Here is a 56,345-nt window from a genome sequence, read left to right as displayed (position 1 = left end):
ATTATTGCTCGCGTGAAGCCGGGTCGTCAGTATCAGGAAAACGATCTGCCGGATCTGATTGCTACGCTCGATCAGCCGTTCTTTTTGATCCTCGATGGTGTTACCGATCCGCATAACCTGGGGGCATGCCTGCGTAGCGCCGATGCTGCTGGCGTCCATGCTGTTATCGTACCGAAGGATCGTTCTGCGCAGTTGAATGCAACGGCGAAAAAAGTGGCTTGCGGCGCGGCAGAAAGCGTACCGCTGATCCGTGTGACCAACCTGGCGCGCACTATGCGTATGCTGCAGGAAGAGAATATCTGGATCGTCGGAACCGCAGGTGAAGCTGACCATACTCTCTACCAGAGCAAAATGACCGGACGTCTGGCGCTGGTGATGGGCGCAGAGGGTGAAGGTATGCGTCGTTTGACCCGCGAACACTGTGACGAACTGATCAGCATCCCGATGGCTGGGAGCGTTTCGTCGCTGAATGTTTCAGTTGCGACGGGCATCTGCCTGTTTGAGGCTGTACGCCAGCGCGGCTAAACTATCTCCCTCATTTCTCTCTTCTCTCAAGCCATCCTTCGGGATGGCTTTTTTGTGACCGTTGTCCCATGCGTGCTCCCCTCTGTCTGACCATACTTAAGGTGACGGCCATTGACGGAGGGAGACACAATGCACTGGCAAACGCATACCGTTTTTAACCAACCTGTACCGCTCAATAACAGCAACTTATATCTGTCCGATGGCGCGCTGTGTGAAGCGGTTATCCGTGAAGGCGCTGGCTGGGACAGCGATCTTCTCGCCAGTATTGGTCAGCAACTAGGGACTGCCGAGTCGCTCGAGCTTGGCCGTCTGGCCAATGCTTTTCCACCCGAGTTGTTGCGCTACGACTCGCAGGGTCAGCGGCTGGATGATGTGCGTTTTCATCCTGCCTGGCATTTGCTGATGCAGGGATTGTGCGCCAATCGCGTACATAATCTGGCCTGGGAAGAAGACGCGAGGCAGGGAACATTTGTTGCCCGGGCGGCCCGTTTCATGCTGCATGCGCAGGTGGAAGCGGGCACGTTGTGTCCGGTTACCATGACTTTTGCCGCCACGCCGTTGTTACTTCAGATGTTACCTGCCCCCTTTCACGACTGGTTTACGCCGCTGCTAAGCGACCGTTATGACTCGCATTTACTGCCAGGAGGGCAAAAGCGTGGGTTATTGATCGGCATGGGAATGACCGAGAAGCAGGGGGGGTCAGATGTGCTGAGCAATACCACTCAGGCAGAACGTCTTACAGACGGCTTGTATCGGCTGGTGGGACATAAGTGGTTTTTCTCCGTGCCGCAAAGCGATGCCCATCTGGTGCTGGCTCAGGCAAAGGGAGGTTTATCCTGCTTTTTTGTACCGCGATTTTTACCCGACGGGCAGCGTAATGCTATCCGTCTGGAGCGGCTGAAAGATAAGTTAGGCAATCGCTCCAACGCCAGCTGCGAGGTTGAATTCCATGATGCGATTGGCTGGCTATTGGGTGAAGAAGGGGAAGGTATACGTCATATCCTGAAAATGGGCGGGATGACGCGTTTTGACTGTGCGCTCGGCAGTCATGGCATGATGCGACGTGCTTTTTCCGTCGCGATTTACCATGCGCATCAGCGACAGGTTTTTGGCAAGCCATTGATCGAACAACCGATGATGCGCCAGGTATTAGGTCGGATGGCGCTCCAACTGGAAGGTCAGACGGCGTTACTGTTCCGACTGGCGCGGGCCTGGGACCGTCGCGTTGATGCCAAAGAATCTCTGTGGGCCAGGTTGTTCACACCAGCAGCGAAATTCTCTGTTTGCAAGGCCGGTATGCCGTTTGTTGCAGAGGCGATGGAAGTGCTCGGCGGGATTGGCTACTGCGAGGAGAGTGAATTGCCGCGCCTGTATCGTGAGATGCCGGTAAACAGTATCTGGGAGGGCTCTGGCAACATTATGTGCCTCAATGTATTGCGGGTGCTGACAAAACAACCCAGCATATACGATATGCTCAGCGAAGCCTTTGCTGAGGTAAAAGGGCAAGACCGACATTACGATCGAAGGGTACGTCAACTACAGCAGCGTTTACGTAAACCCAGCGAGGAGTTGGGACGGGAGATTACACAACAGCTTTTCCTGCTCGGTTGCGGGGCGCAGATGTTGCGCTATGCCTCTCCGCCAGTGGCGCAGGCCTGGTGTCAAATGATGCTCGATACGCGTGGTGGACTACGATTGTCCGAGCAGGTGCTGAACGACTTGCTCCTGCGGGCAACGGGGGGATTACGGTAATAATATGCCTGATGGCGACGCTGGTGCGCCTTATCATGCCTACATTCAATGTAGGCCGGATAAGTTTACGCCATCCGGCAATCTGTTAAGCATAGAGTATGGCCTGTACGCGCCAGTTGTCGGGCTGCTGGTCTTCGTACATCTGAATGATCCGATACCATGAGGCACCCTGTTCATCCGCTTTTAACGCGACTACTCGTTCTACATCCTGCGGATTCCCTGCAATGTTACTGACAGATATCAGGCCAATTTCGTTCAGGCCTGTAACGCAGTCAGCACTGGCGAACTCGGCAGACTGCGCCGTAGTACCTACCAGTCCGGCAGAAAGCAGCAGTGAGGATAAGGCAAGTGATTGTTTCATCGTCAGCTCCATTATTCGTACCCCTACACACGGCAGGGCATTCCATCGCGATAATAAACCTCAAGCTTCCTGCTGTTGGTTTATTGTGCACAGGTAAACGCATAGCGGCGCAAAGCAATGTAAAGCTGACTAAATTCCAACCCAATGTTATTTACGATACAAAATAGCCTGTGAATACCATTGGCCTGTCACGATGGTTTCATCCACTAATAAAACCACGTAGTAATCAGCTTTAGCCGCGACGGCTTTGTCACGGATCTCTGCCAGCGCATCATCCGGAGAGCCTCTTACCAGCGCGCTGACCGTTCCTATTCGCTGTAACCCATTACTCTGGTCACGGCGGATCTCCTGCGGGTGGTCGGCAACGGGCGGTGCGGGTTGCGGCGTTCCCTGTAGCACGCTACAGGCGCTTAAAAGCATCACCAGCAATAAAGAGGCAAACCGACGCATAACTCTATCTCGTTTCCTGATAGCCATAGTGTAGTGCCTTATCAATTTCCCTTTAGGGGAATGTTCCCGAAGTGTTATCTCTCACGCGATTTTCGAATGAAAATGTTGCGAAAGCGTAACCCAGTTCTCAACATTATGAATCATTCCCGAACACATTCGCTTGCGTTAAGTATTGCTGCATGGCATACCAGAAAAAAAGAGGCGACAAATGATCGAAATTGAAACACGACAGTTGGCTGGTATCCCTGTCTTGCACGCCGTTCCGGCTGGCAAACGCGAGTGTTCACTCCCTTGCATTATTTTTTATCACGGGTTTACATCTTCAAGTCTGGTCTATAGCTATTTTGCCGTTGCTCTGGCTCAGGCCGGATTCCGGGTTGTCATGCCAGATGCGCCCGACCATGGTGCCCGCTTCAACGGTGATGCTCAGGAGCGAATGTTCCGCTTCTGGCATATATTGCAGCAAAACATGCAGGAGTTTACGACGTTACGTGCGGCGCTGGTGGCGGAAAATTGGCTATCAGATGAAAGACTTGCTGTTGCGGGGGCGTCGATGGGAGGCATGACGGCGTTGGGCATTATGACCCGCCATCCCGAGGTTAAATGTGTAGCCAGCCTGATGGGTTCGGGCTATTTTACCCGTCTTGCACAGACGCTTTTTCCCCCTTTACGAGTCCAGACGCCAGAGCAGCAGGCGGAGTTCGATGCCGTTATCGCACCGCTCGCCGAATGGGACGTTACGCATCAGCTACAACGCCTGGCCGACAGACCGTTGCTGTTGTGGCATGGACAGGAGGACGATGTGGTGCCCGCGGTTGAAACCTTCCGCTTACAACAGGCCCTGATTCAGGCAGGGCTGGATAACAATTTAACCTGCCTGTGGGAAGCGGGCGTGCGCCACCGCATCACGCCAGAGGCGCTGGCTGCGACGGTAACGTTTTTTCGCCAGCACCTTTAAACGCGCACGATGCTTACGCCCTGAGCTTCAAGTTGTTGCAGAATCTCAGGGTTAGCATTTTTGCCGGTAATGAGCATATCGATTTGATCGGCGCGACTGAACAGCATCCCCGCGCGTTCACCGACCTTACTGCTATCGACCAGCACCACCAGTTTACCCACTACGTTAAGCATCTTCTGCTCAGCCATCGCGGTTAGCATATCGGTTTTATACAGTCCGTCCGCGGTCAACCCTTTACCGCTGGTAAACATCCAGTGTCCGGCATACAGGCTATTTTCGCTGCCTTGCGGACTAAGCGTGATGGACTGGCTTTTGTTGTATTGCCCTCCCATGATGATCACGCTGTCATGCTCCTGGTCGATCAGATAGTTCGCCAGCGGCAGATAATTGGTGATGATCTGCACTGGCTTGCCGCACATTTCACGACCAAGCAGGAAGGCGGTTGATCCACAGTTGATCACCACGCTTTCACCTGCATTTACAAGCTGGGATGCGGCCTTGGCAATGCGAACTTTTTCATCGTGGTTCTGCGCCTGATGCAGATTCATAGGTGTCCAGCGCGGACGTTGCTGAGTAATGGCTTCTGCGCCATTGCGGACTTTCTTGAGTTTGCCGCTTTCGTCGAGTTTATTGATGTCCCGGCGTGCTGTGGCTGGTGAAATCCCCAGACGCTCAATCACGTTCTCAACGGTAACAAAGCCCAACTGCGCCAGCATATCCAGCAATATTTGATGTCTTTGTGCTTCAGTCATGAGCTATTCCGATACAAATTGATTTGAAAAGATGATATTTGAAATAGCCTGGAAATACTAAAGTAAATGGGAAAAAATGCCGGAATAGCCCGGCATTTTGTAGGGGTCACAAGAAGGATTTAAACGGCAGATCCGGTTCAATCGTGAAGCAGTCATCAAAGCCGCGCGGATAGTGATATTCAAAGTTGTCTTTGTCCAGCGGCCAGGTGAACTTACCGCCCACCTGCCAGATAAACGGCTTAAAGCCATACTTCAGTCGATCTTTTTTCATCTCCCACAGTACGCGGATCTCCTGAGGGTCGGCCTGGAAGTTTGACCAGATGTCATGATGGAAAGGGATCACCACTTTCGTATTCAACGCTTCCGCCATGCGCAGCATGTCGGAGCTGGTCATTTTGTCCGTAATCCCGCGCGGATTCTCACCGTAGGAGCCGAGCGCTACGTCGATCTGGTGCTCGTTGCCATGCTTTGCGTAGTAGTTAGAGTAGTGCGAGTCTCCGCTGTGGTACAGCGTACCGCCCGGTGTTTTGAACAGGTAGTTTACCGCACGTGCATCCATACCATCCGGCAGCACACCTGCCGCTTTTTGATCGGCAGGTAGCGTGATTAATGCCGTACGATCAAACGCGTCAAGCGCATGAATTTCAATATCTTTCACTTTCACCACATCACCTGGTTTTACCACGATGCAGCGCTCTTTTGGCACACCCCAACCGATCCACAGATCCACACAGGTTTGCGGCCCGATAAATGGCACGTCATCGGCGCAGTTTTGCATGACGGCGGCCGCGACATTCACGTCGATGTGATCGTTATGATCGTGTGTCGCCAGCACCGCATCGATCTGTCGAATTGCAAACGGATCAAGAACAAACGGCGTGGTGCGCAGGTTTGGCTGCAGTTTCTTCACCCCAGCCATGCGTTGCATCTGGTGGCCGGTTTTCATTAGCGGGTTACCGTGACTCTGTTTACCCGTCCCGCACCAGAAATCGACGCAAATGTTCGTCCCGCCTTCCGACTTCAGCCAGATGCCGGTACAGCCAAGCCACCACATAGCGAATGTGCCCGGGGCGACCTGCTCCTGTTCGATCTCTTCATTCAGCCAACTTCCCCACTCCGGGAATGTGCTCAGGATCCATGATTCACGCGTGATGCTTTTTACTTTACTCATCGCATTTACCTTCATATTTATTCAGATTAAGTCAATTTATGATTTGTTTTGATTGATATTGACATCATTTTTTCAAGAAGGCAATGCATTGATTTTTGGTGTTCAGCGGGGAAATGTGAGCAAATCACAGCGTGACAGGATGGTTTACTTGAGTGTTTGTTTTGTATTTTATTGTTTTAATAGAGTTTATTTTGGAAATGATGAATTAGAAGTAAAGCCACTCTGCAAGTGTGTGAATTATTTGCGTACTGCATCACATTTAATCAAATTCAATCTTGTTGTGATTATTTTTGAAAACTAGAGTGAGGGCACAACATCCTGGGCATCTGTAATGAATGTTCAGCAACTTCGTCTACTGGAGATCGTTATGGAGATCCTCTACAACATCTTTACCGTCTTTTTTAATCAGGTTATGACCAACGCGCCCTTGCTGTTGGGTATTGTGACCTGTCTTGGTTACATCCTGCTGCGTAAAAGCGTCAGCGTTATTATCAAAGGCACGATCAAAACGATTATCGGTTTTATGTTGCTGCAAGCGGGATCGGGCATTCTGACCAGCACGTTTAAACCGGTGGTGGCGAAGATGTCCGAAGTTTACGGTATCAATGGTGCGATTTCCGATACCTATGCCTCCATGATGGCAACCATCGAACGTATGGGCGATGCCTATAGTTGGGTGGGTTATGCTGTGCTGTTGGCGCTGGCGCTGAATATTTGTTACGTACTGCTACGGCGTATTACCGGCATTCGCACCATCATGCTGACCGGCCACATTATGTTCCAGCAGGCGGGCCTGATTGCCGTCTCTCTCTACATCTTCGGTTACCCGATGTGGACCACCATCATCTGCACCGCGGTGCTGGTGTCGCTCTACTGGGGTATTACCTCCAATATGATGTACAAGCCGACGCAGGAAGTGACCGACGGCTGCGGTTTCTCCATCGGTCACCAGCAGCAGTTCGCTTCATGGATTGCCTACAAAGTCGCGCCTTATCTGGGTAAGAAAGAGGAGAGTGTTGAAGATCTGAAGCTGCCGGGCTGGCTGAATATCTTCCATGACAACATCGTTTCTACCGCGATTGTTATGACCCTCTTCTTCGGCGCGATCCTGCTCTCTTTCGGTATTGATGTGGTTCAGGCGATGGCGGGTAAAACCCACTGGACGGTCTATATCCTGCAGACCGGTTTTTCGTTTGCCGTCGCTATTTTCATCATCACTCAGGGCGTACGTATGTTCGTGGCTGAGCTTTCAGAAGCGTTCAACGGTATCTCTCAACGTCTGATCCCGGGTGCAGTGCTGGCTATCGACTGCGCGGCGATTTATAGCTTTGCGCCCAACGCGGTGGTCTGGGGCTTTATGTGGGGCACCATCGGCCAACTGATTGCGGTGGGCATCCTGGTGGGTTGCGGCTCTTCTATTCTGATTATCCCTGGCTTTATTCCGATGTTCTTCTCGAACGCGACTATCGGCGTGTTTGCTAACCACTTTGGCGGCTGGCGCGCGGCGCTCAAGATTTGCCTGGTGATGGGGATGATCGAAATCTTCGGCTGCGTCTGGGCGGTGAAGCTCACCGGGATGAGCGCCTGGATGGGCATGGCGGACTGGTCAATTCTGGCGCCGCCGATGATGCAGGGCTTTGCCTCCATCGGCATCGTGTTTATGGCCGTCATTATTCTGATTGCACTGGCTTATATGTTTTTCGCAGGACGCACCTTGCGCGCTGAGGAAGACGCAGAAAAACAACTGGCAGAACACTCTGCTTAATAAGGAGTTCCGATTATGACCGTACGTATTTTGGCTGTATGTGGCAATGGGCAGGGGAGTTCCATGATCATGAAGATGAAGGTGGATCAGTTTTTAACCCAGTCAAATATTGACCATACGGTAAACAGTTGCGCAGTAGGTGAATACAAAAGTGAACTGAGCGGCGCGGATATCATCATCGCTTCTACCCATATCGCCGGTGAGATTACCGTATCGGGCAATAAATATGTTGTTGGCGTACGCAACATGCTGTCTCCCGCCGATTTTGGACCAAAACTGCTGGAAGTGATCAACGCGCATTTCCCTCAGGACGTGAAGTAAGGAGGCGGCCTATGAAATTACGTGATTCGCTGGCAGACAATAACGCCATCCTTTTACAGGCCGAGGCCAGTTCCTGGCAGGAAGCGGTAAAGCTGAGCGTGGATCTGCTGGTTAAGGCTGATGTGGTTGAACCACGCTACTACCAGGCCATCCTCGACGGAGTCGAACAGTTCGGCCCGTATTTCGTGATTGCGCCCGGCCTGGCGATGCCGCACGGCCGTCCGGAGGAAGGGGTTAAGAAAACCGGTTTTGCGCTGGTGACGCTGAAAACACCGCTGGTGTTTAACCACGAAGATAACGACCCGGTCGACATCCTGATCACCATGGCGGCAGTAGACGCCAACACACATCAGGAAGTCGGCATCATGCAGATCGTGAATCTCTTTGACGACGAAGCCAATTTCGACCGTTTACGTGCCTGCCGTACCGCGCAGGAAGTGCTGGATTTAATTGATAACGCCACTGCGGCGGCTGTTTAAAAGGATACCAAAATGTCATTACCTATGTTGCAGGTTGCGCTGGATAACCAATCAATGTCTTCCGCCTATGAAACGACGCGTCTGATTGCCGAAGAGGTCGATATCATTGAGGTTGGCACGATTCTTTGCGTGGCAGAGGGGGTGCGTGCCGTACGCGATCTGAAGGCGCTTTATCCGCATAAAATTGTGCTGGCGGACGCCAAAATCGCCGACGCGGGTAAAATCCTCTCGCGCATGTGTTTCGAAGCCAATGCTGACTGGGTTACCGTCATCTGCTGCGCGGATATCAACACCACCAGGGGGGCGCTGGAGGTGGCGAAAGAATTTAACGGCGACGTGCAGATTGAACTGACTGGTTACTGGACCTGGGAGCAGGCGCAGGAGTGGCGTGACGCGGGCATTGGGCAAGTAGTATATCACCGCAGCCGTGACGCGCAGGCGGCGGGTGTGGCGTGGGGAGAGGCAGATATCAGCGCCATCAAACGCCTTTCTGATATGGGCTTTAAGGTCACCGTCACCGGTGGCCTGGCGCTGGAGGATCTGCCGCTGTTCCAGGGGATCCCTATCCACGTCTTTATTGCCGGACGTAGTATTCGCGATGCCGCCTCTCCGGTAGACGCTGCGCGTCAGTTCAAACGTTCCATCGCCCAACTGTGGGGATAAGGAGCGACTATGTTGTCGAAACAGGTCCCGCTCGGTATCTATGAAAAAGCGCTCCCCGGCGGGGAGTGCTGGCTGGAACGCTTGCAGCTGGCGAAGGAACTGGGCTTTGATTTTGTTGAAATATCGGTTGATGAAACCGACGATCGCCTGGCGCGTCTTGACTGGCGCCGCGAGCAGCGACTGGCGCTGGTGGCCGCTATCGCTGAGACAGGGATACGCGTACCGTCCATGTGCCTGAGCGCTCATCGTCGTTTCCCGCTTGGCAGTGAAGATGATGCGGTGCGCGAACAGGGGCTGGAGATCATGCGTAAAGCCATTCAGTTTGCGCAGGATATCGGTATTCGCGTTATTCAACTGGCGGGTTACGACGTCTATTACCAGCAGGCCAATAACGAAACGCGTCGTCGGTTTCGCGATGGGCTGAAAGAGAGCGTGGAGATGGCGAGCCGCGCGCAGGTGACGCTGGCGATGGAAATCATGGATTATCCGCTGATGAATTCGATCAGCAAGGCACTGGGTTATGCCCACTATCTCAACAATCCGTGGTTCCAGCTGTATCCCGATATTGGCAATTTGTCGGCGTGGGATAACGACGTGCAGATGGAGCTGCAGGCTGGGATGGGTCATATCGTTGCCGTACACGTGAAGGATACCAAACCCGGTGTATTCAAAAATGTGCCGTTTGGTGAAGGGGTTGTTGAGTTCGAACGTTGTTTTGCGACGCTCAAACAGAGTGGGTACTGCGGACCATACCTGATTGAGATGTGGAGTGAAACGTCGGACGACCCGGCACGTGAAGTCGCGAAGGCGCGCGACTGGGTGAAGGCGCGAATGGCCAGCGCAGGTCTGGTGGAGGCGGTGTAATGCAAAAACTTAAACAGCAGGTTTTTGAGGCCAATATGGATTTGCCGCGCTACGGGCTGGTGACGTTCACCTGGGGGAACGTCAGCGCCATTGACCGCGAGCGCGGGCTGGTGGTGATTAAGCCTAGCGGCGTCGACTACCAAACGATGCAGGTAGATGACATGGTGGTTGTGGATCTGGTCGGCAACGTAGTGGAAGGGCGCTATCGTCCTTCTTCTGATACCGCCACCCATCTGGTGCTGTATCGCCGCTATTCTTCTCTCGGCGGCGTGGTGCACACCCACTCAACCCACGCGACGGCATGGGCGCAGGCGGGTCTGGCAATTCCCTCGTTCGGCACGACGCATGCGGATTACTTCTTTGGCGATATTCCCTGCACCAGGGCGTTAACTGAAGCTGAAGTTCAGGGCGAGTATGAGCTAAATACCGGTAAGGTGATTGTCGAAACGCTGGGGGAGGTGGAACCTTTGCATACGCCTGGCGTAGTGGTGTACCAGCATGGCCCGTTTGCCTGGGGCAAGGATGCTCACGATGCGGTACATAACGCCGTGGTGATGGAGGAAGTGGCAAAAATGGCATGGATTGCGCGTGGCATTAATCCGGCGCTTAGCCCCATCGACAGTTATCTGATGAATAAGCATTTCATGCGTAAGCACGGTCCAAACGCCTATTACGGACAGAAGTAACGACTAAGTCCTGGAGCCCAATCATTCAGGGGATGTTATCGATCTGGCTTCGGGACTTTTTTGCAAAAAAAGCCCCCTGTGAAGGGGGCAAATTAAACTGCGGCAATGTTCTCGTTGGTTATTTCTGGTGCTAGCGGTAAATATCTGCACTGGCGTGCATATTTCCGTTACTACCGGGTTCCCTGGTGAGGATCACGTGGTAGTAGGTTGCGCCTTGCGCATCGGTCTCTTCATTCAGGGCCTGAGTGGCTTCACTTTCAGTGGCGAAGTTATGATTTATGTAAATGACGCCTAAGCTCTGCACATCATCCATATTCCTGGCCTGATGATTGTCAATTTTGATGGCTGCCGTTGCATTTGCACTAAGCAAAAGCATAGCCAGAAGGGTCAAAACACGGGCTCGCATATGTACCTCCTCGACTGCGGTCTCTGGTTGCCTCTCTCCTGTGAGTGATTAGCTTCTGATGTAATTTTAACCGCTACCGGCGCAGTCGATAGCGACCATTTCTGATGCAGTTGTTCAAAAAATTACCGCATAGCCATCTTTTCTTTTATTAACAGGCCGCTGGTGTGTACCGCTGCGGTGAAAAATACCTGTCTTTCGCGCATAAGCACTTACCAAATAGTCAATTTAATCGGGTGAGTACGCCGTTTATAGTGAGCCGGATAATTAATATAACTTTATGATAATAAGGCAAAAACTTATGGATACTTCATTCATGGATTTCAGCTACTTTGTGATTATGTTTATGGTCGCGCTGGTGGCAGGCTTTATTAACGTGGTGTCGGGCGGCGGTGGTTTTCTCTCGATTGGCGCACTGTTAATTTCTGGTTTACCCCCGGCGAATACGCTGGCAACCAATAAAATTCAGGCGCTGGGCAGCTCGCTGACCTCCGGGATTTATTTTTTACGCCGGGGGCATATCAATGTGCAGGAGCACAAGTATGTGTTTTTATCTGCCTTTATCGGTTCTGCGATGGGAACGACGCTTATCCAGTTCATTGAACCGGAACTGCTGAAGAAACTGCTCCCGATCCTGATTATCGCGGTCGCTATCTACTTTATTTTTGCGCCAAATCTCAGCGAACCGAAAAGAAAGCAGCAGGTATCCCTGTTTCTCTTCTCGTTGATCGGCGGGGGATGCATTGGTTTTTATGACGGCTTTCTCGGTGCCGGGGCTGGCTCCTTTTATACCCTCAGCTATATCCTGCTGTGGGGATACAGCATTGATAAGGCGCAAATTCACTCGAATTTTATTAACCTGGCGTCCAACATCGCCTCGATATTGTTCTTCATTTTTGGCGGTAAAATGATCTGGTCACTGGGGCTGGTGATGTTTGCCGGGCAGTCCCTCGGCGCACGTCTTGGCGCGACGGTCGTACTAACGCGCGGCAAGAAAGTTATCCGACCCATGATTGTCATTGTCTCCATTTGCATCAGCGTCAAAATGCTGCTGGATATGTATTAATGGCGACATGATAAATAATCGTACAATTACCTTGAGTTTAGTGGCAGGCGCCAGTATTATGACGCGTCAATTTTTCAGCCGACCTTTAACACGTTCCTTGCCTCCCCGGGCCTCGGCTGACCCAGACAGGAGGCTGAATAATCCGTAAGGAGCAATTCGATGCGTCATTACGAAATCGTTTTTATGGTCCATCCTGACCAGAGCGAACAGGTTCCGGGTATGATCGAACGCTACACTGCTGCCATCACTGGTGCAGAAGGCACGATCCACCGTCTGGAAGACTGGGGCCGCCGTCAGCTGGCTTACCCGATCAACAAACTGCACAAAGCTCACTACGTTCTGCTGAACGTTGAAGCGCCGCAGGAAGTGATCGATGAGCTGGAAACTACCTTCCGCTTCAACGATGCCGTTATCCGCAGCATGGTTATGCGTACTAAACACGCTGTTACCGAAGCATCTCCGATGGTTAAAGCGAAAGACGAGCGTCGTGAACGTCGCGATGATTTCGCTAACGAAACCGCAGATGATGCTGAAGCTGGGGATTCTGAAGAGTAATTTCTGATGACCAACCGTCTGGCGTTGTCCGGCACCGTGTGCAGGGCTCCCCTTCGAAAGGTCAGTCCATCAGGAATTCCTCATTGCCAGTTCGTGCTTGAGCATCGTTCTGTGCAGGAGGAAGCCGGGTTTCACCGGCAGGCGTGGTGCCAAATGCCCGTTATTATTAGCGGACACGAAAACCAGGCCATTACTCACAGTATAACGGTCGGTAGCGCAGTGACCGTTCAGGGGTTCATCTCTTGCCACAAGGCAAAGAACGGCCTGAGCAAAATGGTTCTGCATGCCGAGCAGATTGAATTGATAGATTCTGGAGACTAGCCATATGGCACGTTATTTCCGTCGTCGCAAGTTCTGCCGTTTCACCGCGGAAGGCGTTCAAGAGATCGACTATAAAGATATCGCTACGCTGAAAAACTACATCACCGAAAGCGGTAAGATTGTCCCAAGCCGTATCACCGGTACCCGTGCAAAATACCAGCGTCAGCTGGCTCGCGCTATCAAACGCGCTCGCTACCTGTCCCTGCTGCCGTACACTGATCGTCATCAGTAATCGGTCACGGTCCATTAATACGACTTTGAGAGGATAAGGTAATGCAAGTTATTCTGCTTGATAAAGTAGCAAACCTGGGTAGCCTGGGTGATCAGGTTAACGTTAAAGCGGGCTATGCTCGTAACTTCCTGGTACCACAGGGTAAAGCTGTTCCTGCTACCAAGAAAAACGTTGAATTTTTCGAAGCGCGTCGCGCTGAGCTGGAAGCTAAACTGGCTGACGTTCTGTCCGCTGCTGAAGCTCGTGCTGAGAAAATCAATGCACTGGAAACCGTAACCATCGCGTCTAAAGCTGGCGACGAAGGTAAACTGTTCGGTTCCATCGGTACTCGCGACATCGCTGACGCTGTAACTGCAGCTGGCGTTGAAGTAGCTAAGAGCGAAGTTCGTCTGCCGAACGGCGTTCTGCGTACCACTGGTGAGCACGAAGTGAGCTTCCAGGTTCACAGCGAAGTGTTTGCTAAGCTGACTGTAAACGTAGTTGCAGAATAAGTTTTTATTCTGATTACCGCGTAAAAGCGCCGGCCTTGTGTCGGCGTTTTGCTTTTCTGTTCCCTCCGCTTTTCGCTCTGGCTATTCTTTATCCTTTTCGGGATAATCATAAAAATAAAACATTATTTCAAAGTGGTGATGGAATGGAACCAACGCACCAACCTCTGTTTGCGCGTAAAAATGTTGTCTACCTGAGCGCAGCGTTCTGCTGTCTGCTGTGGGGGAGCGCCTATCCGGCGATCAAAAGCGGATATGAGATCTTCCAGATTGCCACGGATGACATTCCTTCAAAAATTGTCTTTGCCGGCTATCGCTTCCTGTTTGCTGGATTATTGCGTCTATTGCTGGCGGTGGCGCAGCGTAAACCGATTGGCCGGTTAAGCCCGCGTCAGTACGGTCAGCTCACGCTGTTGGGACTGACGCAAACCTCGCTGCAATACATCTTCTTCTATATTGGCCTGGCGTTCACGACGGGGGTGAAAGGGTCGATCATGAACGCGACCGGCACCTTCTTCAGCGTGCTGCTGGCCCATTTTATCTATCAGAACGACAAGCTGAGCTACAACAAAGTGCTGGGCTGTATCCTGGGCTTTACTGGCGTAATGGTGGTGAACTTTAGCAGCGGACTGGATTTTAACTTCAGCCTGTTAGGGGACGGTTCAGTGGTGATGGCGGCCTTTATTCTTTCTGCCGCCACGTTATACGGTAAACGCATTTCTCAGACGGTAGACCCGACGGTAATGACAGGATATCAGTTGGGTGTCGGCGGTCTGGCGCTGGTTATCGGCGGCTACGCTTTTGGTGGCACGCTGACCGTACACGGCGCGTCTTCAGTGGCGATTCTGGGCTACCTGACGTTACTCTCTTCGGTCGCTTTTGCGTTGTGGAGTATTCTGCTCAAGCATAACCGCGTGGGGATGATTGCGCCGTTTAACTTCCTGATCCCGGTTTCGGGGGCGGTTCTGTCGGCGATATTCCTCGGCGAAAACATTCTCGAATGGAAATATGCGTTGGCGCTGGTGCTAGTCTGTTCCGGGATCTGGTGGGTGAACAAGGTGAAGCGCTGACGCTTCACCTTGATGTCTGATGCGCTGTGTTTATCAGGTCTACAGGTGTGCCGGTTAACGGGCGCGAATAAAACTGCCGTTAGGTTGTCGAGTAAACAGTACCTGCTGACCATTACCGGTATCAATGGTTAATCCCGTTACCACGCCGTTGGCATTCTGCCTGATTTGTACCATCTGTCCGTCTTTCAGGTTGCTCAGCGGTTTTCCGGCACCTTCAACCTGCGCCATTGCGTATACATCGGTTGGCGGGAGGTTATGGTCACGGAATACCTGCGCCAGCGTTTTGCCCGAGTCTACGCGATAGGAGCGCCACTGCTGCTCAATTCCACTATCCTGTTGGAAAGGTTGCGCCTGCGGCTGAGATTGCTGAGCCTGCGGCTGCGCGTCTGGTTCTCCTTCCTGGATTGGCTCAGGCGCAAGCGGAGCGACCTGGCCCGGATCGTTTTGCGGGGCGACCAACTGTGCCTGCAGTTGAGCTTCGGTCGGCGGCTGCGATTGTGACTGCAAATCCAGCTGGGCAGTACGCGTAACCACAGGGGCATCGCTGGTGTCACTGGAGGGCAGCAGGAAGCCTATCACCAGCACGATAGCAGCAATTATAATGCCGCGTCGGTGCATAGGCGGTAGCGGATCCATAATGCGAAAATTGTCCGGTGCATGCCAGATTTTCGCCAGGGTTGGTTTTAATTCAAAGCGCCCGGGCATGGCTTTCCTCCTGCTCCGCGTCTCGTTCCTCGATCATAGAGTATAGATGGCTAATGCTATGATGTTCGTCATATTACCCGCTTTCGTGACGTCAACGCGGGGTATTCCTATTGTTTATGTTTCCTCGCGATTTGTCATCTGTTCCCGAGACAAAGTTTTACCGGATGCGGCATGGCTGATATGCTGCCCGCTACTTTACATCCGATGAAAGGAAATATGATGGCTAACCCGACTTTTGACACTATCGAAGCGCAAGCAAGCTACGGCATTGGTTTGCAGGTAGGACAACAGCTGAGTGAATCCGGACTGGAAGGACTGTTGCCTGAAGCGCTGGTAGCGGGTATCGCTGACGCGCTGGAAGGTAAGCACCCGGCAGTGCCGGTTGATGTTGTGCATCGCGCACTGCGTGAAATCCACGAACGCGCTGATGCAGTACGTCGCGAGCGTTTCCAGGCTATGGCGGCTGATGGCGTCAAATATCTGGAAGAAAACCGTGAGAAAGAGGGTGTGAACAGCACTGAATCCGGTTTGCAGTTCCGTGTTCTGACTCAGGGCGAAGGTGCTATTCCAGCGCGTACTGACCGCGTTCGCGTGCATTACACCGGTAAACTGATCGACGGTACCGTGTTTGACAGCTCTGTCGCACGCGGCGAACCGGCTGAATTCCCGGTTAACGGCGTGATCCCTGGCTGGATTGAAGCGCTGACCCTGATGCCGGTAGGTTCCAAATGGGAACTGACTATTCCTCAGGAACTGGCTTACGGCGAGCGTGGCGCTGGTGCGTCCATTCCTCCGTTCAGCACGCTGGTGTTCGACGTTGAGCTGCTTGAGATTCTGTAAGCAGTGACTTCTGTTCCCTCCGAGGCCGGGGGGAACAAAAAAATAGCGTGAAAAGCTATAGTTACGTGGTTGTCGATATTTTATTTTGTAAATGCCTCGTTAGCGTGTATTTTTGTGAGCTGATTCGCGCTATCAGAGTGATATGACACTCATTTTAAACATTAAATTAACATTATATCTAAATCTTAGTATTCATCCCGCCAATTCTTACCTAATATCGATGAGTCCTGATAATCAGGAACGTCGTATCATAGACACACTAAAGGCCGTAGAGCCTGAACAACACAGACAGGTACAGGAAGAAAAAACATGGTAGATCAGGTAAAAGTCGACGCCGCTGAAGAGGCTTCGTCTGAACAGTCGCTACGGCGCAATCTCACAAACCGTCATATTCAACTTATTGCCATTGGTGGTGCTATTGGTACCGGCCTGTTTATGGGCTCAGGTAAAACCATTAGCCTCGCCGGACCGTCGATCATCTTTGTGTATATGATTATCGGTTTTATGCTGTTTTTCGTGATGCGTGCAATGGGTGAATTGCTGCTCTCGAATCTGGAGTACAAATCTTTTAGTGATTTCGCCTCTGACCTGCTCGGGCCATGGGCCGGGTATTTTACCGGCTGGACTTACTGGTTCTGCTGGGTTGTTACCGGGATGGCAGACGTTGTCGCCATTACGGCGTATGCGCAATTCTGGTTCCCCGAACTTTCAGACTGGGTCGCCTCGCTGGCGGTGATCGTGCTGCTGCTGAGCCTCAACCTTGCCACTGTAAAAATGTTCGGTGAGATGGAGTTCTGGTTTGCGATGATCAAAATCGTCGCCATCATCGGCCTGATTGTCGTTGGTCTGGTGATGGTGTTGACGCACTTCCAGTCGCCAACCGGCGTTCAGGCATCGTTCACGCATCTGTGGAATGACGGTGGCTGGTTCCCGAAAGGTCTGAGCGGCTTCTTTGCTGGCTTCCAGATAGCCGTGTTCGCGTTTGTGGGTATTGAGCTGGTGGGAACGACCGCTGCAGAAACCAAGGACCCGGAGAAATCTCTGCCGCGCGCCATTAACTCGATTCCGATCCGTATCATCATGTTCTACGTTTTTGCGCTGATCGTGATTATGTCTGTAACACCGTGGAGCTCGGTAGTGCCAACCAAGAGCCCATTCGTTGAACTGTTTGTGCTGGTCGGGCTGCCTGCCGCGGCGAGCCTGATCAACTTTGTGGTGCTGACTTCAGCTGCCTCTTCCGCAAACAGTGGCGTGTTCTCTACCAGCCGTATGCTGTTCGGCCTGGCACAGGAAGGCGTAGCGCCTAAAGCGTTTGCCAAACTGTCTAAACGCGCAGTTCCGGCGAAAGGTTTAACCTTCTCCTGTATCTGTCTGCTGGGCGGCGTGGTGATGCTTTACGTGAACCCGAGCGTGATTGGCGCGTTCACCATGATCACCACCGTGTCGGCGATTCTGTTCATGTTCGTCTGGACCATCATTCTTTGCTCGTACCTGGTGTACCGCAAGCAGCGTCCGCACCTGCATGAAAAATCAATCTACAAGATGCCGCTAGGCAAGCTGATGTGCTGGGTATGTATGGCGTTCTTCGTCTTCGTACTGGTACTGCTGACGCTGGAAGATGATACCCGCCAGGCGCTGATCGTGACGCCGCTGTGGTTCATCGCGCTGGGTCTGGGTTGGTTGTTTATCGGTAAGAAACGTATGGCAGGTATGCGTTAATTTTAGTGCCCGGTAGCGCGATGCTTACCGGGCCTGAATTCCGTAGGCCGGATACGCGTTTGCGCTATCCGGCGATATCTTTACTCCCCGGCGAGAGCTCGCGGGAACAACACATTATTTTCCAGACTGATGTGTTCCATCAAGTCGTCGATCATCTCGTTAATGCCGTTATACATGGCTTTCCAGGTGGTGCAGGCTTCTGGCGGCGGCGTCACGTTATGGGTGATGTGTTTGATCACTTCGACCAGTTCACCGGCATCGTCATGTTCGCTTTCCATCACGCTGATTGGTCCCATCGCCTGGCTACCCATGCCCTGTTTGATCATCGGGAACAGGATCTGCTCTTCTTTCATCATATGGCTGGACAGCTCTTCATGCAGCATGGTCAGGTTTTTCGCCAGACCGCGTGGTACGTTCGGTTTATCTGCGTGAACGCGTTCAACTTTCGTGGCCTGCAGAATCAGTTCCGGCAGCTGTTCGCGGTGTCTGTCGTGATAACGCACGATGATATGATCGATGATTTCAGCCAGTGCCACGGTACGCCAGTCTTTCTCCAGCGGCTGTTCAGCCAACTGCGCGAGCTGTGCCTCAATAACGTCTAAATCCAGCTCTTTACGCGCAGCAGCGCGTGCCAGCGTTTGCTTACCGCCGCAGCAGTAATCCATATCGTATTTACGAAACAGGGCCGAAGCGCGAGGAATAGAGAGCGCCAGTTCACCTAAAGGTTGATCGCGATAAGACATTGCCGTTACCTCATTCTCAATAATATAAGATGCATTTTAAATGCAACTTATGGCGAAGGATATAACCCTTTCGTGGTGCAATGCCGTTCAGTTAAGCATGTATGGAGAACATGTGATTCCGGCTCAGGGTTCCGTTCACCTCAGCGATATCAATTCTCTGAAGCTCAGATACCCGTGAACGTGCAAGAGAGGCTCACCGCCGCCTCCCTTGCATCCCAGGCTCCCGGCGGGAAAATCGTCGCTGCGCGATTCATTCGTCTTATGCCGTCTGCCTGTCGGGTCGGGGCCGGGCCTGCGTCCCTGCAGGCCGTCCCCTCTGCCCGCATCCCTGCGGGCAGACCCGGTCAGCCGTCAACGCCTCATCGATTTTCAGCCGGACCGGGGTCATCGCTGCAACGCACTGACTTCCAGTTAACTCTGTTTTGCTGTTCAGATAAAAAACGCAGGTGGTCAGGTGTGGGCTGGTCCGGCTGAAAATTGCCGACGTGTTTCCGGAAGGCCGGGAGAACCCGCAGGGATGCGGGTTCAGGGCGCGTTTTGCAGGGACGCTACCTCGCGCCCGGCCCGGTAGCCTGGAGGAATAAACGGAGGGGACCGCGGAGCGGCAATTTTCCCGCCGGGAGCCGGGATTGTTAAGGGTACAGCGATAGTACCCTTAACACGTTCACAGGAATCGTGTTTCAGAGAAACGATGAACATGAGGTGAACGGAACCCTTTCTCTGAGATAGCATGTTCATCACCTCCGCCAATACAGGCTGATGATTTCTGATACAGAGGAGTTAACTGAACGGTATTGCTTTCGTGGTGGGGTTTTTTGTGAGGAATGTCTCGAAAATTTCTTGTTTCGTTAAGGTGCTGAATCTTATTAGAAAGGAGAGGGGCGGCGAAAAAAGCCGCGCGACAGGATTAAATAAGCGCACGCCGCTGCCGATAGTTAGACCTCAGACAATACCTGCATAATAAAAGGCTACAGATGTTTAAACGAATCAAAGTGATAACCTTACTTATCACCGTGTTACTCGCCCTGGGCGCGATGCAGCTCATCTCCGCGGGCGTCTTTATTGGCGCGCTCAATAACGATAAGCAAAACTTTAACGTCTCTCAGCTTTCCAGCCAGAACGTGGCCGAGTTTACCGATGCGTGGATTAGCCTGAACCAGGCTCGCGTCACGCTCAACCGGGGCATGTTGCGTTTACAGGGAACGATGGCCAGCGAGATTAACGGCGGTCAGTTGAAGGAACTGGTGAACACGGCAAATCGCCTGTTGGCCGAATCGAAAGAGCATTACGATAAATACTACGCCCTGCCGGAAACGCCGGGGCTTGATGAACATCTGGCCGATCGACTGGAAGAGCAGTACGGCATCTATTCTGCGACGCTGGCTAAAATGAACGCGCTGCTGGCTGAAGGTAAGCTGGAAGAGATGTTCAAGCAGAATGCCGAGCAAAAGCAAACGGCCATGCAGGAAGTCTATCGGGAATGGCGTAGCGCGCAAACGGCGCTGGCCACTGCCGGGGTGCAGGACAATGAGAGTGATTACCAGAAGATAATCTGGCTGCTGTCTGCCGTGATGCTGATTGTCGTCACCGTGATTATCGCCAGCTGGCTGGCGATGCAGCGAGTGCTGCTCAAGCCTCTCCACGAAGTGATGGGGCATATTCGCCACATTGCTGCGGGTGATTTGACGCACAGCATCAACGCAGATGGCAGCAATGAGATGGCGCTGCTGGCAGTCAACGTTCGCGACATGCAGCAGGCGCTGGCGAACACAGTCAGCGTGGTGCGTGACGGGGCTGACACCATCTATACCGGCGCAGGTGAAATTGCCGCCGGCAGTAACGATCTCTCTTCACGTACCGAGCAGCAGGCCGCCTCTCTGGAAGAGACTGCTGCCAGCATGGAACAACTCACCGCTACCGTGAAGCAGAACGCGGATAACGCGCGTCAGGCGACCAGTCTGGCAAAAAATGCCTCACAGACGGCGCAGAAAGGCGGAACCGTGGTTGATGGCGTAGTGCGTACGATGGATGAAATTGCCACCAGTTCCAGCAAAATCGCGCAAATTACCAATGTTATCGACGGCATTGCCTTCCAGACCAATATTCTGGCGCTGAACGCGGCAGTAGAAGCGGCGCGTGCGGGCGAGCAGGGGCGCGGGTTTGCCGTGGTCGCTGGCGAGGTCCGTACACTGGCACAGCGTAGCGCTCAGGCGGCGAAAGAGATTAAGGCACTGATTGATGACTCGGGGAATCGGGTGAATGCCGGTACGGCGCTGGTGCATGAAGCGGGTGAAACGATGGCGGAAATTGTGAGCGCCGTGACCCGTGTGACCGACATCATGGGCGAGATAGCTTCGGCCTCTGATGAACAGAGCCGGGGTATCGATCAGGTAGGTCAGGCGGTTGCCGAGATGGATCGCGTGACGCAGCAAAACGCCTCGCTGGTGGAGGAGTCCGCTTCCGCCGCCGCCGCGCTCGAAGAGCAGGCAGCACGACTGAATCAGACCGTAGCGGTGTTTAAAGTTTAACGTCTACTCCGGCCTACAAAATAATATCTTGTAGGTCGGATTAGCGCAGCGCCGTCTGGGCCATTATGATTGTGGAACCACGACGACGCTTGGTTTCTGTGGTTTGGCTCTGACGGCTATCACCACCCCAACAATCAGCAGCGCAATGCCGCTTACCGTCAGCAGCGGCGGGAATTCCTGGCGCAGGATAAAGGTGTACACCAGGCCAGCCAGCGTTTCGAAGACAATCAGCGGGCCGAGGATCACCGTCGGCAATTTTTGGCTGGCGACGTTCCAGCACAGTGCGCCAACCCACGAACACAATACCGCAATCGCTATCATCAGGCCGATAAACACGCCCGGACGTGGGCCGAAGGGCAGGGCAAAGTCCGGCGTTTGTCCGTTCAGCCACAGGCAGGCTGCAATATAACCGAGCAGAGAAACAGGCAACGTTACCAGTGCCTGGGCCGTCGCCCACATCATCGGGTGCTTATCTGGATTCTCGCGCAGCCAGCGGGCATTACGCAGCGCATACCACGCCCAACACACTACCGAGATCAGCGCCAGCGCGATTCCAGAACCATAACGCCAGCCGCTAAAGTCGGGTAAGCCTTGATTCAGCTCCGAGATATTCACGCACAGCAGACCGATACCAATCAGCACCAGCGCAGGCGACAGACGCCACCATGATAATTTGCCGTCGCGCTGGCTGTAGAGCAGGTTAGCGAAGACCGGGATCACAACCGGCAATGTACCAATAATCATCGTTGAAACCGGCGCGCCAGTGCGCTGGATGGCGCTTGCCAGGCAAACGTAATAAATCAGATTACCCATCATCGTTAGCGCCAGCGCAGTGACCCAGTCTTTATGCGTCAACTGACGCAAGCGCACACGTCCCAGCCAGGCAATCGGCAACGCTATTAGCCCCAGCGCCAGATAGCGTCCCATCGACTGCAATACCGCCGGGTATTCCGGTACGATCAGCGGCCCAACAAAAATTAATCCCCACATCAGCCCAGCCAGCAGGGCATACAACACGCCGCTAATCATTTTTGACATCCACATCGCTTAACAATAAGTCGAGTGTAGGCAGGAAAAATGCAGCCGTATTGTATGAGATTGCTGTTCAACGCCGGACGACTTGTTTCTGATAACGTACCGGCGTAATACCGTAGCGATGGGTAAACGCGCGGGTGAGATGCGACTGGTCGGTGAGGCCGGTTGCGGCAGCGACCTCCGCGGCGGGCATTCCGTGAGTGAGAAAACCCTTGGCTCGCCACAGGCGGATCGCCATCAGCATCTGGTGCGGCGTGACGTGGAAATGAGATTTAAACTGGCGCTGAAAATGCCAGGGGCTCAGCGCTGCAACCCGCGCCAGTTCGTCGAGCGTGACCGGGTGCATATAATTATCGTGCAAATACTCGCGTACCCGTTCAAAGCGATGCGCTCCCTCCGGTAATACCGGCGCATGGCGGGCCAGCGGCTGGAACGTGTCGATCAGATCGAGTAATAGCCCTTTTTGCGCCAGCGGATCCTCAGTGTTCCACAGGCCATGAATCAGCGAGCAGATCTGGCGCGAGCGTAGCGGATCGTGACGCGTTACGTCATGAAACCACCAGTGGCGGATCCCGGTGACTTCTTCCAGAAGATCGGGCTCAAGATAGATCATCCGATAGCGCCAGCCGTCGGCGGTTTCCGCTTCGCCGGTATGTAGCTCATCGGGATTCATGGTGACGACGGAATGGGCGGGGGCCACGTACTGCGTGCCGCGATAGCGAAAACGTTCGGCTCCGGCTTCTATCGCGCCAATACCAAACGCTTCATGGGTGTGGGGTTCAAAGGCGTAACGCGAGATGTGCGCATGATACAGCTCAACGCCCGGCACCTGTGCCAGATGGCGAAAGCGGGCGCTGTCTTTCTCATCAATAAACTGCTCAGGTACACCTTGCACGTATTCTCTCCCCACGCATCATCATGTCATTATCAGAGAGGATGCGCGGGGATGCCACCACAATTAACTAATTTTTAACACTTACACGATGCCTTTGACGCTGTCTGCCAGCGACGTGGTTGGACGACCAATCAGTTTGCTCAGCGTATGGCTGTCGTCGAAGAGGCCACCTTTAGAGGCACCAACGTCTGAGTCAGCCAGCATGTCCGCCAGTCCGGCAGGCAGACCAACACCTTTCAGCGCGGCGGCAAAATCAGCTTCGTTCAGGTTTTGATACACCACTTTTTTACCGCTCTGTTTTGCCAGTTCGGCCGCCAGCTGGCTCAGGGTCCAGCCTTCGTCGCCCGCCAGTTCATAGATTTTACCGGCATGACCGTCTTCACTGATGACGCGCGCGGCGGCAGCGGCATAGTCGGCACGGGTCGCCGAGGCGATTTTGCCTTCTCCCGCCGCCCCAATAAACACGCCGTGTTCCAGCGCGGCTGGTGCGCTGGCGAGATAGTTTTCGGTGTACCAACCGTTACGCAGCAGCGCGTACGCGATACCGGATTCAGCCAGCATCTTCTCGGTTGCGACATGCTCATCAGCCAGCCCCAGCGGGGAGCGATCGGCGTGCAGCAGGCTGGTGTAGGCGATAAATTTCACGTGGGCCGCTTTCGCCGCGTTAATCACGTTGCGATGCTGCGGGGCACGTTGTCCCACTTCGCTGGAGGAGATTAGCAGTAACTTGTCTATCCCCTGTAAGGCCGTGGTAAAGGCAGCTTCATCACTGTAATCCGCCTGACGAACGGTAATGCCCTGCTGGCTAAGCGCCGTCGCTTTAGCAGGATTACGCACAATAGCCACAATCTGGCTGGCAGGAACGGTTTTCAGTAGCGTTTCAATAACGTGTTGGCCCAGTTGGCCAGTGGCACCAGTAATCGCGATCATAGGATAACTCCTTTGGTATTGGTCTTGTGTTTAATCACATTAACACCTAAACTTACTTTTGGTAAGTACGTACAAAAAGGTTAGTATGAAAATGACAGCTTTGACGCTCTCCCAGCAATTACGTGATGGCAATTTGTTTGCCGAGCAGTGTCCCTCCCGCGAGGTGTTAAAACACGTCACCAGCCGCTGGGGTGTATTGATTCTGGTGGCGCTGCGCGACGGTACGCACCGTTTCAGCGATTTGCGCCGTAAGATGGGCGGCGTCAGTGAAAAAATGCTGGCGCAATCCCTGCAGGCGTTAGAACAGGACGGGTTTATCAATCGGGTGTCATATCCGGTGGTACCGCCGCATGTGGAGTATAGCCTGACACCGTTGGGTGAGCAGGTGAGCGAAAAAGTCGCAGCGCTGGCGGACTGGATAGAGGTGAATTTGCCGCAGGTTTTGGCAAATCATACCGTTAAGAACGAAGACGTCCCAGCATCAACGTAAACGACCCGGTCGGGCTTGCCGGATGGCGCAGTGCCACCCGGCGTGGTCTTACTTACTCAAATCCAACTGATAAATGGCGAAGCCGATGTCATCGGTAGCGACTTTCTTCAGTGGATACTGGCCTTTCTCTTTGATAAACGCAGCGGCTTTATCAGACGGTGATGTTTCAAAGCGAATATCCAGTTGTGTCTCGCTGTGAATCGGCGCCAGGCGCCAGTTGTTATCTGCCGCTGGATGAATTTCGCCTGCGCTCTTTGTCTGGGAACCTATCCATGCTGCCAGCACCGAGCGGTTTTCATCTGGTGATGCAAACGCGATGTGGCTGTCGCCGGTCCCGGCAAACTTACCGCCGTAGGCGCGGTAGTTGTTGGTCGCGACGAGGAAGGTTGCGTTCGGATCGATCGGTTTGCCGTTAAAGGTCAGATTTTTAATACGCTCCGCTTGCGGGTTAATCGTCTGGCATTCACCGTCATAGCGAGCGGGTTGTGAAACATCAATCTGATAATTCACGCCGTCAATCACGTCGAAGTTATAGGTACGGAAGCCATCCCAGTTAATTAACGACTGTGGTTTGCTGCTGTGGATATCAATCTGATTAAACTGCCCGGCAGAACATTCCAGCCACTCTTTCACCTCTTTACCGCTGGCTTTCACCACGACCAGGGTATTGGGATAGAGATACAAATCAGCGGCGTTACGGAAGGTAAGCTGACCTTTTTCGACTTCGACAAAGCTGGCCGGATCGTTCTTGCGTCCACCGACTTTAAACGGCGCAGCGGCGGAAAGTACCGGTAGTTTCGCCAGGTCCGGATCGCCCTGGATAAAATGTTCCACATAGGCTTTCTGCGCATTATTCACCACCTGCACGGTCGGGTCGTCCTGAACCAGCGCCAGATAGCTGTACATGTTGTCGGCAGATTTACCGATTGGCTTGCTGACAAATTCACGCGTGGCATCGTGATCGGCTTTTAGGATCTCAACGATTTTTTGGTCTTCGCCAGCCAGTGATTTTTTGTCCGCGGCGTCATAAATCGGGCGCGCCTGCGCTTTCCCCTGCGTAACCTGCCATTTACCGCTGTCGTTATTCAGCACTAAATCCACCACGCCCAGGTGATCGCCCCACATGCCCGGCATCACCGCAGGAACGCCATTGAGCGTACCTGTTGTGATATCTGCGCCTTTGATGTTGGCAAAGTCTTTCCCCGGGAAAACGGCGTGAGCGTGACCAAACATAATGGCATCCACGCCCGGAACTTCACTGAGGTAGTAAACGGAGTTTTCCGCCATCGCCTGGTATGGGTCGGCAGAAAGCCCGGAGTGAGCAACCACCACCACGACATCGGCACCTTTGGCTCGCATTTCTGGCACGTATTTACGTGCGGTTTCCGTAATGTCATTCACGGTCACTTTGCCGCTGAGGTTGGCTTTATCCCAGGTCATGATCTGCGGCGGCACAAAACCGATATAGCCAATTTTCAGCGTCTGCTTGTTTCCTTCCTGATCGACAACCTCAGTCTCTTTGATCAGATAAGGAGTAAACAGCGGCTTTTTGGTCTTAACGTCGATGATATTGGCGTTAACGTAAGGGAACTTCGCCCCGGCTAGCGCGTTGTGCAGATACTCAAGACCGTAGTTAAATTCATGGTTGCCAAGGTTACCCATGGCGTAATCCAGCGTATTCAGTGCCTTATATACCGGATGCGTTTCGCCCGCTTTCAGCCCCTTGGCCGCCATATAATCCCCGAGCGGGCTGCCCTGAATCAGATCACCGTTATCAACCAGCACGCTGTTTTTGACTTCACCACGTGCTGCGTTGATCAGGCTTGCCGTACGAACCAGGCCAAATTTTTCAGTCGGCGTATCTTTGTAATAATCGAAATCCATCATATTGCTATGTAAATCAGTGGTTTCCATTATGCGCAGATCGACGGTCGCGGCATTGACGCTGGCTGCAATCAGCGTGGCCAGAAACGTTGCACTAAACTTAATCATCAGGGGCATCCTTTTAAGATCTAAGCCACAAAAGAAAATGTATATAAATCTTCTTGCTTACAGAACTGTGAATCATGACATGAATATAGCGTTTAAAACCGCAGACGCTATCACAGTTGGCGGATCCTTTGGCGATCGGGTATAAGTAAAACAACGAGTTAACACCACGACAGAAACGAGGTGGAGAATGTTAGAACATGTATGCCAGCTTGCACGGAATGCGGGCGATGCCATTATGCAGGTCTACGATGGAATCAAACCGATGGAGATTACCAGCAAGCAGGACGATTCTCCGGTCACGGCGGCGGATATCGCCGCGCATACGGTGATCCTCGAAGGATTACTGGCGCTGACGCCGGATATTCCGGTCCTGTCTGAAGAAGCGCCTCCTGGCTGGGATGTTCGCCAGCACTGGCAGCGCTACTGGCTGGTAGACCCGCTGGACGGTACCAAAGAGTTCATTAAGCGTAACGGTGAATTCACCGTCAATATTGCGCTTATCGAGCAAGGAAAGCCGGTACTGGGCGTGGTTTACGCGCCGGTGATGAAAGTGATGTACAGCGCGGCAGAAGGTAAAGCGTGGAAAGAAGAGTGCGGCGTGCGCAAACAAATCCATGTTCGTGACGCGCGTCCGCCGTTGGTGGTGATTAGCCGTTCGCATGCTGACAATGAGTTAAAAGAGTATCTGCAACAGTTGGGTGAGCACCAGACCACGTCGATTGGCTCATCGCTGAAGTTCTGCCTGGTGGCGGAAGGGCAGGCACAACTGTACCCACGTTTTGGGCCAACTAACGTATGGGACACTGCCGCTGGCCACGCCGTTGCTGCCGCAGCCGGGGCGCACGTTCACGACTGGCAGGGGAAATCTCTGGATTACACCCCACGTGAATCATTCCTCAACCCCGGCTTCCGCGTCGCTATTTACTGAGTAATTTGTGCAGCAGGGCAATAACCTGCTGCACCTCTTCCTGCGTCAACGCACCATCTTTTGCCCACTGAACGCGTCCGTCCTTATCAAGTACGGCGATAGCGGAGCTCTCTTCATCCAGTTGCCAGGCTTTACGCGCAATGCCATTACTGTCGACAATAAATTGTGACCACGGGTAGAGCTTCTTATTGCTCTCCAGACTGCTGCGCACAAACATACCGGAGCCAGGAATAGCGTCATCGGTGTTGACGATCGTGGTGGTCTGGTATTTGTCGTGCGGCAGGTTGGCCGCCTTGATTGCCTCGATCAGCGTAGCATTTTTCTCTTTGGCGGAGGTGCGTCCGGCAATGTGTTGCACAATTCGCACTTTCCCTGGCAGCTGCGCGCTATTCCAGCTTTTGTAGCTAAACTTATCGTTCTCGAGAATCAGTTCGCCACGATCGGCGATCCCCACCGGCGGCACGCGCTGGTTAGTCTCAAACGAATGCGCACAGGCAATCATCGGCAGCAGCAGGCACGACAGCGCCAGCAGTTTTTGTAAGGTCATAGGTTTTCCTTCTTTACTTTATTTTGCAGGTGATCCGACCACTTGGGTCTGGAATTTAATCATATGTGCGATTGATGCTTTTTCCCGCAAGCGCGATGCCAGTTTGCGGACGGGCGCACAAATCCTGCGAAAAATGAAGGCTTATACTGAAGACAGCGAAGCGTTGAAAAGATAATTCTGAATATTTGTAACCTGAAGGTAAATAAACTTATACACGCTGGAAACATGAGCGAGATAGTCTATAGTCATAGGGCATTAAAATTTGCGCCTGAGGATTGTCGGACCGATTGTGGTACCGCAAAGGCGTAATGCTCAGCAGGAGACAACAATGAAAATTTTCCAACGATACAACCCGCTGCAGGTGGCGAAGTACGTGAAGATCCTGTTTCGTGGACGGTTATATATCAAGGATGTAGGCGCTTTTGAATTTGATAAGGGTAAGATTCTTATCCCAAAAGTGAAGGACAAACTGCATTTTTCCGTGATGTCCGAAGTTAACCGTCAGGTCTTGCGTCTGCAAACTGAGATGGCTTGATCAAAGTGCTATGCGGTAGTTAAAAAAACGGCTCCTGAATGGGAGCCGTTGATGTTTCTGCAGGACGTTAAGACGCCTTTGCCTCTTCTTTTGCATCTGGCAGTTTCGGTACCAGTACGGTAGGTTTACTGTCCAGACGCGTCACCAGCAGCTGATCGATCTTGTAGTTATCGATATCCACCACTTCAAATTTGTAGCCTGAATACTTCACCGAGTCGGTGCGTTTCGGGATTTTACGCAGCATGAACATCATAAAGCCGCCGATGGTTTCATAGTTGCCGGACTGCGGGAACTCATCGATATCCAGGACGCGCATAACGTCATCAATCGGCGTACCGCCATCGACTAACCATGAGTTTTCATCGCGCGCCACGATCTGCTCTTCCAGACCCTGACCGACTAAATCGCCCATCAGCGTAGTCATAACGTCGTTGAGCGTGATAATCCCCACCACCAGCGCGTACTCGTTCATGATGACGGCAAAGTCTTCGCCTGCGGTTTTGAAGCTTTCCAGCGCTTCAGAGAGCGTCAGCGTATCCGGCACAATCAGCGTATTGCGGATCTGTACGCCACTGTTCAGCGCCATGCTTTGGTTCGCCAGTACGCGGTTGAGGAGATCCTTTGAATCGACATAGCCAATGATGTGGTCGATATCTTCGTTACACACCAGGAATTTGGAGTGTGGGTGTTCCGCCACCTTGTTCTTCAGGCTTTGCTCATCTTCGTGGAGATCGAACCAGATAATATTCTCGCGCGAGGTCATGGAAGACGGTACGGTACGGGATTCCAGTTCGAACACATTTTCAATCAGCTCATGTTCCTGCTTACGCAGAACCCCCGCCAACGCACCCGCTTCGACCACGGCGTAAATATCGTCCGAGGTGATGTCGTCTTTACGCACCATCGGGATCTTAAACAGACGGAAGATGTTATTTGCCAGACCGTTAAAGAACCACACCAGCGGGCGGAAGACGAGCAGGCAGAAGCGCATCGGGTTGATGATACGCAAAGCCACAGCTTCTGGCGCAATCATACCGATGCGTTTCGGAGTTAAATCCGCGAACAGGATGAACAGGCCAGTAACCAGCGAGAACGACAGAATAAAGCTTAACTGTTCGGACAGCTCTGGCGTGAAGTACTTCGAGAAAAGGCTGTAAAACGCCGGGGAGAATGCCGCATCACCGACAATACCACCGAGAATTGCGACCGCGTTAAGGCCAATTTGCACAACGGTAAAAAACATGCCGGGGTTTTCCTGCATCTTCAAAACACGTTGTGCGTTTACGTTGCCTTCATCGGCAAGCAGTTTAAGTTTTATTTTGCGTGATGCAGCAAGCGAGATCTCGGATATCGAGAAAAACGCACTCACGGCGATCAGGCAGAGAATGACTAAAATACTGTTTAACATATCTTATCCGACCGTTAAGGCCAGATCCTCGGAAGGGATAAATTGATAAATCCGTGTGAAATACACATTGAAAACCGGTCCGAAGGGAGTGGACCGGCAATTTCAGGAGCTAGTATAGCGTAAGGTACTGTAAAGCCGCCAGAGGGTGGCGATTATCCTTCTGGCGGCAGACAAACGCCAATCCCGCCAATGCCACAGTACCCATAAGGATTTTTATGCAGATACTGCTGGTGGTCGTCCTCGGCATAGTAGAACGGGGTTGCGGTAGTGATTTCCGTTGTAATAGTGCGCTCGTCGCCAGCGGCGGTCATTGCTGCCTGAAAACGCTCAAGGCTTGCCTGTGCCGCGACGGTTTGCTCCGGCGTTAACGGGTAAATGGCGGAGCGATACTGCGTCCCCTGGTCGTTCCCCTGACGCATGCCCTGCGCCGGGTCGTGATTTTCCCAGAACACCTGCAGCAGTTGCTCGTAGCTGATAACATGCGGGTCATAGACGACGCGCACCGCTTCGGCGTGTCCGGTATCGCCGGAACACACTTCCCGATAGGTTGGGTTAGGGGTGTAGCCGCCGGTATATCCGGCCGCTGTGCTGTATACCCCGGGTAATGACCAGAATAAACGTTCAACGCCCCAGAAACATCCCATGGCGAAAAAGGCTATCTCCATACCGTCGGGCACGTTGGTCATCGAATGTTGGTTAACCGCATGCAGCGTTGCCACTGGCATCGGGGTGTTGCGTCCAGGTAGGGCATCTGCTTGAGTAACAAGATGCTTTCTATCAAATAAACTCATGGCCGTTCTCCCGAAATCAGTCATTTGGGTTAAGGTTGTAACGAGACGCGTCTTTGCCCACAATAAACGGCGTGAATACGTCTAGAGTTAAACATAAGAAATATTTGGGTTGTCGTCTGTTTTTCAACTCTTATTGTTGATTTTTTGTTAAGCCGAGGAACGGCATAGTATTTTTTTCCAGGGGTGGGAAAAAAGGATATTCAGGAGAAAATGTGCCACATATCCGTCAGTTATGTTGGGTGGGATTACTGTGCTTAAGTGGCTCCGCCGCCGCAGCGAATGTTCGCTTACAGGTCGAGGGATTATCAGGACCGCTGGAGAAAAACGTCCGTGCGCAGCTATCCACGATTCAAAGTGATGAAGTCACTCCAGACCGACGCTTTCGTGCGCGCGTTGATGATGCCATCCGCGAAGGGCTAAAAGCGCTGGGCTACTTTGAGCCCACCATTGATTTTGAGCTGCGTCCGCCGCCGGCGAAAGGACGCCAGGTGCTGATTGCCAAAGTGACCCCTGGTGAGCCGGTGCTGATTGGCGGCACCGAAGTGATTCTGCGCGGTGGCGCACGTACGGATAAAGATTACCTGGATCTGCTGAAAACGCGACCGGCAATCGGCACCGTGCTGAATCAGGGGGACTATGATAACTTCAAAAAGTCACTCACCAGCGTGGCGCTGCGCAAAGGCTATTTCGACAGTGAATTTAATAAAAGCCAGCTTGGGATAGCGCTCGAACGCCGCCAGGCATTCTGGGATATCGATTACAACAGCGGTGAACGCTATCGCTTTGGGCATGTCACTTTTGAAGGCTCGCAAATTCGCGATGAGTACCTGCAAAATTTGGTACCCTTTAAAGAGGGTGAAGAGTACGAGTCGAAAGATCTGGGCGAACTGAACCGTCGTCTGTCGGCGACCGGATGGTTTAATTCCGTGGTCGTCGCACCGGAATTTGATAAAGCCCGTGAAACCAAAGTGCTGCCGCTGAAAGGCGTGGTGTCGCCGCGAACTGAAAACACCATCGAAACCGGGGTCGGTTACTCAACTGACGTCGGTCCACGGGTGAAGACCTCGTGGAAAAAGCCGTGGATGAACTCCTATGGCCACAGCCTGACCACCAGCGCCAGCATCTCTGCGCCAGAGCAGGTTCTTGATTTCAGTTATAAAATGCCGCTATTAAAGAACCCGCTGGAGCAGTATTACCTGGTGCAGGGGGGCTTTAAGCGTACCGATTTAAACGATACCGAGCAGGACTCCACTACGCTTGCGGTTTCCCGCTACTGGGATCTCTCCAGCGGCTGGCAGCGCGCGATTAACCTGCGCTGGAGCCTCGACCACTTTACCCAGGGTAACGTCACTAACACCACCATGCTGCTCTATCCGGGCGTGATGATCAGCCGGACGCGCTCGCGCGGCGGTCTGATGCCAGTCTGGGGCGACTCCCAACGTTATTCTATCGATTACTCCAACACGGCCTGGGGTTCAGACGTTGATTTCTCCGTCTTCCAGGCGCAAAACGTCTGGATCCGCACGCTGTACGATCGTCATCGCTTTGTGATGCGCGGCAACCTCGGCTGGATCGAAACCGGGGACTTCGACAAAGTACCGCCGGATCTGCGTTTCTTCGCCGGGGGCGATCGCAGCATTCGCGGCTACAAATACAAATCTATTTCGCCTGAAGGCAGCGACGGCAAGCTGAAAGGGGCCTCGAAGCTGGCGACCGGCTCGCTGGAATATCAGTACAACGTGACCGGAAAATGGTGGGGCGCGATGTTTGTCGATAGCGGCGAAGCGGTCAGCGATATCCGCAGAAGCGATTTCAAAACCGGTGCCGGGGTCGGTGTACGCTGGCAATCGCCAGTGGGACCCATCAAGCTCGACTTTGCTGTCCCTGTGGGCGACAAAGATGAACATGGTTTACAGTTTTACATCGGTCTGGGGCCTGAATTATGAGTTTATGGAAGAAGATAAGCCTCGGCGTGCTGATTTTTATCCTGCTGTTGTTAGGCACGGTGGCGTTCCTCGTCGGCACCACTTCGGGCCTGCATCTGATCTTCAAAGCGGCGAATCGTTGGGTTCCGGGGCTGGAGATTGGTCAGGTCACCGGCGGCTGGCGGGATTTATCGCTCAAAAATATTCGTTATGACCAACCTGGCGTGGCGGTGAATGCTGGCGAAGTGCATCTGGCCGTGGGGCTTAACTGCCTGTGGGACAGCAGCCTGTGCGTCAACGATCTGTCGCTGAAAAATATCAACGTGGCGATCGACAGCAAAAAGATGCCGCCATCAGCGCCGGTTGAAGAGGAAGAGAGCGGTCCGCTTAACCTTTCCACACCTTACCCAATCACGCTTTCGCGCGTGGCGCTGAACAACATCAATATCAAAATCGATGACACCACGGTTTCGGTGCTGGAATTTACCTCCGGCCTGAACTGGCAAGAAAAAACGCTAACCCTGAAGCCAACGTCATTACAGGGGCTGCTGATTGCCCTGCCTAAAGTGGCGGAAGTGGCGCAGGAAGAGGTTGTCGAACCAAAGATTCAAAATCCGCAACCGGATGAAAAACCGCTCGGCGAAACGCTAAAAGATCTGTTCTCAAAGCCGGTGCTGCCGGAAATGACCGATGTCCATCTGCCGCTCAATCTCAACATTGAAGCGTTTCGCGGCGAGCAGCTGCGCGTGACCGGGGATACGGATTTAACGGTACATAACATGCTGCTGAAAGTGAGCAGCATTGACGGCAACATGAAACTCGATGCATTGGATATCGACTCGAATCAGGGGACGGTAAAAGCCAGCGGCACGGCGCAACTGACCGACACGTGGCCAGTCGATATTACGTTAAACAGCACGCTCAACGTCGATCCGTTAAAAGGCGAAAAGGTGAAGCTGAAGGTTGGCGGCGCGCTGCGTGAACAGCTGGAAGTCGGCGTAAATCTGTCTGGTCCGGTGGATATGGACCTGCGGGCGCAGGCGCGTCTGGCGGAAGCCGGATTGCCGCTCAACCTTGAGGTGGTGAGTAAGCAGGTTTACTGGCCGTTTACCGGCGACAAGCAGTTCCAGGCTGATGACATCAAGCTCAAACTGACCGGTAAGATGACCGACTATACGCTGTCGATGCGTACCGCTGTGAAAGGGCAGGATATTCCTCCGGCTACCATCACGCTGGACGCCAAAGGCAACGAACAGCAGATCAATCTCGACAAACTCAGCGTTGCGGCGCTGGAAGGGAAAACTGAGCTGAAAGCGCTGGTGGACTGGCAGCAGGCGATCAGCTGGCGCGGGGAGCTAACGCTGGATGGCATCAACACGGCGAAAGCGATCCCGGAGTGGCCATCAAAACTGAATGGCCTGGTGAAAACTCGCGGCAGTCTGTACGGCGGAAGCTGGCAGATGGAGGTGCCCGAGCTGAAGCTGACCGGCAACGTGAAGCAGAACAAGGTAAATGTGCACGGTTCGCTGAAGGGTAACAGCTACCTGCAGTGGACGATCCCGGGCCTGCATCTGGAACTGGGACGCAACAGCGCGGATGTTAAAGGGGAACTGGGGGTCAAAGACCTCAATCTCGACGCGACGATTGATGCCCCGAGCCTGGATAACGCGCTGCCGGGACTGGGCGGTACGGCGAAAGGGCTGGTAAAAGTTCGCGGTACGGTTGAAGCGCCACAGCTGCTGGCGGATATCACCGCCCGGGGTCTGCGCTGGCAGGAGCTGTCCGTCGCTCAGGTGCGCGTCGAAGGCGACGTGAAATCGGCAGAGCAAATCGCTGGTAATCTCAACGTTCGCGTAGAGCGGATTGTACAGCCTGACGTGAATATTGGCTTGGTGACGCTCAATGCCAAAGGTAGCGAAAAGCAGCATGAGCTGCAGCTGCGCATTCAGGGGGAACCGGTCTCCGGGCAGCTCTCCCTGGCAGGTAGCTTTGATCGCAAAGAGCAGCGCTGGAAAGGTGCGTTAAGCGATACCCGCTTCCAGACGCCGGTAGGTCCGTGGTCCCTTAACCGCCCTGTCGCGCTGGATTATCGCAATCAGGAACAGAAAATCAGCATTGGGCCGCACTGCTGGAACAACCCAAATGCGGAACTGTGCGTACCGCAAACCATTGATGCTGGTGCACAAGGACGCGCGGTGGTGAACCTTAACCGCTTTGACCTGGCGATGCTAAAACCGTTTATGCCGGATACAACCCAGGCCAGCGGCGTTTTCACTGGCAAAGCTGATGTGAGCTGGGACACCACCAAAGAGGGGCTGCCGCAGGGGCAGGTTACGCTGAGCGGACGTAACGTGAAGGTCACGCAAAGCGTGAACGATGCGCCGCTCCCTGTGGCGTTTGAAACGCTGAATCTGACCGCCGACCTGCACAATAACCGTGCCGAGCTGGGCTGGCTGATTCGCCTGACCAACAACGGGCAGTTTGACGGCCAGGTGCAGGTAACGGATCCGCAAGGACGCCGCAGTCTCGGTGGCAACGTCAACATCCGCAACTTCAATCTGGCGATGGTGAACCCCATTTTCTCGCGCGGTGAAAAAGCGGCTGGGGTGATCAACGCCAACCTACGTCTGGGCGGTGATGTGCAAAGCCCGCAGCTGCTCGGACAGCTGCAGCTGAGCGGTCTGGATATCGACGGCAACTTTATGCCGTTTGACATGCAGCCAAGCCAGTTAGCCGTTAACTTCACCGGAACACGCTCAACGCTGGCGGGCGTGGTGCGTACGCAGCAGGGCGAAATTAACCTGAGCGGCGATGCCGACTGGAGTCAGATAGACAACTGGCGGGCGCGCGTTGCGGCTAAAGGCAGCAGGGTTCGTATTACCGTGCCGCCGATGGTCCGCCTGGACGTATCGCCGGACGTGGTCTTTGAAGCCACGCCGAGCCTGTTTACCCTTGATGGCAACGTGGATGTGCCGTGGGCGCGTATCGTGGTACACGACCTGCCGGAGAGCGCGGTAGGGGTTTCCAGCGATATGGTCATGCTTAACAACAATCTGCAACCGGAGAAACCGCAGACAGCAGGTATTCCGATCAACAGCAACCTGAACATCCACGTCGGTAACAACGTGCGTATTGACGCCTTTGGTCTGAAAGCGCGTCTGACGGGCGATCTGAAAGTGGTGCAGGATAAGCAGGGGCTGGGGCTGAACGGACAAATTAATATTCCGAGCGGGCGTTTCCATGCCTATGGTCAGGATCTGATTGTGCGTAAGGGCGAGCTGTTGTTCTCCGGCCCGCCGGATCAGCCGTTACTCAACATCGAAGCAATTCGTAACCCGGAAGCCACCGAAGACGACGTGATCGCCGGGGTTCGCGTCACGGGCACCGCCGATGAGCCGAAGGCGGAAATCTTCTCCGACCCGGCCATGTCGCAGCAAATGGCGCTTTCCTACCTGCTACGCGGACAAGGACTGGATAGCGAACAGAGCGACAGCGCGGCAATGACTTCAATGCTTATTGGTCTGGGGGTTGCACAAAGTGGTCAGGTTGTGGGTAAAATCGGGGAGACATTTGGCGTAAGCAATCTGGCACTGGACACACAAGGGGTGGGTGATTCATCTCAGGTGGTTGTCAGCGGATACGTACTGCCAGGTCTGCAGGTGAAATATGGTGTGGGTATATTTGACTCCTTAGCGACACTCACGCTACGTTATCGTCTGATGCCTAAGCTATATCTGGAAGCAGTGTCTGGCGTAGATCAGGCACTTGATTTGCTCTATCAGTTCGAGTTTTAGCAATGCGAATATTTGTCTACGGCAGTTTACGAACCAAACAAGGCAACAGCCACTGGATGACCAATGCCCTGTTGCTGGGAAATTTCAGTATCGACAACTACCAGTTGTATAGCCTGGGCCACTATCCAGGCGCCGTTCCAGGAGAGGGAACAGTACACGGGGAAGTTTATCGTATTGATAACGCCACGCTGGCAGAGCTTGACGCTCTGCGTACCCGCGGCGGTGAATACGCACGCCAGTTAATTCAAACGCCGTACGGAAGTGCATGGATGTACGTGTACCAACGTCCGGTTGATGGCTTAACGCTGATTGAAAGCGGTAACTGGTTAGACCGAGACCAGTACTGATATGAACACGCCACCCTTGGGTGGCGTTGTTTTATTCTGGATTTAAAACTCCACGCGTGCGCCGAGGTTATAGCGGCGTCCTTCCACCTGTGCGGATTCGTTCCACGCGGTTGTCAGTTTCGGATCCTCATCCAGCACGTTGTAGACCCCAGCCATCAGTTGCGTGTGCTTATTGAGCTGATAACGTACGCCTACGTCCACCATCGTGTAGTCATCATATTTATAGTTATTGCCGCTGTTGCGGTTACTGCTGCGATAATTCACCGTACTCCATACGTCCAGGCTTTGCGTTGCCGCCCAGTTCAGCGACAGATTCGCCATATGGCGCGGATAATCGTTTAGCGCGTAGCCTTTGTTAACGCCGCTTTTTTGTTCGCTGTGGTTCCAGGTGTAGTTAGCGTTGGCTTTTACATCGGCGGTAATCTGCCAGTCGGCATTCAGTTCTATACCGTATACATCCGCCTCGCTGACGTTGAAGTATTTACTGACGGAATCCGCGTTGTAGCCGTTGACGGAGCACTGGTTCGTCGACGTGGTTTCACAAATAGTTTGTTCAGCAATTTTGTCTTTGAACTGCGTATAGAAGACGGTGCTGTCGAGCGATAGCGCATCTCCCGTCCAGTAGAGGCCCAGTTCAGAGTTAACGCTTTGTTCAGGTTTCAGGTCGTCGTTACCAACGGTGAGGAAGGGATAAGGTACGGTTGAGCCGTAAGGGGTTACGAAGTTGCTGGACGTCGCGCGCAGCTCCGGTTTTTTATAGCCTGCGGAAACGCCGCCTTTCAGCGCCCAGTCATTGCTAAAGGCCCAGTTACCGTACATTTTCGGCGTAATATGTGTGCCAAAATTGTCATCCTGGTCCATCCTCGCTGACGTGGTTAGGATGAAATCGCCAATGCTCCAGCCGTCTTCAGCAAACAATGCCCAACCGTTACGGCTGATTTTGGTCACCGGGTCAGATCCGGGCAGCGTTTTGTTGGCCACATCAAAGCGGTCATTCAGCTCTTCGCGCGTGAAATTCGCCCCAACAGTCAGTTTATGGGTGTCGAGCGTGAAAGTGGTTTGCGAATTGGCGACGTAGTTCTCCATCTGCACATACTGCGGGGACTGTCCGTCATAAACGTACTTCGAACGGCCTTTTTCATAGTTTATGTAGTTGGTCGTCGCGATGGTGTCGTCTGCATACCAGCCGGTATGCGTCAGGGTGGCGGCGTTACGATCGAACAGCCATGACCACGGCGCACCGCGTTTCTGGGTACGGTTTTTTTCCTGCTCACCGGTGACCACGTTGAGATCGAACAGGTTATTCTCGCTGGCGGCCAGGCCCAATGTCATATCAACGGATTTACGATTGTGTTTGCCAAAATAGTTATTGCGATCGTCATCGCGACGGTCAAGCCAGTCGGCCGCCACGCTAAGGCCGAGAACATCGGGCACAATCGGCCCCATGGTAAACAAATTCATCTGGCTGGTATTACCTAAATACTGGTGTTCCTGCAGCCAGGTATTGGCAGCAATTGCCGTGGTCCACTCTTTTGCGCCGTACGGTTTTTTGGTAATGACGTTAACCACACCGCCGATGGCGTCTGAGCCGTACAGCGAGGACATCGGCCCACGGATAACTTCGATACGCTCAATGGCCTCCATTGGCGGTAAGAAGTTGGCTTCAGTACCAATATCATGTCCGTAAGGGCGAGATTCACCGGTATTTTGTTTGACGCTGTTGACCATAAAAGCGGTATAGGACGGGTCCATGCCGCGGATCATAATGCTGCCGGCGTTCATGCCGCTGCTGTTGGTGACCGAGACGCCGGGAAGGTTTTTAATGGCTTCACCGATGCTACGGTCCGGCTGAATATCCAGCGTGTTACGATCAATAACTGAAATAGTGGCCGGCGCTTCGCGTTTTTGCTGCGAGAATCCGGATGCGGTGATCACCATTTCATCTTCGCTAGTGCGTGAGGTCTCGGTGAGTTCTTCTGCCTGGGTGGGGAAAATAACACCGCCTGAGAATGCAACGATCCCTGTCAGCGTAATAAGTTGACGCATTTTCATAATATAGACACCTGAAAAGTAAAAAATAAAAACATCACCTTGCAGCTCAAAAAAGCTGCAAGGTGCAGATAGTTTTTTAATTATTAATATTTAGAGAGATCGATTTTCAGCACGTAGTCGGGCTTCACACCTGTCATTTTTTCCGACTGTTTGACGCTGACGTACAAGGTGTTAGCATCAGCCGAGAGCGCCAGACTGTTAGGTAATGCATTGGTTTCAATGCTTTGTTTTACCTGGTGGGTCTTGCTGTTCACAATGCTGATGCGTTTAGCATTACGGTGGGTGATATAAACTTCCTGGCGTTTTTCGTTATATATCACCGCCAGCGAGTTAATAACCTTAATTGGTGCAATAACCTTACCGGTATTAATATCAACAACCAGTACATCCGCTAAATCCGGATCGGTCAGGAATGCGCGGTTATTTTTTGCATCCAGGGCAATATTCAGGAAAAAATGTTTTTTATCTGGCTCAATGGTAAAGCGATTAATAATTTGATGGTTGGTGGTATCCAGCGTAATAAGTTCGTTTCGGCCATTCACAACATACAGGCGGTTCTTATTTGCATCCACGGCCATGCCGGTCGGGTACTGGCCCATGTTCTCGAGGGTGGCGATTTTCTCGCGCTTTTGTGTGTCCACCACCCAGACTATGCCCTTTTCAGCCACGCCGGAAACGTACAGACGGTGGTGCTGTTTATCGAGCACCATTTCACGCGTATGAACAATATCTTTCGGGTTTTTGGCTTCGCTCAGTTGCAGTATCGCCAGCTCTTTACCGCTACGGGTATCGACTAGCGTTACTGAACCTTCCAGCGTGTTGCCGACATACAGCACCTGGTTTTCTTCATCCAGCGCGGTGGCAAAGGCACGACGACTGGTGTCGATGACTTCAGTCGTCGTGAGTTTCTCCAGATCGAGTTTGTAGATAAGCCCGCTGGTTTTATCTTTATCAAACGACGGCGACGAGGCGACAAAAAGCGCATTCTGCTGGCTATCAACCGCCAGCTCATACACGCCGTTACCGACATCGCGAGTCAGAAAATCTTTCTCAAGTAGCGTCTGCGCCACGCTGGACAGGCTGGTAAATAACAGCGCTGTGGCGAGTGCCACGCAGGAATAGCGTTTCAGGGGCTTCACATTGTGGAGGTTCATTGACTTTTATTCACATTTATTTACATGCTGAGAATGATAATGAGATCTAATATCATTCGCAATTAAGATAAATGAAATGTGACTACCCATTCTGGTAGGTCAAAAAGAAAACAGCGAAGGGGAGAGGTGGTAGAACGTAGAAATTTAAAAACCCTTACTAACCAGAGACTGGCGTTCAGGGTTTTAAGCTAACGCGAACTTACTTCTTCGCGCGCTCGAAAGAAGCAACGATTTCAGCTTTAGCGGCTTCAGCGTTGTCCCAACCGTCAACTTTCACCCATTTGCCCGCTTCGAGATCTTTGTAGTGTTCGAAGAAGTGGGTGATCTGTGCTTTCAGCAGTTCCGGCAGGTCGGTCACATCTTTGATGTGATCGTATTCTTTGCTCAGCTTAGTGTGCGGAACCGCAACCAGTTTCGCATCTTCACCGGATTCGTCAGTCATTTTCAGCACGCCAACCGGACGGCAGCGGATCACTGAACCTGGCTCCAGCGGGTACGGAGTCGGGACAAGAACGTCTACCGGGTCACCGTCCAGAGACAGGGTGTGGTTGATGTAACCGTAGTTGCACGGATAGAACATCGCGGTGGACATGAAGCGGTCAACGAACAGGGCGCCGCTCTCTTTGTCAACTTCGTATTTGATCGGATCTGCATTGGCAGGGATCTCGATAACAACGTAGATATCTTCCGGCAGGTCTTTACCGGCAGGGACGTTGAGTAAGCTCATGTCTGTTTCCTTTAAATAAGCTATGGCAAACAAGTGGCGGGTATTATAGCCAACTCGCGCTGAATGTCTCCGCTTGTTTTCGCTTTCTCTGCGCTCATTTTCTTCTTTTTGCCCCTCTCTCGTGACAGAAAAATCCATATCTTCAGCCGCATTTTTCATAGCGGGATGAAAGCGATTACAAAGTTGTGATTAACGTTTTATTTACTTTTTTGAAGTGTGATGTAACGCAATTCGTTACATGCTCAATTGTCTATAGTTTTTTCGCGACGGTTTATTAACCAACAATAATCACCCTACGAGGACGCACTTATGTGGAAGCGCTTACTTTTAGTCACAGCAGTTTCGGCAGCCATGTCGTCTATGGCAATGGCAGCCCCTTTAACCGTAGGATTTTCGCAAGTTGGCTCTGAATCCGGCTGGCGCGCCGCAGAAACCAACGTTGCGAAAAGCGAGGCTGAAAAGCGTGGTATTACGCTGAAAATCGCTGACGGCCAGCAAAAGCAGGAAAACCAGATTAAAGCAGTTCGCTCATTTGTTGCGCAGGGCGTTGACGCCATCTTTATTGCGCCGGTCGTGGCAACGGGTTGGGAACCGGTTTTAAAAGAAGCTAAAGATGCCGACATTCCGGTCTTTTTGCTCGATCGTTCCATCGATGTAAAAGACAAATCTCTCTATATGACCACGGTCACCGCCGACAACGTGCTGGAAGGTAAATTGATCGGCGACTGGTTGATTAAACAAGTGAACGGCAAGCCGTGTAACGTCGTTGAGCTGCAAGGGACCGTCGGGGCCAGCGTGGCCATCGATCGTAAAAAAGGGTTTGCTGAAGCCATCGCCAGCGCACCAAACATTAAGATTATCCGCTCACAGTCCGGCGACTTCACCCGCAGTAAAGGGAAAGAAGTGATGGAGAGCTTTATCAAAGCGGAAAACAATGGCAAGAACATCTGCATGGTTTACGCCCATAACGATGACATGGTGATCGGGGCAATCCAGGCGATTAAAGAAGCGGGCCTGAAACCCGGCAAAGATATTCTGACCGGTTCCATCGACGGCGTACCGGATATCTACAAAGCAATGATTGATGGTGAAGCCAACGCCAGCGTCGAGCTGACGCCGAATATGGCAGGCCCGGCATTCGACGCGCTGGAGAAATTCAAAAAAGACGGCACGATGCCTGAGAAGCTGACCATTACCAAGTCGATCCTCTATCTGCCGGATACGGCGAAAGAAGAGTTAGAGAAGAAGAAAAACATGGGCTACTAGTTTTGCTGCCGGTCTTCCGTAGGCCTGATGGCGTTGCGCTTATCAGGCCTACGAAAAGGCCGTGATTTCGTACCGGAGGAATGCCATGACCACCGACCCCCATCAGGAAATCCTCCGCACCGAAGGATTAAGCAAATTCTTTCCCGGCGTCAAAGCGCTGGATAACGTGGATTTCAGCTTGCGTCGCGGTGAGATTATGGCGCTGCTGGGAGAAAACGGAGCCGGTAAATCGACGCTAATCAAAGCGCTGACCGGTGTTTACCATGCAGATCGCGGCACGATCTGGCTCGAAGGCCAGCCTATCTCCCCCAAAAATACTGCCCATGCCCAGCAGTTGGGGATCGGTACCGTGTATCAGGAAGTGAACCTGCTGCCCAATATGTCGGTAGCGGATAACTTGTTTATTGGCCGTGAACCGCGGCGTTTTGGCCTGCTGCTGCGCAAGCAGATGGAAAAACGCGCGACGGAGTTGATGGCGTCATACGGTTTTTCCCTCGACGTGCGCGAGCCGCTGAACCGCTTTTCCGTGGCGATGCAGCAGATCGTCGCCATCTGTCGGGCGATCGATCTCTCCGCGAAAGTGCTGATCCTCGATGAGCCCACCGCCAGTCTTGATACCCAGGAGGTAGAAATGCTGTTCGGCCTGATGCGGCATCTGCGCGATCGGGGCGTCAGTCTGATCTTCGTTACCCATTTCCTCGATCAGGTCTATCAGGTCAGCGATCGCATTACCGTTCTGCGTAACGGCGGCTTCGTTGGCTGCCGTGAAACCCGCGAACTGCCACAGATCGAACTGGTCAAAATGATGCTGGGTCGCGAACTGGATACCCATGCGCTACAGCGTGCGGGCCGTACGCTGCTGAGTGATAAACCAGTGGCGGCCTTTAGCGACTTTGGCAAGAAAGGCACCATCGCGCCGTTTGATTTACAGGTGCGCCCTGGTGAGATCGTCGGTCTCGCTGGACTGCTGGGATCCGGGCGAACGGAAACGGCGGAAGTGATCTTCGGTATTAAACCCGCCGACAGCGGCAGTGCGCTGATCAAAGGCAAAGCGCAGACCTTGCGATCGCCGCATCAGGCTTCGTGTCTGGGGATCGGCTTCTGTCCGGAAGATCGCAAAACGGATGGTATTATCGCCGCCGCCTCGGTGCGGGAAAACATCATTCTGGCATTACAGGCGCAGCGTGGCTGGCTGCGGCCTATTCCGCGGAAAGAACGAAATGAGATTGCCGAGCGTTTTATCCGCCAGCTCGGAATTCGCACCCCCAACGCTGAACAGCCGATCGAATTCCTCTCCGGCGGCAATCAGCAAAAAGTATTGCTCTCGCGCTGGTTACTGACCAAACCGCAGTTCCTGATCCTCGATGAACCCACGCGTGGGATCGACGTCGGCGCGCATGCCGAGATCATCCGCCTGATCGAAACGCTGTGCGCGGATGGTCTGGCGCTGCTGGTGATTTCATCCGAACTGGAAGAGTTAGTGGGCTATGCCGATCGGGTCATTATTATGCGCGATCGCAAACAGGTGGCCGAGATCCCGCTGGCTGAATTGTCCGTGCCGGCGATCATGAACGCCATTGCGGCCTAAGGAGACTATGGTGATGCCTCAATCTCTCCCTCAATCCACTCCGCCGCAACGGCGATTCCGCTGGCCAAAGGGCATGCCACAACTGGTGGCGCTACTGCTGGTGCTGCTGGTGGATAGCCTGGTCGCGCCGCACTTTTATCAGGTGATTTTGCAAGATGGTCGGCTGTTCGGTAGCCCGATTGATATTCTCAACCGTGCCGCCCCCGTGGCGCTGTTAGCGATTGGCATGACGCTGGTGATTGCCACCGGCGGCATCGACCTTTCCGTGGGCGCTGTCATGGCCATTGCCGGTGCCACCACCGCGGCGATGACGGTGGCTGGGCACAGTTTGCCGGTGGTGCTGCTTGCCGCCTTAGGCTCCGGCATTCTGGCAGGGTTATGGAACGGGATTCTGGTGGCAATCCTCAAGATCCAACCGTTCGTTGCCACGCTAATCCTGATGGTGGCCGGACGCGGAGTGGCGCAGCTTATCACCTCCGGGCAGATCGTCACCTTCAATTCGCCCGAACTGTCGTGGTTTGGCAGCGGCTCGCTCTTACTGTTCCCCACGCCAGTGATCATTGCACTGCTAACGCTGGTGGTGTTCTGGCTACTGACGCGTAAAACGGCGCTGGGGATGTTTATTGAAGCGGTAGGCATCAACATTCGTGCGGCAAAAAACGCCGGGGTGAACACGCGCATTATCGTGATGCTCACCTATGTGCTGAGCGGTCTGTGTGCGGCTATCGCCGGCATTATCGTCACGGCGGATATCCGCGGGGCAGATGCCAATAACGCCGGATTGTGGCTGGAACTGGATGCCATCCTGGCGGTAGTCATCGGCGGCGGCTCGCTGATGGGCGGGCGCTTTAATCTGCTGCTGTCGGTGGTCGGGGCATTGATTATTCAGGGCATGAACACCGGGATTTTACTGTCGGGCTTCCCGCCAGAACTAAATCAAGTGGTCAAAGCCGTGGTGGTGTTGTGTGTGCTGATCGTGCAATCACAACGCTTTATCAGCCTGATAAAAGGAGTGCGTGGTCATGATAAAACGTAATTTACCGCTGATGATCACCCTCGGCGTGTTTGTGCTGGGTTACCTCTACTGCCTGACACAGTTTCCGGCTTTTGCTTCAACCAGAGTTATCTGCAATATCCTGACCGATAATGCTTTTCTGGGCATCATCGCCGTGGGCATGACCTTCGTGATTCTCTCTGGTGGGATCGACCTTTCCGTTGGCTCGGTGATCGCGTTTACCGGCGTATTTCTGGCGAAGGCCATTGGCTACTGGGGTATATCTCCGCTGCTGGCGTTTCCCCTGATTCTGCTGATGGGCTGCGCGTTTGGCGCGTTTATGGGGTTACTGATTGATGCGCTGAAGATCCCGGCATTCATTATTACCCTGGCGGGAATGTTCTTCCTGCGCGGCGTCAGCTATCTGGTGTCTGAAGAGTCGATCCCAATTAACCATCCGGTTTATGACATGCTCTCAAGCCTGGCATGGAAAATTCCCGGCGGCGGTCGCCTGAGTGCAATGGGATTGCTGATGCTGGCGGTAGTCGTCATTGGCATATTCCTGGCGCACCGTACGCGCTTTGGTAATCAGGTTTACGCGATTGGCGGCAACGCCACCTCTGCCAACCTGATGGGGATCTCAACCCGCAGCACGACCATCCGTATCTATATGCTGTCGACCGGGCTTGCGACGCTTGCTGGCATTGTCTTTTCAATTTACACCCAGGCGGGTTATGCGCTGGCGGGCGTCGGCGTTGAGCTGGATGCGATTGCCTCAGTCGTGATTGGCGGAACCCTGTTGAGCGGTGGGGTCGGTACGGTGTTAGGAACGTTGTTTGGTGTCGCCATTCAGGGGTTGATCCAGACCTACATTAATTTTGATGGCACATTAAGTTCCTGGTGGACGAAGATCGCGATTGGCATTTTATTGTTTATTTTTATTGCCTTACAGCGCGGTCTGACGGTACTTTGGGAAAATCGTCAAAGCTCGCCAGTAACCCGAGTGGGGACGGCGGCAACACCAAAGTAACATCCTGATTTTTCACAAAACATTTAAATACCTAAACTTTTTCCGGTTGTAGTCGATAGGTTCTGTACAGGTCTGTTTTAACCCTACAACCGGAAATATAACGATGCCAAAATCCCTTTCAATTCGATCAAGTTTGTTGGTGTTATTGTCTCTGCTGACGTTCCTTCTGTTGCTGACCGGCGGTATGGGGCTGTATGCCTCTACCCGTATCATTACTTCTTTGATTTACCACGGTATTATGAGCGCCTCGATGTTGGCTGCCCTCGCATTGCTGGCGGTGATTTGGTTCATGCTGCGAAATAAGTTTCTCAAGCCGCTGGATAATATGGTTGAGCAACTGGAACGTCTGGCGACGGGGGATTTGTCGCCGGTTACCTCGCTGTCGGCCAGCGCCGAATTCAACCGTCTGAACGCGGCAATGGATGAAATGCGCCATGCGCTGGGCGACTCGGTACAGCGTGTCCGTGATGCTAGTTTACAAATTGATATTGGTAGCCGTGAGCTGACGGCCGGGAACCAGCATCTGGCGCAACGTACTGAATCGACAGCCACTTCGCTGGAGCAGACCGCCGCCAGTATGGAAGAACTCACGGCAACCGTGAAACAGAATGCGCAGAACGCGGAACAGGCACACCAGTTGGCAAAATCGGTGTCGGATACCGCCGATCGCGGCAGTGAGATGGTGTGCTATGTGATTGAGAAAATGCGCGATATTTCCGGCAGTTCCAGCCGAATCGCCGACATCCTCAGCGTAATCGACGGTATTGCTTTCCAGACTAATATCCTTGCGCTCAATGCTTCTGTTGAAGCGGCACGTGCCGGTGAGCAAGGGCGGGGCTTTGCGGTCGTTGCGGGTGAAGTGCTTAATCTGGCCAGCCGCAGCGCCGAGGCGGCAAAAGAGATCCGCACGTTAATCAGCGATTCACACACCCATGTGGGAGAAGGCAGCGAGCTGGCGCAGCAGGCGGGCGAAACCATGGATGAGATTGCCAATGAAGTGATGCGCATGACCAAACTGATGCGTGAAATTGCCAGCGCGTCGCAGGAACAGAGTCGCGGTATTGAGCAGGTGAATATCGCGGTGATTCAGATGGATGAAACGGCGCAGCAAAATGCGGCGCTGGTACAGCAATCTTCAGCGGCTACCCGCTCGCTGGAAGAGCAGTCACATGCGCTGCTCGAAGCAATGGCGGCGTTTAAAGTACAAACGGCGTAGGGGATAAATTTGCCGGATGATGGCGTTAACACGTCTCATCCGGCAAAGCGTATTACGCGTCCGGGAATTCGCGGATAAAGCGTTCTACATCTTCAACCATATGGTCGTTACCTACGAAGAAGGAGCGACGCTGGTGCAGGCTTTCCGGGGTGATATCCAGAATGCGATCTTTACCATCGCTCGCTTTGCCGCCCGCCTGCTCGGCCAGGAAGGCCATCGGATTGCATTCGTACAGCAGACGCAGCTTCCCTTGCGGGTGGCTGGCGGTGCTTGGGTACAGGTAGATCCCGCCTTTGAGCAGATTACGATGGAAATCCGCAACCAGAGAGCCAATGTAGCGCGAGGTGTACGGGCGCTGAGTTGACTTATCTTCTTCCTGGCAGAATTTAATGTACTTCTTCACGCCGTTCGGGAATTTAATATAGTTGCCTTCGTTAATGGAGTACGTGCTGCCTTTCGCCGGGAAGCGCATACGTTCCTGGCTAAGGCAGAATACGCCCAGAGAAGGATCGTAGGTGAAGGCGTGTACGCCACAGCCGGTGGTATACACCAGCATGGTGGAAGAACCATAAACAACGTAGCCCGCAGCAACCTGCTTGTTGCCTGGTTGCAGGAAATCCTCTTCCGTGACCGGCGTGCCGACTGGGGTTACGCGGCGATAAATAGAGAAAATCGTACCGACAGAGACGTTAACATCGATGTTGGATGAGCCATCCAGAGGATCCATCAGCACAACATATTTTGCGTGTTCACAGCCTTCAAAGACGACGATTTCATCTTCTTCTTCCGAGGCAATGCCCGCCACAATGTCGCGCGCCTTCAGTGCAGCTTTCAGTTTTTCGTTCGCGAACAGATCGAGTTTTTGCTGAACCTCTCCCTGCACGTTCTCAGCACCGCTGGCACCCAGGATATCGACCAGACCGGCCTTGTTGATATCGCGGTGGATGATCTTGGCGCCCAGCTTTATTGCCGACAACAAAGCAGTGAGTTCACCGGTAGCATGAGAAAACTCGTGCTGCTTTTCGACAATAAATTCACCTAACGTTTTCATAACACTTTCCCTGCAATTTATGTGGAGTAAAGCGACCGCAACAATATTAACAAATATTTCCATTGCCGCGCTTAGGTGAATCGCGCCAGCAAACTACGGAATATCCTGAAATGCGTTTCTCACTTGCCGGACATGTGCGTAAAATGGCCCCCAGATTAAAAAAGGATAGTGACGTATGCGCATTCATATTTTGGGAATTTGTGGCACTTTTATGGGCGGTCTGGCGATGCTGGCGCGCTCACTCGGTCATGAAGTAACCGGTTCGGACGCCAATGTGTATCCGCCGATGAGTACCTTACTTGAGAAGCAAGGCATTGATCTGATTCAGGGTTACGATGCCAGCCAGCTCGATCCGCAGCCGGACCTGGTGATCATTGGCAATGCCATGACCCGGGGTAATCCGTGTGTGGAAGCAGTGCTGGAAAAGAACATTCCGTACATGTCCGGCCCGCAGTGGCTGCATGACTTTGTACTGCGCGATCGTTGGGTACTGGCGGTTGCGGGGACGCACGGCAAAACCACCACCGCCGGAATGGCGACCTGGATCCTCGAAGCCTGCGGCTATAAGCCTGGCTTTGTGATCGGCGGCGTACCGGGTAACTTTGAGGTTTCCGCGCGCCTGGGTGAGAGCGACTTCTTCGTTATTGAAGCGGATGAGTACGATTGCGCCTTCTTCGATAAGCGTTCTAAATTCGTACATTACTGCCCGCGTACGCTGATCCTCAACAACCTTGAGTTCGATCACGCGGATATTTTTGACGATCTGAAAGCGATCCAGAAACAGTTCCACCACTTGGTGCGTATCGTGCCGGGCCAGGGACGCATTATCTACCCGGAAAACGACATCAATCTGAAACAGACGATGGCGATGGGCTGCTGGAGCGAACAAGAGCTGGTTGGTGAACAAGGTCACTGGCAGGCGAAAAAGCTGACCACTGATGCATCCGAATGGGAAGTGTGGCTGGACGGTGAAAATGTTGGCGTGGTGAAGTGGGGCCTGGTAGGCGAGCACAACATGCACAACGGTCTGATGGCGATTGCTGCCGCGCGCCATGTTGGCGTCGTGCCTGCGGATGCAGCCAATGCGCTGGGCTCGTTTATCAACGCCCGTCGTCGTCTTGAGCTGCGCGGCGAAGCCAATGGCGTGACGGTGTATGACGATTTCGCCCATCACCCAACGGCCATTCTGGCAACGCTTGCGGCGCTGCGCGGTAAAGTGGGTGGCACGGCGCGCATCATCGCGGTGCTGGAACCACGCTCGAACACCATGAAAATGGGCCTGTGCAAAGATGACCTGGCGCCGTCGCTAGGGCGTGCGGACGAAGTGTTCCTGCTGCAACCCCCGCATATTCCGTGGCAGGTAGCAGAAGTCGCTGAAGCCTGCGTTCAGCCTGCGCACTGGAGCGGCGATGTGGATGCGCTGGCAGATATGGTGGTAAAAACTGCACAGCCTGGCGATCACATCCTGGTGATGAGTAACGGCGGGTTTGGTGGCATCCATCAAAAACTGCTGGATGGCCTGGCGAAGAAAGCCCAGGCAGAAGAAGAGTAAAAAAATGCCCGGTGGCGCTACGCTTACCGGGCTTACGATCCGTTGTGGGCCGGATAAGGTGTTTACACCGTTATCCGGCACTTTCTCAGGAGCACGATCTCCGTTGCCATCCGGCCTTCTGGTTACGCCATACTTCTCAACGGAATGGGAAGCCTCTATATGGAAATTTATAACTCAGATCGCAGAAATTAATTTCTAAATCATAAAATCTATTTCCGCTTTTCCCTTGCTAATATCCCCTCGAGAGCCAATGTGGCGTAAGTGCCACATAATAAAAGGTGCGCTCCATGCGAAAAAATTTAACCAATAATGAACTGCGAGTTTATAAATTCTGTCAGGAGAACCCTGCTGATGTTTATAAAATGAAAATTCATGAACTGGCAGATCGCGTTTATACTACCGCGCCATCTATTTCTAAGTTGGTAAAGAAATTAGGCTTTAATAATTTCCAGGAGTTTAAGGTCAACATTCGGGACGTATTCTCCAGATCGCAAAACTCGCAGCACCATAACGCGTTTGTTAGCGAATATATACAAGAAATGCAGGATGCTTTAGCCAGAGTGTCTGAGAATAAAGTCAAAGTCTTTTGTGATTTTTTGTCCGACTGCAATACGATTATCACCTGGGGATACGGTACATCAGATAGCGTGGCGAACTATGTTAGCTATAATCTGATGGTGCTGGGCTTTAATATCCTCAATGAAACAGACTACACCAACTGTAATGTCCGCAGCCGCTTTCTGACCGCTAACGATTGTATGCTGATTGTTTCCAACAGCGGTGAGTCAGAAATGCTGGAAGAGATAATTTTTAATGCCAGAAAAAACGGCATCAAGGTGGCCGCGATTACCAGCCGGGAAAACTCTACGCTGGCGCTTAAGGCCGATGCAGTCTTGATCTACAAAAACGCCATTATTAAAGATACTGCTTTCGAAAATATAAGCTATCCGATCCAGATAGCCATCGTAGATATTATGCTTTTCCATTTATCCAATGTCAGAAAAGTGTCGTTGAAATTTAATTCAAAAGTAGAAGACTAATGAAAAAACTAAAACTCGTGGTGATTGGCGCGGGTAGCAGCTATACGCCAGAACTGATTGAAGGGGTAATTAAAAACTACCACCAGCTTCCCATCTCTCACATCGCTTTTGTCGACGTTGAAATGGGTAAAGAGAAAATGAACATCATTTTCGAACTCACCAAAAGAATGCTTGCCAAAGCAAATTTACCAATTGATGTCATCCAAACTTTTGACCGCAAAACAGCGCTGCTGGGTGCCGACTTCGTGGTGACTCAACTGCGCGTCGGTGGAATCGATGCCCGAATCGTTGATGAAAAACTGCCGAAGTCATACGGTTTTATTGGCCAGGAAACCAACGGCGCGGGCGGGATGTTCAAAGCTCTGCGCACCATTCCGGTCATCATTGAAATAGCGAATGAAATGAAGGCGATTTGTCCAAACGCCTGGCTGATTAACTTCACCAATCCAGCTTCCATGGTGACAGAAGCGGTACTCAAATACAGCCACAACAATCGGGTCATCGGCCTGTGCAATGGTCCTGTCAATATGACCCATCAGGTGGCCGGGCTGCTGAATGCCAACGTAGAGGATTTATACGTCGAGTTCAAAGGCTCCAACCATATGAACTTTATTACCAAAATTCTGCATAACGGCGTCGACCGTACCCGTGAAACCATTGAGATAATCAACGCCGCCGACGTCGATGCACTGAGCTTTAAAAACATCAGCAATGAGCAGTTTAATAAAGAGCTGCTGGCCGCCACCAATCTGATCCCCTCTTCCTATTTAAAATACTACCTCAAGACGACTGAAATGCTGGCCGAGCAGGAAGCAGCCGAGCAATCACGGGGTGAGATCGTCAAAAATATCGAAGCCGAACTGTTTAAAAAATACAGCGACGTTACGCTTCAGGATAAGCCTAAAGAGCTGGAAGCCCGCGGCGGTGCGCTTTATTCCACCGCCGCGCTGAACGTTATTCGCGCTATTTACCTCGACGATAAGAGCATTCAAACCGTCAACGTTCGTAACGGCGGTGCTATCACTAATTTACCGGAAGAGGCGGTAGTTGAAGTGAACTGTGTGCTTACCCGTAATGGCCCGATTCCGATATGTACTGGCGAGATCCCATCTCCTGCGAAAGGGATTGTTTCCATGATGAAAGACTATGAAGCGCTGATCGTCAAAGCCGCCGCCACCGGCGATTATCAAGCGCTTATTTCAGGCTTTATTTTCAACCCATTATGCTCAAGCGATACTTCGGGTGTGGCGTTAGTCAAAGAGATGCTGCTGGCCAATAAAAAGTATCTTCCTTTATTCGCCAAAAAGATTGAATCACTTTAATAGCGAGAAGAAACGGATGAAATGTACAACGTTTGATACCAATGCCGCGCTGGCTGAACAGGTCGTTAGTGAGCTATCCGCGCTCAAACCACATTCTCGCGTGCTGATCCCCTCCGGTAGCACGCCTCACTGGATTTACGAAGCACTGGCAGCGACACCGTTTGCCGAACGCCTTACCTTCTTTGCGCTGGATGAGTGGGTCAACGTGCCCAGCGAATCAGATGGCAGCTGCCTGAACATGATTAATCAGGACTTTGTGCACAAATGTGCCTATCCGGTGCGGTTAGTCCATTTCAATCCGTTTGCCTCTACGGCACAAAATATTGCCCATTACCAAACCGCGCTCAACGGTGAAGAGTTTGACTATGTAATTCTGGGCGTGGGAATGAACGGGCATATCGGCTTAAACGAGCCGGGCGTGCCGTTTGATGAGGATTATCTACAAACTCAACTGGATGACGTAACAATTAACGTCGCCAGCCATAAATACTTCTCCGGAGATGTCACCCTCACCGAGGGTATTACCGTCGGGCTGAATAAAATCATCAAGGCTGGAAAGGTGATTGTTATCATTAACCACGATGCGAAAAAAGATATTTATCAGGAGATTGTTAACGGCGATGCGCACCACACTCAGGTTCCTGCCATCTATATCAAGCAGTTCCCGCAGGTTAATTATTACGTGACAAAAAACCTTATAGGGTAAGCGGGCATGAGCATAACCTCTCTACTCGAACAAAAGATGTTGCCACTGGCCGAGAAAATCTCGTCAAACATCTACCTGACCGCACTAAAAAATGCGTTTATTGCCCTGATTCCCTTTTTGATTGTCGGTTCATTTTTCGTATTGTTAACCAACTTTCCTGTTAACGGCTATCACGAGTTTATGAGTTCGCTGTTAGGGGAAGGCGTGCTGGATAAGCTCAATTACGGGATTAACGCCAGCTACGGATTAATGACGCTGCTGGTGATTATCACCTTCTCAAAGGAGTTAGTTGAAAAGCTTAATCTCAGCCAAAGTTCCGCTATTTTACCAGTGGCGATCTTCTTCTTAATGTCGCCTGGTCATATTACGACAGGATCGGGAGAAATCGTCGCCGATGCTTACGCGCTGCTCGACTTTAGCTCTGAATCGATGTTCTTAGGGATTATCGTCACTGTGGTCACCATCAAGGTGGTTCAGTTTCTGGAAAACAGAGCTTTTACCATCAAGATGCCTGCGAGTGTCCCGCCAGAGATTGCCAGGTCGTTTAAATCGCTGGTACCTATCTTCTTAGTGCTACTGTTCTGTATTATCGTCAAGGTGCTGTTTGAGAACACGCCTTTTGGTACGCCGGGGAAATTTATCAGCGTCATGCTGCAACAGCCGTTGCTGTATCTGGGGAATTCCCTCTTATCGCAACTGATTGCTGAGATGATGATCAGTTTCTTCTGGTTCTTTGGGATCCATGGCGACTCTATCATGACATCCGTAATGGGGCCTATCTGGCAAACGCTCAGTGCGCAGAACCTGGCGCAAACTCAGGCCGGGCTGGTAGCGACCAACATCATTACTCAGCAGTTCAGGGATGTCTATTTGATTGCCGGCGGTACGGGTTTTACCGGGGCACTGTTGATTAGCATCTTTATGGTTGCCAAAAGTACGCGATTAAAGCAGCTCTCACGGCTGGCGGCACCGGCGGCAATTTTTAACATTAATGAGCCGGTTATTTTTGGTTTGCCAATCGTGCTTAATCCGCTGATGCTTATCCCGTTTATCATTACCCCAATGGTGCTGTGTACGGTTACTTATGTGGTTATCGCATTCGGCTGGGTTCCCCCCACCTCTGGTATCTCCATTCCCTGGACAACGCCGATCTTTATTTCTGGTTTCCTCACCACCGGGATTTCAGGCATTGTTTTACAGGCCGTGAATCTGGTTATCGCCACCGCGATTTATACACCGTTCGTGAAGATTTTAGATAAGCAGTATCTGCATGAAGAGAGTCAGTCAGAGAACGCTATGGGCGAAATGCAGCCCCAGCAGTAAGAGCACAGAATCCAGGCCGGATGAAGTATTTACATCATCCGGCACTTTCTGCAGACGAAGAGGTTAGATTTCGTTTTCCGCCAGTTCACGCAGATACTGGAAAATCTGACGTGCTGATTTCGGCGGCTTGTTGCCTTCTTGCTCTTTCTTCGCATTGCGAACCAGAGAACGAAGCTGCTGGCGATCGGCGTTTGGCCACAAGTTCAGCACTTCCGCTACCGCATCATCACCTTCGGCGATCAGGCGATCGCGCAGTTGCTCAAGCTTGTGAAACAGTACAACCTGTTGGTTGTGACGGTTTTTCAGCTTGTCCAGCGCCTGACGGATAGGATCAACATCGCGCTGGCGCAACATTTTGCCAATCAGCTGCAGCTGGCGGCGGCGACCTTCCATCTTAATACGCTGGGCCAACTCAATCGCGGCACGTAAATCCGCGTCGAGCGGGATTTTATCCAGCGCGTTTTTCCCCAGTTTTACCAGTTCCACACCCAGGTGTTTTAACTCCTCGGCGTCACGTTTTATTTCACTTTTACTAACCCAGATAATTTCATCGTCTTCGTCTTCGATGTCATCACCGGGAACGTCGTCGAGCCAGTCTTCGGGCTGCTTAGTCATGTCAGGCTCCTTAAAAAAAGAGGCTAATGTTACCAGTTAAGATGCGCACTGAAAAACGGTTCTCTGTTAGACTTCAGAGAAACTCTCTCTACATTATGGCATTTGCGATGAAAGTAATCTCACAAGTTGAAGCGCAGCGTAAGATTCTGGAAGAAGCGGTCTCGACGGCACTGGAATTAGCGTCAGGTAAGTCGGATGGCGCGGAAGTCGCTGTGAGCAAGACCACGGGTATTAGCGTCAGCACCCGTTATGGTGAAGTGGAGAACGTAGAATTCAATAGCGATGGCGCGCTGGGGATTACGGTTTATCACCAAAACCGTAAGGGCAGCGCATCGTCCACCGATTTAAGCCCGCAGGCGATTGCACGTACCGTGCAGGCCGCGCTGGATATTGCACGTTACACCTCACCGGACCCGTGCGCGGGCGTGGCAGATAAAGAACTGCTGGCCTTTGATGCGCCCGATTTGGATCTGTTCCACCCGGCGGAAGTTTCCCCTGACGAAGCTATCGAACTGGCAGCCCGCGCTGAACAGGCGGCGCTGCAGGCCGATAAGCGTATCACCAATACCGAAGGCGGCAGTTTTAACAGCCACTACGGCATCAAAGTGTTTGGTAACAGTCACGGGATGCTGCAGGGCTACTGCTCTACGCGTCACTCTCTTTCCAGCTGCGTCATCGCGGAAGAAAATGGCGATATGGAGCGTGATTACGCCTACACCATTGGCCGGGCGATGGGCGATCTGCAAACGCCGGAATGGGTGGGGGCAGACTGTGCTCGCCGCACCTTATCTCGCCTCTCTCCGCGTAAACTTTCCACCATGAAAGCGCCGGTGATTTTTGCCAACGAAGTGGCGACTGGGCTGTTCGGACATCTGGTCGGCGCGATTGCCGGTGGTTCGGTGTACCGTAAATCCACCTTCCTGCTCGACTCGCTGGGCAAACAAATTCTGCCGGAATGGCTGACTATTGAAGAACATCCGCACCTGCTGAAAGGGCTGGCGTCGTCGCCGTTCGATAGCGAAGGCGTTCGGACCGAACGCCGTGACATTATTAAAGACGGTGTGCTGACCCAATGGCTGCTGACCAACTATTCCGCACGTAAGCTGGGACTGAAGAGCACCGGTCATGCGGGCGGGATCCACAACTGGCGAATTCCGGGACAGGGTCTAAGCTTCGAGCAGTTGCTCAAAGAGATGGGCACAGGTCTTGTGGTTACCGAGCTGATGGGGCAGGGCGTTAGCGGCATTACCGGCGATTACTCGCGCGGCGCGGCGGGTTTTTGGGTCGAAAACGGCGAAATTCAGTATCCGGTGAGTGAAATTACCATCGCCGGTAACTTAAAAGAGATGTGGCGCAATATTGTGACCGTAGGCAACGATATTGAAACGCGCAGTAATATTCAGTGTGGTTCGGTATTGTTACCGGAGATGAAAATCGCCGGGCAATGATACTCGTTAAGGCGTTAATTTTTTTAATAATAAAAAAGGAAGTGAGCAATGCGTAAACACCTGTTAGCGATCGTCGCGGCTTCAACGCTGGTTCTTGGTTCTTCTGCGTTTGCAGCCGATCTCGAAGATGACATGGGGATCCTCAACGACAACCTGAAGATCGTCGAAAAAACGGACAATGCGACTGAACTGAAAGACGCGTTGACCAAAATGCGTGCAGCCGCGCT

The 56,345-nt window shown here is 52.6% G+C and carries 55 protein-coding genes (2 of these 55 cut by a window edge); 36 read left to right on the top strand and 19 right to left on the bottom strand.

The window, feature by feature from the left end; translation table 11 throughout:
• Window positions 1–525, top strand: partial view of a 23S rRNA (guanosine(2251)-2'-O)-methyltransferase RlmB gene (gene rlmB, locus HV350_RS22035; RefSeq protein WP_003830482.1) — the 3' portion only. The gene continues 207 nt to the left of window position 1, outside the view; the window shows 525 of its 732 coding nt (coding positions 208–732); the start codon falls outside the window, past its left edge; it ends in the stop codon at window positions 523–525.
• A gap of 129 nt (window positions 526–654) precedes the next feature.
• Window positions 655–2,277, top strand: a complete 1,623-nt coding sequence (locus HV350_RS22030) for an isovaleryl-CoA dehydrogenase (RefSeq protein ID WP_181629320.1) — start codon at window positions 655–657, stop codon at window positions 2,275–2,277.
• 85 nt (window positions 2,278–2,362) lie between these two features.
• Here the strand turns inward: HV350_RS22030 and yjfN are convergent, their stop codons facing one another.
• Window positions 2,363–2,638: a DUF1471 family protease activator YjfN gene (yjfN, locus tag HV350_RS22025; RefSeq protein WP_016151420.1), complete on the bottom strand. Its 276-nt coding sequence runs from the start codon at window positions 2,636–2,638 to the stop codon at window positions 2,363–2,365.
• A 147-nt stretch (window positions 2,639–2,785) separates the two neighbouring features.
• The gene (bsmA, locus tag HV350_RS22020) at window positions 2,786–3,115 is read right to left on the bottom strand and encodes a biofilm peroxide resistance protein BsmA (protein ID WP_029139740.1); all 330 of its coding nucleotides are present in this window, start codon (window positions 3,113–3,115) and stop codon (window positions 2,786–2,788) included.
• 181 nt (window positions 3,116–3,296) lie between these two features.
• Here bsmA and yjfP point away from each other — a divergent pair, with 181 nt between their 5' ends.
• Window positions 3,297–4,046 (top strand): esterase, encoded by a 750-nt coding sequence (gene yjfP, locus HV350_RS22015; protein WP_103766918.1) that lies wholly within the window; start codon window positions 3,297–3,299, stop codon window positions 4,044–4,046.
• Here yjfP and ulaR read toward each other — a convergent pair.
• Together ulaR and ulaG are read right to left on the bottom strand one after the other, a co-directional pair.
• The gene (ulaR, locus tag HV350_RS22010) at window positions 4,043–4,798 is read right to left on the bottom strand and encodes an HTH-type transcriptional regulator UlaR (RefSeq protein ID WP_016151423.1); all 756 of its coding nucleotides are present in this window, start codon (window positions 4,796–4,798) and stop codon (window positions 4,043–4,045) included. The genes yjfP and ulaR overlap by 4 nt on opposite strands.
• Window positions 4,799–4,904: 106 nt before the next feature.
• On the bottom strand, window positions 4,905–5,969 hold the full coding sequence (gene ulaG / locus HV350_RS22005; protein ID WP_016151424.1) for an L-ascorbate 6-phosphate lactonase: 1,065 nt from the start codon (window positions 5,967–5,969) through the stop codon (window positions 4,905–4,907).
• A 367-nt stretch (window positions 5,970–6,336) separates the two neighbouring features.
• Between ulaG and ulaA the strand changes: the two genes are divergently transcribed.
• The 6 genes from ulaA to HV350_RS21975 are packed head-to-tail and all read left to right on the top strand — an operon-like array spanning window position 6,337 to window position 10,747.
• Window positions 6,337–7,734, top strand: a complete 1,398-nt coding sequence (gene ulaA, locus HV350_RS22000; protein ID WP_016155515.1) for a PTS ascorbate transporter subunit IIC — start codon at window positions 6,337–6,339, stop codon at window positions 7,732–7,734.
• Between the two features lie 15 nt (window positions 7,735–7,749).
• Complete coding sequence (gene ulaB / locus HV350_RS21995) at window positions 7,750–8,055, top strand: PTS ascorbate transporter subunit IIB (protein ID WP_016151426.1); 306 nt, start codon at window positions 7,750–7,752, stop codon at window positions 8,053–8,055.
• 11 nt (window positions 8,056–8,066) lie between these two features.
• Window positions 8,067–8,534: a PTS ascorbate transporter subunit IIA gene (gene ulaC, locus HV350_RS21990; RefSeq protein WP_016151427.1), complete on the top strand. Its 468-nt coding sequence runs from the start codon at window positions 8,067–8,069 to the stop codon at window positions 8,532–8,534.
• Between the two features lie 12 nt (window positions 8,535–8,546).
• A complete protein-coding gene (ulaD, locus tag HV350_RS21985; protein ID WP_046275837.1) occupies window positions 8,547–9,197 on the top strand; it encodes a 3-keto-L-gulonate-6-phosphate decarboxylase UlaD in 651 nt (216 codons plus the stop codon).
• A 9-nt stretch (window positions 9,198–9,206) separates the two neighbouring features.
• Window positions 9,207–10,061, top strand: coding sequence for an L-ribulose-5-phosphate 3-epimerase (locus HV350_RS21980; RefSeq protein WP_016151429.1), 855 nt, complete (start codon window positions 9,207–9,209; stop codon window positions 10,059–10,061).
• Window positions 10,061–10,747, top strand: coding sequence for an L-ribulose-5-phosphate 4-epimerase (locus tag HV350_RS21975; RefSeq protein ID WP_047499985.1), 687 nt, complete (start codon window positions 10,061–10,063; stop codon window positions 10,745–10,747). Before HV350_RS21980 ends, HV350_RS21975 begins: the two co-directional genes overlap by 1 nt.
• 130 nt (window positions 10,748–10,877) lie before the next feature.
• Here HV350_RS21975 and yjfY read toward each other — a convergent pair whose 3' ends face one another.
• On the bottom strand, window positions 10,878–11,153 hold the full coding sequence (gene yjfY, locus HV350_RS21970; RefSeq protein WP_016155520.1) for a DUF1471 family protein YjfY: 276 nt from the start codon (window positions 11,151–11,153) through the stop codon (window positions 10,878–10,880).
• Between the two features lie 298 nt (window positions 11,154–11,451).
• Here yjfY and HV350_RS21965 point away from each other — a divergent pair, with 298 nt between their 5' ends.
• From HV350_RS21965 to HV350_RS21940, 6 genes are all read left to right on the top strand, one after another.
• Entirely contained in the window at window positions 11,452–12,216 is a 765-nt protein-coding gene (locus HV350_RS21965; RefSeq protein WP_181629318.1) for a TSUP family transporter, read from the top strand.
• A 159-nt stretch (window positions 12,217–12,375) separates the two neighbouring features.
• Entirely contained in the window at window positions 12,376–12,771 is a 396-nt protein-coding gene (gene rpsF, locus HV350_RS21960; protein ID WP_016151433.1) for a 30S ribosomal protein S6, read from the top strand.
• A gap of 6 nt (window positions 12,772–12,777) precedes the next feature.
• Window positions 12,778–13,092, top strand: coding sequence for a primosomal replication protein N (priB, locus tag HV350_RS21955; protein WP_003025674.1), 315 nt, complete (start codon window positions 12,778–12,780; stop codon window positions 13,090–13,092).
• Between the two features lie 4 nt (window positions 13,093–13,096).
• Window positions 13,097–13,324, top strand: coding sequence for a 30S ribosomal protein S18 (gene rpsR / locus HV350_RS21950; protein WP_000135199.1), 228 nt, complete (start codon window positions 13,097–13,099; stop codon window positions 13,322–13,324).
• Window positions 13,325–13,365: 41 nt separating this feature from the next.
• Window positions 13,366–13,815, top strand: coding sequence for a 50S ribosomal protein L9 (gene rplI, locus HV350_RS21945; protein WP_003025676.1), 450 nt, complete (start codon window positions 13,366–13,368; stop codon window positions 13,813–13,815).
• Window positions 13,816–13,958: 143 nt separating this feature from the next.
• Entirely contained in the window at window positions 13,959–14,882 is a 924-nt protein-coding gene (locus HV350_RS21940) for a DMT family transporter (RefSeq protein WP_181629316.1), read from the top strand.
• A 54-nt stretch (window positions 14,883–14,936) separates the two neighbouring features.
• On the opposite strand, the gene HV350_RS21935 is transcribed toward HV350_RS21940, so the two are convergent.
• On the bottom strand, window positions 14,937–15,587 hold the full coding sequence (locus HV350_RS21935; protein ID WP_181629315.1) for an OapA family protein: 651 nt from the start codon (window positions 15,585–15,587) through the stop codon (window positions 14,937–14,939).
• Between the two features lie 219 nt (window positions 15,588–15,806).
• Here HV350_RS21935 and fklB point away from each other — a divergent pair, with 219 nt between their 5' ends.
• Window positions 15,807–16,427 (top strand): FKBP-type peptidyl-prolyl cis-trans isomerase, encoded by a 621-nt coding sequence (fklB, locus tag HV350_RS21930; RefSeq protein WP_003025685.1) that lies wholly within the window; start codon window positions 15,807–15,809, stop codon window positions 16,425–16,427.
• 309 nt (window positions 16,428–16,736) lie between these two features.
• Window positions 16,737–18,146, top strand: coding sequence for a D-serine/D-alanine/glycine transporter (gene cycA / locus HV350_RS21925; RefSeq protein WP_016151437.1), 1,410 nt, complete (start codon window positions 16,737–16,739; stop codon window positions 18,144–18,146).
• A gap of 80 nt (window positions 18,147–18,226) precedes the next feature.
• Here the strand turns inward: cycA and ytfE are convergent, their stop codons facing one another.
• The gene (gene ytfE, locus HV350_RS21920; protein WP_003025690.1) at window positions 18,227–18,889 is read right to left on the bottom strand and encodes an iron-sulfur cluster repair protein YtfE; all 663 of its coding nucleotides are present in this window, start codon (window positions 18,887–18,889) and stop codon (window positions 18,227–18,229) included.
• A gap of 974 nt (window positions 18,890–19,863) precedes the next feature.
• Between ytfE and HV350_RS21915 the strand changes: the two genes are divergently transcribed.
• On the top strand, window positions 19,864–21,417 hold the full coding sequence (locus tag HV350_RS21915; RefSeq protein ID WP_046275835.1) for a methyl-accepting chemotaxis protein: 1,554 nt from the start codon (window positions 19,864–19,866) through the stop codon (window positions 21,415–21,417).
• A gap of 63 nt (window positions 21,418–21,480) precedes the next feature.
• Here the strand turns inward: HV350_RS21915 and HV350_RS21910 are convergent, their stop codons facing one another.
• From HV350_RS21910 to HV350_RS21900, 3 genes are all read right to left on the bottom strand, one after another.
• Window positions 21,481–22,446 (bottom strand): DMT family transporter, encoded by a 966-nt coding sequence (locus tag HV350_RS21910; protein WP_046275834.1) that lies wholly within the window; start codon window positions 22,444–22,446, stop codon window positions 21,481–21,483.
• Between the two features lie 76 nt (window positions 22,447–22,522).
• A complete protein-coding gene (locus HV350_RS21905) occupies window positions 22,523–23,347 on the bottom strand; it encodes an AraC family transcriptional regulator (RefSeq protein ID WP_016155523.1) in 825 nt (274 codons plus the stop codon).
• 81 nt (window positions 23,348–23,428) lie between these two features.
• On the bottom strand, window positions 23,429–24,277 hold the full coding sequence (locus HV350_RS21900) for an SDR family oxidoreductase (RefSeq protein WP_131405533.1): 849 nt from the start codon (window positions 24,275–24,277) through the stop codon (window positions 23,429–23,431).
• An 85-nt stretch (window positions 24,278–24,362) separates the two neighbouring features.
• On the opposite strand from HV350_RS21900, the gene HV350_RS21895 reads away from it, so the two are divergent.
• Window positions 24,363–24,767, top strand: coding sequence for a helix-turn-helix domain-containing protein (locus HV350_RS21895; RefSeq protein ID WP_047358571.1), 405 nt, complete (start codon window positions 24,363–24,365; stop codon window positions 24,765–24,767).
• 48 nt (window positions 24,768–24,815) lie between these two features.
• Here the strand turns inward: HV350_RS21895 and cpdB are convergent, their stop codons facing one another.
• Window positions 24,816–26,759 (bottom strand): 2',3'-cyclic-nucleotide 2'-phosphodiesterase, encoded by a 1,944-nt coding sequence (gene cpdB / locus HV350_RS21890; protein WP_181629313.1) that lies wholly within the window; start codon window positions 26,757–26,759, stop codon window positions 24,816–24,818.
• A gap of 187 nt (window positions 26,760–26,946) precedes the next feature.
• Between cpdB and cysQ the strand changes: the two genes are divergently transcribed.
• The gene (gene cysQ / locus HV350_RS21885; protein WP_016151445.1) at window positions 26,947–27,687 is read left to right on the top strand and encodes a 3'(2'),5'-bisphosphate nucleotidase CysQ; all 741 of its coding nucleotides are present in this window, start codon (window positions 26,947–26,949) and stop codon (window positions 27,685–27,687) included.
• Here the strand turns inward: cysQ and HV350_RS21880 are convergent.
• Window positions 27,677–28,234 (bottom strand): YtfJ family protein, encoded by a 558-nt coding sequence (locus tag HV350_RS21880; RefSeq protein ID WP_155574766.1) that lies wholly within the window; start codon window positions 28,232–28,234, stop codon window positions 27,677–27,679. The genes cysQ and HV350_RS21880 overlap by 11 nt on opposite strands.
• 328 nt (window positions 28,235–28,562) lie before the next feature.
• On the opposite strand from HV350_RS21880, the gene HV350_RS21875 reads away from it, so the two are divergent.
• Window positions 28,563–28,769 carry a DUF1107 domain-containing protein gene (locus HV350_RS21875; RefSeq protein ID WP_003025710.1) on the top strand — a complete coding sequence of 69 codons (207 nt, stop codon included), beginning with the start codon at window positions 28,563–28,565 and terminating at the stop codon, window positions 28,767–28,769.
• Window positions 28,770–28,836: 67 nt separating this feature from the next.
• Here the strand turns inward: HV350_RS21875 and HV350_RS21870 are convergent, their stop codons facing one another.
• Together HV350_RS21870 and msrA are read right to left on the bottom strand one after the other, a co-directional pair.
• Window positions 28,837–30,177 carry a hemolysin family protein gene (locus tag HV350_RS21870; RefSeq protein ID WP_003830418.1) on the bottom strand — a complete coding sequence of 447 codons (1,341 nt, stop codon included), beginning with the start codon at window positions 30,175–30,177 and terminating at the stop codon, window positions 28,837–28,839.
• 152 nt (window positions 30,178–30,329) lie between these two features.
• A complete protein-coding gene (gene msrA, locus HV350_RS21865) occupies window positions 30,330–30,968 on the bottom strand; it encodes a peptide-methionine (S)-S-oxide reductase MsrA (RefSeq protein ID WP_101700310.1) in 639 nt (212 codons plus the stop codon).
• 212 nt (window positions 30,969–31,180) lie between these two features.
• On the opposite strand from msrA, the gene tamA reads away from it, so the two are divergent.
• The 3 genes from tamA to HV350_RS21850 are packed head-to-tail and all read left to right on the top strand — an operon-like array spanning window position 31,181 to window position 37,034.
• Window positions 31,181–32,914: an autotransporter assembly complex protein TamA gene (tamA, locus tag HV350_RS21860; RefSeq protein WP_016155528.1), complete on the top strand. Its 1,734-nt coding sequence runs from the start codon at window positions 31,181–31,183 to the stop codon at window positions 32,912–32,914.
• Window positions 32,911–36,687: an autotransporter assembly complex protein TamB gene (gene tamB / locus HV350_RS21855; protein WP_046275829.1), complete on the top strand. Its 3,777-nt coding sequence runs from the start codon at window positions 32,911–32,913 to the stop codon at window positions 36,685–36,687. The genes tamA and tamB overlap by 4 nt, the downstream gene beginning before the upstream one ends.
• A gap of 2 nt (window positions 36,688–36,689) precedes the next feature.
• Entirely contained in the window at window positions 36,690–37,034 is a 345-nt protein-coding gene (locus HV350_RS21850; protein WP_016151451.1) for a gamma-glutamylcyclotransferase, read from the top strand.
• A gap of 42 nt (window positions 37,035–37,076) precedes the next feature.
• Here HV350_RS21850 and HV350_RS21845 read toward each other — a convergent pair whose 3' ends face one another.
• The 3 genes from HV350_RS21845 to ppa all read right to left on the bottom strand — a co-directional run bounded on the left by HV350_RS21845 (window position 37,077) and on the right by ppa (window position 40,967).
• Window positions 37,077–39,086 (bottom strand): TonB-dependent receptor, encoded by a 2,010-nt coding sequence (locus HV350_RS21845; RefSeq protein WP_019078220.1) that lies wholly within the window; start codon window positions 39,084–39,086, stop codon window positions 37,077–37,079.
• 83 nt (window positions 39,087–39,169) lie between these two features.
• Window positions 39,170–40,240 (bottom strand): YncE family protein, encoded by a 1,071-nt coding sequence (locus HV350_RS21840; RefSeq protein ID WP_103928858.1) that lies wholly within the window; start codon window positions 40,238–40,240, stop codon window positions 39,170–39,172.
• Window positions 40,241–40,439: 199 nt separating this feature from the next.
• Complete coding sequence (gene ppa / locus HV350_RS21835; protein WP_003025726.1) at window positions 40,440–40,967, bottom strand: inorganic diphosphatase; 528 nt, start codon at window positions 40,965–40,967, stop codon at window positions 40,440–40,442.
• A 309-nt stretch (window positions 40,968–41,276) separates the two neighbouring features.
• Here ppa and ytfQ point away from each other — a divergent pair, with 309 nt between their 5' ends.
• From ytfQ to HV350_RS21810, 5 genes are all read left to right on the top strand, one after another.
• The gene (ytfQ, locus tag HV350_RS21830) at window positions 41,277–42,233 is read left to right on the top strand and encodes a galactofuranose ABC transporter substrate-binding protein YtfQ (RefSeq protein ID WP_016155532.1); all 957 of its coding nucleotides are present in this window, start codon (window positions 41,277–41,279) and stop codon (window positions 42,231–42,233) included.
• Between the two features lie 85 nt (window positions 42,234–42,318).
• On the top strand, window positions 42,319–43,821 hold the full coding sequence (ytfR, locus tag HV350_RS21825; protein WP_181629311.1) for a galactofuranose ABC transporter, ATP-binding protein YtfR: 1,503 nt from the start codon (window positions 42,319–42,321) through the stop codon (window positions 43,819–43,821).
• 13 nt (window positions 43,822–43,834) lie between these two features.
• Window positions 43,835–44,857, top strand: a complete 1,023-nt coding sequence (gene ytfT / locus HV350_RS21820) for a galactofuranose ABC transporter, ATP-binding protein YtfT (protein WP_016151456.1) — start codon at window positions 43,835–43,837, stop codon at window positions 44,855–44,857.
• Window positions 44,844–45,845 (top strand): galactofuranose ABC transporter, permease protein YjfF, encoded by a 1,002-nt coding sequence (gene yjfF / locus HV350_RS21815; protein ID WP_016151457.1) that lies wholly within the window; start codon window positions 44,844–44,846, stop codon window positions 45,843–45,845. The genes ytfT and yjfF overlap by 14 nt, the downstream gene beginning before the upstream one ends.
• 103 nt (window positions 45,846–45,948) lie before the next feature.
• Complete coding sequence (locus HV350_RS21810; RefSeq protein ID WP_181629309.1) at window positions 45,949–47,061, top strand: methyl-accepting chemotaxis protein; 1,113 nt, start codon at window positions 45,949–45,951, stop codon at window positions 47,059–47,061.
• A gap of 52 nt (window positions 47,062–47,113) precedes the next feature.
• Here the strand turns inward: HV350_RS21810 and fbp are convergent, their stop codons facing one another.
• Window positions 47,114–48,112, bottom strand: a complete 999-nt coding sequence (gene fbp, locus HV350_RS21805; protein ID WP_016151459.1) for a class 1 fructose-bisphosphatase — start codon at window positions 48,110–48,112, stop codon at window positions 47,114–47,116.
• A 175-nt stretch (window positions 48,113–48,287) separates the two neighbouring features.
• Here fbp and mpl point away from each other — a divergent pair, with 175 nt between their 5' ends.
• The 5 genes from mpl to HV350_RS21780 all read left to right on the top strand — a co-directional run bounded on the left by mpl (window position 48,288) and on the right by HV350_RS21780 (window position 54,055).
• Complete coding sequence (gene mpl / locus HV350_RS21800) at window positions 48,288–49,664, top strand: UDP-N-acetylmuramate:L-alanyl-gamma-D-glutamyl-meso-diaminopimelate ligase (RefSeq protein ID WP_016151460.1); 1,377 nt, start codon at window positions 48,288–48,290, stop codon at window positions 49,662–49,664.
• 287 nt (window positions 49,665–49,951) lie between these two features.
• Window positions 49,952–50,704 (top strand): MurR/RpiR family transcriptional regulator, encoded by a 753-nt coding sequence (locus HV350_RS21795; protein WP_046275824.1) that lies wholly within the window; start codon window positions 49,952–49,954, stop codon window positions 50,702–50,704.
• Window positions 50,704–52,026, top strand: coding sequence for a 6-phospho-beta-glucosidase (locus HV350_RS21790; RefSeq protein WP_181629308.1), 1,323 nt, complete (start codon window positions 50,704–50,706; stop codon window positions 52,024–52,026). The genes HV350_RS21795 and HV350_RS21790 overlap by 1 nt, the downstream gene beginning before the upstream one ends.
• A gap of 16 nt (window positions 52,027–52,042) precedes the next feature.
• Window positions 52,043–52,732, top strand: a complete 690-nt coding sequence (locus tag HV350_RS21785) for a 6-phosphogluconolactonase (RefSeq protein WP_019078227.1) — start codon at window positions 52,043–52,045, stop codon at window positions 52,730–52,732.
• Window positions 52,733–52,738: 6 nt separating this feature from the next.
• Window positions 52,739–54,055: a PTS transporter subunit EIIC gene (locus tag HV350_RS21780; RefSeq protein ID WP_181629307.1), complete on the top strand. Its 1,317-nt coding sequence runs from the start codon at window positions 52,739–52,741 to the stop codon at window positions 54,053–54,055.
• A 63-nt stretch (window positions 54,056–54,118) separates the two neighbouring features.
• Here the strand turns inward: HV350_RS21780 and yjgA are convergent, their stop codons facing one another.
• Entirely contained in the window at window positions 54,119–54,670 is a 552-nt protein-coding gene (gene yjgA, locus HV350_RS21775; RefSeq protein WP_016151465.1) for a ribosome biogenesis factor YjgA, read from the bottom strand.
• Window positions 54,671–54,765: 95 nt separating this feature from the next.
• Between yjgA and pmbA the strand changes: the two genes are divergently transcribed.
• Entirely contained in the window at window positions 54,766–56,118 is a 1,353-nt protein-coding gene (gene pmbA / locus HV350_RS21770; protein WP_003830385.1) for a metalloprotease PmbA, read from the top strand.
• A gap of 48 nt (window positions 56,119–56,166) precedes the next feature.
• Window positions 56,167–56,345: the 5' portion of a cytochrome b562 gene (gene cybC, locus HV350_RS21765; RefSeq protein ID WP_016155540.1), read on the top strand. The gene runs 208 nt beyond the window's last position; the window shows 179 of its 387 coding nt (coding positions 1–179); it begins with the start codon at window positions 56,167–56,169; its stop codon lies off the right edge, out of view.

It is taken from the genome of Citrobacter sp. RHBSTW-01013 (assembly GCF_013781985.1).
Lineage (GTDB): Bacteria > Pseudomonadota > Gammaproteobacteria > Enterobacterales > Enterobacteriaceae > Citrobacter > Citrobacter braakii.
Note: the sequence above shows the minus strand (reverse complement) of the source record. Positions and strands in the feature narration are given on the sequence as shown.

Excerpts from the sequence above, each read along its gene's own strand:
- yjfY (WP_016155520.1), bottom strand. The coding sequence starts at position 11,153 with ATGCGAGCCCGTGTTTTGACCCTTCTGGCTATGCTTTTGCTTAGTGCA.
- rpsF (WP_016151433.1), top strand. The coding sequence starts at position 12,376 with ATGCGTCATTACGAAATCGTTTTTATGGTCCATCCTGACCAGAGCGAA.
- HV350_RS21850 (WP_016151451.1), top strand. The coding sequence starts at position 36,690 with ATGCGAATATTTGTCTACGGCAGTTTACGAACCAAACAAGGCAACAGC.
- yjfF (WP_016151457.1), top strand. The coding sequence starts at position 44,844 with ATGATAAAACGTAATTTACCGCTGATGATCACCCTCGGCGTGTTTGTG.
- ulaC (WP_016151427.1), top strand. The coding sequence starts at position 8,067 with ATGAAATTACGTGATTCGCTGGCAGACAATAACGCCATCCTTTTACAG.
- HV350_RS21880 (WP_155574766.1), bottom strand. The coding sequence starts at position 28,234 with ATGACCTTACAAAAACTGCTGGCGCTGTCGTGCCTGCTGCTGCCGATG.
- mpl (WP_016151460.1), top strand. The coding sequence starts at position 48,288 with ATGCGCATTCATATTTTGGGAATTTGTGGCACTTTTATGGGCGGTCTG.
- tamB (WP_046275829.1), top strand. The coding sequence starts at position 32,911 with ATGAGTTTATGGAAGAAGATAAGCCTCGGCGTGCTGATTTTTATCCTG.
- ytfE (WP_003025690.1), bottom strand. The coding sequence starts at position 18,889 with ATGTCTTATCGCGATCAACCTTTAGGTGAACTGGCGCTCTCTATTCCT.
- ulaD (WP_046275837.1), top strand. The coding sequence starts at position 8,547 with ATGTCATTACCTATGTTGCAGGTTGCGCTGGATAACCAATCAATGTCT.
- ppa (WP_003025726.1), bottom strand. The coding sequence starts at position 40,967 with ATGAGCTTACTCAACGTCCCTGCCGGTAAAGACCTGCCGGAAGATATC.
- pmbA (WP_003830385.1), top strand. The coding sequence starts at position 54,766 with ATGGCATTTGCGATGAAAGTAATCTCACAAGTTGAAGCGCAGCGTAAG.
- bsmA (WP_029139740.1), bottom strand. The coding sequence starts at position 3,115 with ATGGCTATCAGGAAACGAGATAGAGTTATGCGTCGGTTTGCCTCTTTA.
- fbp (WP_016151459.1), bottom strand. The coding sequence starts at position 48,112 with ATGAAAACGTTAGGTGAATTTATTGTCGAAAAGCAGCACGAGTTTTCT.
- HV350_RS21790 (WP_181629308.1), top strand. The coding sequence starts at position 50,704 with ATGAAAAAACTAAAACTCGTGGTGATTGGCGCGGGTAGCAGCTATACG.
- msrA (WP_101700310.1), bottom strand. The coding sequence starts at position 30,968 with ATGAGTTTATTTGATAGAAAGCATCTTGTTACTCAAGCAGATGCCCTA.
- HV350_RS22030 (WP_181629320.1), top strand. The coding sequence starts at position 655 with ATGCACTGGCAAACGCATACCGTTTTTAACCAACCTGTACCGCTCAAT.
- ulaA (WP_016155515.1), top strand. The coding sequence starts at position 6,337 with ATGGAGATCCTCTACAACATCTTTACCGTCTTTTTTAATCAGGTTATG.
- cpdB (WP_181629313.1), bottom strand. The coding sequence starts at position 26,759 with ATGATTAAGTTTAGTGCAACGTTTCTGGCCACGCTGATTGCAGCCAGC.
- yjfP (WP_103766918.1), top strand. The coding sequence starts at position 3,297 with ATGATCGAAATTGAAACACGACAGTTGGCTGGTATCCCTGTCTTGCAC.
- ytfR (WP_181629311.1), top strand. The coding sequence starts at position 42,319 with ATGACCACCGACCCCCATCAGGAAATCCTCCGCACCGAAGGATTAAGC.
- HV350_RS21795 (WP_046275824.1), top strand. The coding sequence starts at position 49,952 with ATGCGAAAAAATTTAACCAATAATGAACTGCGAGTTTATAAATTCTGT.
- HV350_RS21840 (WP_103928858.1), bottom strand. The coding sequence starts at position 40,240 with ATGAACCTCCACAATGTGAAGCCCCTGAAACGCTATTCCTGCGTGGCA.
- fklB (WP_003025685.1), top strand. The coding sequence starts at position 15,807 with ATGGCTAACCCGACTTTTGACACTATCGAAGCGCAAGCAAGCTACGGC.
- HV350_RS21940 (WP_181629316.1), top strand. The coding sequence starts at position 13,959 with ATGGAACCAACGCACCAACCTCTGTTTGCGCGTAAAAATGTTGTCTAC.
- HV350_RS21910 (WP_046275834.1), bottom strand. The coding sequence starts at position 22,446 with ATGATTAGCGGCGTGTTGTATGCCCTGCTGGCTGGGCTGATGTGGGGA.
- yjgA (WP_016151465.1), bottom strand. The coding sequence starts at position 54,670 with ATGACTAAGCAGCCCGAAGACTGGCTCGACGACGTTCCCGGTGATGAC.
- HV350_RS21870 (WP_003830418.1), bottom strand. The coding sequence starts at position 30,177 with ATGTTAAACAGTATTTTAGTCATTCTCTGCCTGATCGCCGTGAGTGCG.
- yjfN (WP_016151420.1), bottom strand. The coding sequence starts at position 2,638 with ATGAAACAATCACTTGCCTTATCCTCACTGCTGCTTTCTGCCGGACTG.
- ulaB (WP_016151426.1), top strand. The coding sequence starts at position 7,750 with ATGACCGTACGTATTTTGGCTGTATGTGGCAATGGGCAGGGGAGTTCC.
- ytfQ (WP_016155532.1), top strand. The coding sequence starts at position 41,277 with ATGTGGAAGCGCTTACTTTTAGTCACAGCAGTTTCGGCAGCCATGTCG.
- HV350_RS21900 (WP_131405533.1), bottom strand. The coding sequence starts at position 24,277 with ATGATCGCGATTACTGGTGCCACTGGCCAACTGGGCCAACACGTTATT.
- HV350_RS21935 (WP_181629315.1), bottom strand. The coding sequence starts at position 15,587 with ATGCCCGGGCGCTTTGAATTAAAACCAACCCTGGCGAAAATCTGGCAT.
- HV350_RS21810 (WP_181629309.1), top strand. The coding sequence starts at position 45,949 with ATGCCAAAATCCCTTTCAATTCGATCAAGTTTGTTGGTGTTATTGTCT.
- cysQ (WP_016151445.1), top strand. The coding sequence starts at position 26,947 with ATGTTAGAACATGTATGCCAGCTTGCACGGAATGCGGGCGATGCCATT.
- priB (WP_003025674.1), top strand. The coding sequence starts at position 12,778 with ATGACCAACCGTCTGGCGTTGTCCGGCACCGTGTGCAGGGCTCCCCTT.
- HV350_RS21975 (WP_047499985.1), top strand. The coding sequence starts at position 10,061 with ATGCAAAAACTTAAACAGCAGGTTTTTGAGGCCAATATGGATTTGCCG.
- HV350_RS21785 (WP_019078227.1), top strand. The coding sequence starts at position 52,043 with ATGAAATGTACAACGTTTGATACCAATGCCGCGCTGGCTGAACAGGTC.
- HV350_RS21845 (WP_019078220.1), bottom strand. The coding sequence starts at position 39,086 with ATGAAAATGCGTCAACTTATTACGCTGACAGGGATCGTTGCATTCTCA.
- HV350_RS21965 (WP_181629318.1), top strand. The coding sequence starts at position 11,452 with ATGGATACTTCATTCATGGATTTCAGCTACTTTGTGATTATGTTTATG.
- rpsR (WP_000135199.1), top strand. The coding sequence starts at position 13,097 with ATGGCACGTTATTTCCGTCGTCGCAAGTTCTGCCGTTTCACCGCGGAA.
- HV350_RS21875 (WP_003025710.1), top strand. The coding sequence starts at position 28,563 with ATGAAAATTTTCCAACGATACAACCCGCTGCAGGTGGCGAAGTACGTG.
- ulaR (WP_016151423.1), bottom strand. The coding sequence starts at position 4,798 with ATGACTGAAGCACAAAGACATCAAATATTGCTGGATATGCTGGCGCAG.
- cycA (WP_016151437.1), top strand. The coding sequence starts at position 16,737 with ATGGTAGATCAGGTAAAAGTCGACGCCGCTGAAGAGGCTTCGTCTGAA.
- HV350_RS21895 (WP_047358571.1), top strand. The coding sequence starts at position 24,363 with ATGAAAATGACAGCTTTGACGCTCTCCCAGCAATTACGTGATGGCAAT.
- ytfT (WP_016151456.1), top strand. The coding sequence starts at position 43,835 with ATGCCTCAATCTCTCCCTCAATCCACTCCGCCGCAACGGCGATTCCGC.
- ulaG (WP_016151424.1), bottom strand. The coding sequence starts at position 5,969 with ATGAGTAAAGTAAAAAGCATCACGCGTGAATCATGGATCCTGAGCACA.
- HV350_RS21915 (WP_046275835.1), top strand. The coding sequence starts at position 19,864 with ATGTTTAAACGAATCAAAGTGATAACCTTACTTATCACCGTGTTACTC.
- rplI (WP_003025676.1), top strand. The coding sequence starts at position 13,366 with ATGCAAGTTATTCTGCTTGATAAAGTAGCAAACCTGGGTAGCCTGGGT.
- HV350_RS21780 (WP_181629307.1), top strand. The coding sequence starts at position 52,739 with ATGAGCATAACCTCTCTACTCGAACAAAAGATGTTGCCACTGGCCGAG.
- HV350_RS21980 (WP_016151429.1), top strand. The coding sequence starts at position 9,207 with ATGTTGTCGAAACAGGTCCCGCTCGGTATCTATGAAAAAGCGCTCCCC.